This is a genomic window from Micromonospora sp. NPDC047740, from assembly GCF_043204735.1.
GTDB lineage: Bacteria > Actinomycetota > Actinomycetes > Mycobacteriales > Micromonosporaceae > Micromonospora.
The window spans coordinates 1-57,671 of the sequence record NZ_JBIDCT010000011.1 but is presented as its reverse complement, the minus strand read 5'-3'; the positions used below and the strand labels follow the sequence as shown (position 1 = coordinate 57,671).

Annotated in this window: 47 protein-coding genes (1 of these 47 running past the window's edge); 25 read left to right on the top strand and 22 right to left on the bottom strand. The window is 74.6% G+C overall.

Annotated features, from left to right (window positions below):
- Positions 1–1,742: the 3' portion of a 1-deoxy-D-xylulose-5-phosphate synthase gene (gene dxs, locus ACGF4F_RS21205; RefSeq protein ID WP_357433338.1), read on the top strand. Its footprint begins 205 nt before the window's first position; only the last 1,742 of its 1,947 coding nucleotides appear in the window; its start codon lies off the left edge, out of view; it ends in the stop codon at positions 1,740–1,742.
- 160 nt (positions 1,743–1,902) lie between these two features.
- A complete protein-coding gene (gene uppS / locus ACGF4F_RS21200; RefSeq protein ID WP_393079436.1) occupies positions 1,903–2,685 on the top strand; it encodes a polyprenyl diphosphate synthase in 783 nt (260 codons plus the stop codon).
- Between the two features lie 67 nt (positions 2,686–2,752).
- On the opposite strand, the gene ACGF4F_RS21195 is transcribed toward uppS, so the two are convergent.
- Positions 2,753–3,946 (bottom strand): hypothetical protein, encoded by a 1,194-nt coding sequence (locus ACGF4F_RS21195; protein ID WP_393079434.1) that lies wholly within the window; start codon positions 3,944–3,946, stop codon positions 2,753–2,755.
- A 162-nt stretch (positions 3,947–4,108) separates the two neighbouring features.
- Between ACGF4F_RS21195 and ACGF4F_RS21190 the strand changes: the two genes are divergently transcribed.
- Both ACGF4F_RS21190 and ACGF4F_RS21185 read left to right on the top strand, forming a co-directional pair.
- Complete coding sequence (locus ACGF4F_RS21190; protein WP_393079431.1) at positions 4,109–5,980, top strand: hypothetical protein; 1,872 nt, start codon at positions 4,109–4,111, stop codon at positions 5,978–5,980.
- Positions 5,938–7,725, top strand: a complete 1,788-nt coding sequence (locus tag ACGF4F_RS21185) for a hypothetical protein (protein WP_393079428.1) — start codon at positions 5,938–5,940, stop codon at positions 7,723–7,725. Before ACGF4F_RS21190 ends, ACGF4F_RS21185 begins: the two co-directional genes overlap by 43 nt.
- A gap of 22 nt (positions 7,726–7,747) precedes the next feature.
- Here the strand turns inward: ACGF4F_RS21185 and ACGF4F_RS21180 are convergent, their stop codons facing one another.
- Positions 7,748–9,586 (bottom strand): hypothetical protein, encoded by a 1,839-nt coding sequence (locus ACGF4F_RS21180; RefSeq protein WP_393079827.1) that lies wholly within the window; start codon positions 9,584–9,586, stop codon positions 7,748–7,750.
- Positions 9,587–9,705: 119 nt separating this feature from the next.
- On the opposite strand from ACGF4F_RS21180, the gene ACGF4F_RS21175 reads away from it, so the two are divergent.
- A complete protein-coding gene (locus ACGF4F_RS21175; RefSeq protein ID WP_393079425.1) occupies positions 9,706–10,989 on the top strand; it encodes a PQQ-binding-like beta-propeller repeat protein in 1,284 nt (427 codons plus the stop codon).
- Between the two features lie 45 nt (positions 10,990–11,034).
- Here ACGF4F_RS21175 and ACGF4F_RS21170 read toward each other — a convergent pair whose 3' ends face one another.
- Entirely contained in the window at positions 11,035–12,228 is a 1,194-nt protein-coding gene (locus tag ACGF4F_RS21170; protein WP_393079422.1) for a peptidase C39 family protein, read from the bottom strand.
- A gap of 128 nt (positions 12,229–12,356) precedes the next feature.
- On the opposite strand from ACGF4F_RS21170, the gene ACGF4F_RS21165 reads away from it, so the two are divergent.
- The 3 genes from ACGF4F_RS21165 to ACGF4F_RS21155 all read left to right on the top strand — a co-directional run bounded on the left by ACGF4F_RS21165 (position 12,357) and on the right by ACGF4F_RS21155 (position 14,845).
- Positions 12,357–13,025, top strand: a complete 669-nt coding sequence (locus ACGF4F_RS21165) for a response regulator transcription factor (protein ID WP_357433322.1) — start codon at positions 12,357–12,359, stop codon at positions 13,023–13,025.
- A gap of 67 nt (positions 13,026–13,092) precedes the next feature.
- Complete coding sequence (locus ACGF4F_RS21160; protein ID WP_393079824.1) at positions 13,093–14,235, top strand: sensor histidine kinase; 1,143 nt, start codon at positions 13,093–13,095, stop codon at positions 14,233–14,235.
- Positions 14,236–14,458: 223 nt separating this feature from the next.
- Positions 14,459–14,845 carry a VOC family protein gene (locus ACGF4F_RS21155; RefSeq protein WP_393079419.1) on the top strand — a complete coding sequence of 129 codons (387 nt, stop codon included), beginning with the start codon at positions 14,459–14,461 and terminating at the stop codon, positions 14,843–14,845.
- A gap of 60 nt (positions 14,846–14,905) precedes the next feature.
- Here ACGF4F_RS21155 and ACGF4F_RS21150 read toward each other — a convergent pair whose 3' ends face one another.
- The 4 genes from ACGF4F_RS21150 to ACGF4F_RS21135 all read right to left on the bottom strand — a co-directional run bounded on the left by ACGF4F_RS21150 (position 14,906) and on the right by ACGF4F_RS21135 (position 20,890).
- A complete protein-coding gene (locus tag ACGF4F_RS21150) occupies positions 14,906–15,736 on the bottom strand; it encodes a hypothetical protein (RefSeq protein ID WP_357433316.1) in 831 nt (276 codons plus the stop codon).
- 308 nt (positions 15,737–16,044) lie between these two features.
- Positions 16,045–18,114, bottom strand: coding sequence for a 3-hydroxyacyl-CoA dehydrogenase NAD-binding domain-containing protein (locus ACGF4F_RS21145; protein ID WP_393079416.1), 2,070 nt, complete (start codon positions 18,112–18,114; stop codon positions 16,045–16,047).
- Positions 18,111–19,334: a thiolase family protein gene (locus tag ACGF4F_RS21140; RefSeq protein ID WP_393079413.1), complete on the bottom strand. Its 1,224-nt coding sequence runs from the start codon at positions 19,332–19,334 to the stop codon at positions 18,111–18,113. The genes ACGF4F_RS21145 and ACGF4F_RS21140 overlap by 4 nt, the downstream gene beginning before the upstream one ends.
- A gap of 239 nt (positions 19,335–19,573) precedes the next feature.
- Positions 19,574–20,890 carry an HRDC domain-containing protein gene (locus ACGF4F_RS21135; protein ID WP_357433310.1) on the bottom strand — a complete coding sequence of 439 codons (1,317 nt, stop codon included), beginning with the start codon at positions 20,888–20,890 and terminating at the stop codon, positions 19,574–19,576.
- A 711-nt stretch (positions 20,891–21,601) separates the two neighbouring features.
- Here ACGF4F_RS21135 and ACGF4F_RS21130 point away from each other — a divergent pair.
- Both ACGF4F_RS21130 and ACGF4F_RS21125 read left to right on the top strand, forming a co-directional pair.
- The gene (locus ACGF4F_RS21130) at positions 21,602–22,663 is read left to right on the top strand and encodes a trypsin-like peptidase domain-containing protein (RefSeq protein WP_393079821.1); all 1,062 of its coding nucleotides are present in this window, start codon (positions 21,602–21,604) and stop codon (positions 22,661–22,663) included.
- Positions 22,664–22,782: 119 nt separating this feature from the next.
- The gene (locus tag ACGF4F_RS21125; RefSeq protein WP_393079410.1) at positions 22,783–23,616 is read left to right on the top strand and encodes a hypothetical protein; all 834 of its coding nucleotides are present in this window, start codon (positions 22,783–22,785) and stop codon (positions 23,614–23,616) included.
- A gap of 59 nt (positions 23,617–23,675) precedes the next feature.
- Here the strand turns inward: ACGF4F_RS21125 and ACGF4F_RS21120 are convergent, their stop codons facing one another.
- Positions 23,676–24,248 (bottom strand): DUF3000 domain-containing protein, encoded by a 573-nt coding sequence (locus ACGF4F_RS21120; protein WP_393079407.1) that lies wholly within the window; start codon positions 24,246–24,248, stop codon positions 23,676–23,678.
- 192 nt (positions 24,249–24,440) lie between these two features.
- Between ACGF4F_RS21120 and hemE the strand changes: the two genes are divergently transcribed.
- From hemE to hemQ, 3 genes are read left to right on the top strand one after another with little or no spacing between them, the layout of a single operon-like run.
- Entirely contained in the window at positions 24,441–25,532 is a 1,092-nt protein-coding gene (gene hemE, locus ACGF4F_RS21115; protein WP_393079404.1) for a uroporphyrinogen decarboxylase, read from the top strand.
- 9 nt (positions 25,533–25,541) lie between these two features.
- Positions 25,542–26,993, top strand: a complete 1,452-nt coding sequence (hemG, locus tag ACGF4F_RS21110) for a protoporphyrinogen oxidase (RefSeq protein ID WP_393079401.1) — start codon at positions 25,542–25,544, stop codon at positions 26,991–26,993.
- On the top strand, positions 26,990–27,691 hold the full coding sequence (gene hemQ / locus ACGF4F_RS21105; RefSeq protein WP_357433298.1) for a hydrogen peroxide-dependent heme synthase: 702 nt from the start codon (positions 26,990–26,992) through the stop codon (positions 27,689–27,691). The genes hemG and hemQ overlap by 4 nt, the downstream gene beginning before the upstream one ends.
- A gap of 101 nt (positions 27,692–27,792) precedes the next feature.
- Here hemQ and ACGF4F_RS21100 read toward each other — a convergent pair whose 3' ends face one another.
- Positions 27,793–28,242, bottom strand: a complete 450-nt coding sequence (locus ACGF4F_RS21100) for a GNAT family N-acetyltransferase (protein WP_393079398.1) — start codon at positions 28,240–28,242, stop codon at positions 27,793–27,795.
- A 152-nt stretch (positions 28,243–28,394) separates the two neighbouring features.
- Positions 28,395–28,655 carry a Prokaryotic metallothionein gene (locus ACGF4F_RS21095; protein WP_073835399.1) on the bottom strand — a complete coding sequence of 87 codons (261 nt, stop codon included), beginning with the start codon at positions 28,653–28,655 and terminating at the stop codon, positions 28,395–28,397.
- Between the two features lie 157 nt (positions 28,656–28,812).
- Here ACGF4F_RS21095 and ACGF4F_RS21090 point away from each other — a divergent pair, with 157 nt between their 5' ends.
- A complete protein-coding gene (locus ACGF4F_RS21090; protein ID WP_357434280.1) occupies positions 28,813–29,088 on the top strand; it encodes an isoamylase early set domain-containing protein in 276 nt (91 codons plus the stop codon).
- 35 nt (positions 29,089–29,123) lie between these two features.
- Here the strand turns inward: ACGF4F_RS21090 and msrB are convergent, their stop codons facing one another.
- Positions 29,124–29,534 (bottom strand): peptide-methionine (R)-S-oxide reductase MsrB, encoded by a 411-nt coding sequence (msrB, locus tag ACGF4F_RS21085; RefSeq protein ID WP_357433293.1) that lies wholly within the window; start codon positions 29,532–29,534, stop codon positions 29,124–29,126.
- 47 nt (positions 29,535–29,581) lie between these two features.
- On the opposite strand from msrB, the gene ligD reads away from it, so the two are divergent.
- The 6 genes from ligD to ACGF4F_RS21055 all read left to right on the top strand — a co-directional run bounded on the left by ligD (position 29,582) and on the right by ACGF4F_RS21055 (position 39,198).
- Positions 29,582–30,610, top strand: a complete 1,029-nt coding sequence (gene ligD / locus ACGF4F_RS21080) for a non-homologous end-joining DNA ligase (RefSeq protein ID WP_357433291.1) — start codon at positions 29,582–29,584, stop codon at positions 30,608–30,610.
- A 242-nt stretch (positions 30,611–30,852) separates the two neighbouring features.
- Positions 30,853–31,212: a hypothetical protein gene (locus ACGF4F_RS21075; RefSeq protein ID WP_393079393.1), complete on the top strand. Its 360-nt coding sequence runs from the start codon at positions 30,853–30,855 to the stop codon at positions 31,210–31,212.
- A 156-nt stretch (positions 31,213–31,368) separates the two neighbouring features.
- Entirely contained in the window at positions 31,369–34,548 is a 3,180-nt protein-coding gene (locus tag ACGF4F_RS21070) for an FtsX-like permease family protein (protein ID WP_393079390.1), read from the top strand.
- A complete protein-coding gene (locus ACGF4F_RS21065) occupies positions 34,545–37,277 on the top strand; it encodes a hypothetical protein (protein WP_393079387.1) in 2,733 nt (910 codons plus the stop codon). The genes ACGF4F_RS21070 and ACGF4F_RS21065 overlap by 4 nt, the downstream gene beginning before the upstream one ends.
- 1 nt (position 37,278) lies before the next feature.
- Positions 37,279–38,322, top strand: coding sequence for an ABC transporter ATP-binding protein (locus ACGF4F_RS21060; protein ID WP_357433283.1), 1,044 nt, complete (start codon positions 37,279–37,281; stop codon positions 38,320–38,322).
- A gap of 156 nt (positions 38,323–38,478) precedes the next feature.
- Positions 38,479–39,198 (top strand): ABC transporter ATP-binding protein, encoded by a 720-nt coding sequence (locus ACGF4F_RS21055; protein WP_393079384.1) that lies wholly within the window; start codon positions 38,479–38,481, stop codon positions 39,196–39,198.
- Between the two features lie 34 nt (positions 39,199–39,232).
- Here ACGF4F_RS21055 and ACGF4F_RS21050 read toward each other — a convergent pair whose 3' ends face one another.
- From ACGF4F_RS21050 to ACGF4F_RS21035, 4 genes are all read right to left on the bottom strand, one after another.
- A complete protein-coding gene (locus ACGF4F_RS21050) occupies positions 39,233–39,781 on the bottom strand; it encodes a hypothetical protein (RefSeq protein WP_393079381.1) in 549 nt (182 codons plus the stop codon).
- 105 nt (positions 39,782–39,886) lie between these two features.
- Positions 39,887–40,339: a GNAT family N-acetyltransferase gene (locus ACGF4F_RS21045; RefSeq protein ID WP_357433277.1), complete on the bottom strand. Its 453-nt coding sequence runs from the start codon at positions 40,337–40,339 to the stop codon at positions 39,887–39,889.
- A gap of 41 nt (positions 40,340–40,380) precedes the next feature.
- On the bottom strand, positions 40,381–41,991 hold the full coding sequence (locus ACGF4F_RS21040) for an alpha/beta hydrolase (protein WP_393079378.1): 1,611 nt from the start codon (positions 41,989–41,991) through the stop codon (positions 40,381–40,383).
- A 13-nt stretch (positions 41,992–42,004) separates the two neighbouring features.
- A complete protein-coding gene (locus ACGF4F_RS21035; protein WP_357433273.1) occupies positions 42,005–43,117 on the bottom strand; it encodes an ATP-dependent DNA ligase in 1,113 nt (370 codons plus the stop codon).
- A gap of 136 nt (positions 43,118–43,253) precedes the next feature.
- Between ACGF4F_RS21035 and ACGF4F_RS21030 the strand changes: the two genes are divergently transcribed.
- Positions 43,254–43,466: a hypothetical protein gene (locus tag ACGF4F_RS21030; protein ID WP_073835409.1), complete on the top strand. Its 213-nt coding sequence runs from the start codon at positions 43,254–43,256 to the stop codon at positions 43,464–43,466.
- A 61-nt stretch (positions 43,467–43,527) separates the two neighbouring features.
- On the top strand, positions 43,528–44,028 hold the full coding sequence (locus ACGF4F_RS21025) for a DUF1990 family protein (RefSeq protein ID WP_393079374.1): 501 nt from the start codon (positions 43,528–43,530) through the stop codon (positions 44,026–44,028).
- A 24-nt stretch (positions 44,029–44,052) separates the two neighbouring features.
- Here the strand turns inward: ACGF4F_RS21025 and ACGF4F_RS21020 are convergent, their stop codons facing one another.
- The 6 genes from ACGF4F_RS21020 to ACGF4F_RS20995 form a co-directional block, all read right to left on the bottom strand.
- Complete coding sequence (locus tag ACGF4F_RS21020) at positions 44,053–44,964, bottom strand: DNA-3-methyladenine glycosylase family protein (RefSeq protein ID WP_393079371.1); 912 nt, start codon at positions 44,962–44,964, stop codon at positions 44,053–44,055.
- Positions 44,965–45,046: 82 nt separating this feature from the next.
- Entirely contained in the window at positions 45,047–45,904 is an 858-nt protein-coding gene (locus ACGF4F_RS21015) for a spermidine synthase (RefSeq protein WP_393079367.1), read from the bottom strand.
- On the bottom strand, positions 45,904–46,863 hold the full coding sequence (locus ACGF4F_RS21010) for a hypothetical protein (protein WP_357433265.1): 960 nt from the start codon (positions 46,861–46,863) through the stop codon (positions 45,904–45,906). The genes ACGF4F_RS21015 and ACGF4F_RS21010 overlap by 1 nt, the downstream gene beginning before the upstream one ends.
- Positions 46,860–49,334 (bottom strand): AAA family ATPase, encoded by a 2,475-nt coding sequence (locus ACGF4F_RS21005; protein WP_393079364.1) that lies wholly within the window; start codon positions 49,332–49,334, stop codon positions 46,860–46,862. Before ACGF4F_RS21005 ends, ACGF4F_RS21010 begins: the two co-directional genes overlap by 4 nt.
- On the bottom strand, positions 49,334–50,482 hold the full coding sequence (locus ACGF4F_RS21000; protein ID WP_393079361.1) for an exonuclease SbcCD subunit D: 1,149 nt from the start codon (positions 50,480–50,482) through the stop codon (positions 49,334–49,336). Before ACGF4F_RS21000 ends, ACGF4F_RS21005 begins: the two co-directional genes overlap by 1 nt.
- 75 nt (positions 50,483–50,557) lie before the next feature.
- Entirely contained in the window at positions 50,558–52,306 is a 1,749-nt protein-coding gene (locus ACGF4F_RS20995; RefSeq protein WP_357433261.1) for an ATP-binding protein, read from the bottom strand.
- Positions 52,307–52,590: 284 nt separating this feature from the next.
- Between ACGF4F_RS20995 and ACGF4F_RS20990 the strand changes: the two genes are divergently transcribed.
- Positions 52,591–54,168 (top strand): hypothetical protein, encoded by a 1,578-nt coding sequence (locus tag ACGF4F_RS20990; RefSeq protein WP_357434279.1) that lies wholly within the window; start codon positions 52,591–52,593, stop codon positions 54,166–54,168.
- 241 nt (positions 54,169–54,409) lie between these two features.
- Here the strand turns inward: ACGF4F_RS20990 and ACGF4F_RS20985 are convergent, their stop codons facing one another.
- Positions 54,410–55,195 carry a pyrimidine reductase family protein gene (locus tag ACGF4F_RS20985; RefSeq protein WP_393079358.1) on the bottom strand — a complete coding sequence of 262 codons (786 nt, stop codon included), beginning with the start codon at positions 55,193–55,195 and terminating at the stop codon, positions 54,410–54,412.
- 150 nt (positions 55,196–55,345) lie between these two features.
- Between ACGF4F_RS20985 and ACGF4F_RS20980 the strand changes: the two genes are divergently transcribed.
- Complete coding sequence (locus ACGF4F_RS20980) at positions 55,346–55,891, top strand: plasmid pRiA4b ORF-3 family protein (RefSeq protein WP_393079355.1); 546 nt, start codon at positions 55,346–55,348, stop codon at positions 55,889–55,891.
- Between the two features lie 287 nt (positions 55,892–56,178).
- Complete coding sequence (locus ACGF4F_RS20975; RefSeq protein ID WP_393079353.1) at positions 56,179–57,492, top strand: extracellular solute-binding protein; 1,314 nt, start codon at positions 56,179–56,181, stop codon at positions 57,490–57,492.
- Positions 57,493–57,671 lie beyond the last annotated feature (179 nt).

The window sequence follows — 57,671 nt, the reverse complement described above, 5'->3', positions numbered from 1 at the left end:
TCTTCGACTCGCCGCGGGACCGGCTCCTGTTCGACACCGGCCACCAGGCCTACGTGCACAAGATCATCACCGGCCGGCAGGAGGGCTTCGACAAGCTCCGCCAGCGCGGTGGCCTCTCCGGCTACCCCAGCCAGGCGGAGAGCGAGCACGACCTGATTGAGAACTCGCACGCCTCCACCGCCCTGTCGTACGCCGACGGGCTCGCCAAGGCGTACGCGCTGCGCGGCGAGCGGCGCAGCGTGGTCGCCGTGGTCGGCGACGGCGCGCTGACCGGCGGCATGTGCTGGGAGGCGCTGAACAACATCGCCGCCGCCGGCAACCCGCTGGTGATCGTGGTGAACGACAACGGCCGGTCGTACGCGCCGACCATCGGTGGCCTCGCCGACCACCTCTCCTCGCTGCGGCTCAACCCCGGCTACGAGAAGGTGCTCGACACCGTCAAGGAGGCCCTCGGCTCGACCCCGCTGGTCGGCAAGCCGATGTACGAGGTGCTGCACGCGGTCAAGAAGGGCATCAAGGACGCGGTCGCGCCGCAGGCCATGTTCGAGGACCTCGGCATCAAGTACGTCGGCCCGGTCGACGGCCACGACGTCGCCGCGGTCGAGTCCGCGCTGCGCGCGGCGAAGAACTTCGGCGGCCCGGTGATAGTGCACGCGGTCACCCGCAAGGGCTACGGCTACCGCCCGGCCGAGGAGGACGAGGCGGACTGCCTGCACGGCCCCGGCGGCGCCTTCGACGTCGAGACGGGTCAACTGGTCGCCGCGCCCTCGGTGAAGTGGACCCACGTCTTCGCCGACGAGCTGGTCAAGATCGCCGACGAGCGGCCGGACGTGGTCGGCATCACCGCCGCGATGGCCGAGCCGACCGGGATCGCCAAGCTGGCCCGCAAGCACCCGAAGCGGGTGTACGACGTGGGCATCGCCGAGCAGCACGCCGCCACGTCGGCGGCCGGCCTCGCCATGGGTGGCCTGCACCCCGTGGTGGCCGTCTACGCCACGTTCCTCAACCGGGCCTTCGACCAGGTGCTGCTGGACGTGGCGATGCACAAGCTGCCGGTCACCTTCGTGCTGGACCGGGCGGGCATCACCGGCCCGGACGGCCCGAGCCACTACGGCGTCTGGGACATGTCCGTCTTCGGCGTGGTGCCCGGCCTGCGGATCGCCGCCCCCCGCGACGCCGGCAGCCTCCGCGAGGAGCTGCGCGAGGCGGTCGCCGTGGACGACGGCCCGACGATCGTCCGCTTCCCGACCGGCACGGTGGCCGCCGACCTGCCGGCCGTGCGCCGGGTGGGTGCGGTGGACGTGCTGGCCGAGTCGGCGCGTACCGATGTGCTGCTCGTCGCGGTCGGCTCCTTCGGCCAGCTCGGCATGGAGGTCGCCGCCCGGGTGGCCGAGCAGGGTTACGGGGTCACCGTGGTGGACCCGCGCTGGGTCCGCCCGGTCCCGGCCGAGCTGGTCGAGCTGGCCGCCGCGCACCGGCTCGTGGTCACCGTCGAGGACGGTGTCCGGGTCGGCGGCGTCGGCGACGCGCTCGGCCAGGCCATGCGGGACGCCGACGTCCGGGTGCCGCTGAAGGACCTGGGGGTGCCGGCCGACTGGCACCCGCACGGCACGCGGGCGCAGATCCTGGCCGACCTGGGCCTGACCGCGCAGAACGTGGCCCGCGACGTCACCGGCTGGATCTCCGGCCTGGACGCCCAGCCCGTCGAGCCGGCCGCCTCCGAGGCCACCGCCAAGAACTGACTCGGCACGCGAGTGGGTGGTCCGGCACAAGGCCACCCACCGCAGCTAGGGAAGATCTTGGTAGGAAGTGGCCCCTCCAGGGTCATTTCCTACCAAGATCGCAGTGTGACCCGGAGGTGCACGGGCGGCAGCAGGGGCCCTCGCGTGGTTTCATCTGGTCATGATCGAGCCCGTTCGTCGCATGGCCTATCAGCTGTACGCCCGCCGCCTGCGAGCGCAGTTGGCCGACGTCTCACTGCCTCGGCACGTTGCCATGGCGATGGACGGGAACCGGCGGTGGGCCAAGCAGATGGGCTTCGACGACCCACGACTGGGGCACCGGTACGGGGCGGAGCACATGCACGAGGTGCTGGCCTGGTGCGCCGAGTTGAGCATTCAGCACGTCACCCTGTTCGTCGCCTCCGTCGACAACGTACGCAAGCGGGCCTCCGACGAGGTGGAGCACCTGATGCGGATGATCGAGGAGGTGGTGGCGGAGCCACTGCTGCGGCCGGGCAACCCGTGGCAGCTTCATGTGGCCGGCCGCCCGGACGTGCTGCCCGACTCGACGCGCCACGCACTGAAGCTGGCCGAGGAGGCGACCGGTGCGCGCGGCGGCAACTTCCATCTCACAGTGGCCGTCGGCTACGACGGCCGCGAAGAGATCGTCAACGCGGTCCGTTCACTGCTCGAGCAGGAGGCGCAGACCGGCGCTACCGTCGATGACGTCGCGCAGCGCCTGACCGCCGAGGACATCGCGGCGCACCTGTACACCGGCGGCCAGCCCGACCCGGATCTCGTCATCCGCACGAGTGGAGAACGCCGGATGTCGGGCTTCCTGCTCTGGCAGGCCGCCTACTCCGAGTTGTACTTCTGCGACGTGTACTGGCCCGGCTTCCGGAAGGTCGACTTCCTTCGCGCTCTGCGTTCCTATGCGGCACGCAGCCGGCGATTCGGCGGATGATCATCACGAGAGTCGACCACCCAGGAGTACGGGCGGGTGGCCCAGGCGGGCGCTCGGGGCGCGAAGGTCAGCGTCCGCCCACGGATCGGTACCAGGTCTTTTCAGTGCCGGCCAGGCTGAACGTCTGACGAGAGTCCGGCTGCGGCATTACCACCAGGCCCGGCCGGTCGACCAGGCGCGACGCCCCGGGCGGGGCGGCGAACGAGGTGTCCCGGCTGGCCCGCCAGGTCAGCACCGCGAGCGGCTGGCCCGGCATCGGCAGGTGGTACGCCTGCAGGGTGGTGGACCGGTCGGCGGCGGAGACCACCGGGGCGCCGCCGTCGCCCGGGCGGTAGACCAGCGCGGTCATCGTGCCGGTGGCGCTCTCCCAGGTGAGCTGCTGCAGGTCGCCCGGCTCGCCGCCGGCCAGCGCCACCTCGCCGAGCGACCGGACGGCGACCTTCGCCATCGGCCAGGACTCCGGCGCGGAGCGGGGCGCCAGCCGGTCGCCGATGCGGCGCGGCACGCTGCCGAACGGTCCGGTGGTTTCGGCGAGAACGCAGGTGTCCAGCCCGGCCAGGGCGCGCTTGCCGGTGCCGGTCTCGTCGCGTACCAGGGGATAGCGGGGGTCGGCGGTGGCCGTACCCAGGTCGAGGACACGGTCGGCGGCCCGGCCGCGCGGCAGCGACCGGGTGGGGCGCAGCGCCGCGGTCAGTTCCACGGCCCGGCAGGCCGGCACGGCGAGCGGCTCGGTGAGGCCGTCGGTGCTGGCCAGCGCGCGGCCGTCCGGCCCGAGCAGCCGCTCCACCCGGGCCGAGGTGAGGTAGCGCCGGCCCTGCGGGAGCCGCACCGGCAGCACGTCGGAGTAGACCAGGTAGCCGGGGTCGGTGTACTCGGTGGCGTGGGCGACCCGCCAGCGGTCCTCGGCACGGTCGAGCTGCAGCAGCCAGGACGCGCTCTCGCCGGGCACGTCGGCGGCGACCAGGGCGAGCGGTGACCCGGCCACCTCGCCGGAGTAGAGGATGCCGGAGGTGGGCAGGTGTGCCCGGTCGTCGATCGGCGAACGCCAGTCCCGGACGGCCGCGCTGATGGCGGCGGTCGCGGTGGCGTCGCCGGCCAGGCTGCCGCGCGCCGGCCAGACGGTCAGCGGCCCGTCCAGGCTGTCGTAGCCGACCCGCAGGTCCGCCGACTGGCGCCCGGCGACGGGCCCGCACCCGGGTGCGGCCAGCAGCAGGGTCAGCAGCGCGGTGGCCACCGTGCCGCGTCGGCGGACTGAAGCCACCTGTACGCCCCCGATCGCGTCGTTGGTCGTGTTTGCGAGCCACATGGTACGAGACGACCGGTCGTCCGGCCGCGCCCGGCTCACCCCCTCTGGACGCCCACCACAGTGGACGGCGGTGTGCGTTTCGTGGCCATTTTCCGGCTCCGGTAGACTCCGCCGACTGTGACGCCTGCCGAGCCCCGTGGCGACTCGCCAGCGGACGCCGACGCCCCGACGGGCTCCGCCTCCGTCACCACCGTGGCCCCGCCCGACCCCGCTCCCGGCGACGGCCGGCCGGCCGCCCGGCCGCGCCGACGCTGGACGCCCCGCCGGCAGGATCTCGCCATGTACGGCATCTTCCTGCTGGCCGCGCTCTGGGTGACCAGCCGGATCTGGGTCGACCCGGCCGGCCGGGTGGCCGCCCTCTACAGCAGCGACCCGGCGCAGGTGCAGTTCTTCCTCGCCCACTCCGTACGCGTCGTGCTGCACGGCGAGTTCCCGTTCTACACCGACCAGTTCAACTACCCGGACGGCGTCAACCTGATGGCGAACACCGCCATCCTGGCCCTCGGCATCCCGATGGTGCCGATCACCGTCCTGTTCGGACCGGCGGTCTCCTTCGTCACGCTGGTGACGCTCGGCCTCGCCGGCACGGCCGCCGCCTGGTACCGGGTGCTCTCCCGGCACGTGGTGCGTACCCGGCTGGCCGCCGCCGTGGGCGGCTGGTTCTGCGGGTTCTCACCGGCGATGCTGTCGCACGCCAACTGGCACCCCAACATCATCTCCCAGTTCCTGCTGCCGTTCATCGTCTGGCGGGTGCTGGTGCTGACCCGCTCCACCCGCCCGGTCCGCGACGGCGCGCTGCTCGCCCTGCTGGTCACCGCGCAGGCGTTCATCAACGAGGAGATCCTGCTCTTCACCGCGCTGGCCTGCGGTGTGTTCCTGCTGGCGGTGGTCGCGCAGCAGCGGGAGCGGTGGGCCACCGCGTGGCGTCCCCTGGGGACCGGGCTGGCGGTCTGCGCGGTGCTCGCCGGGTCGCTGCTGGCGTACCCGCTCTGGGTCCAGTTCGCCGGGCCGATGGCGTACCACGGGCTCAGCGACACGGTCCGCGACTACGGCAACGACATCGCCTCGTTCTTCGCCCCCGGCTCGCCCACACTGGGCGGCCACGAGCGGGCGAACGTCAACCTCGCCCCGAACTACTCGGAGGAGAACGCCTTCTTCGGCTGGAGCCTGTCCCTGCTGGCCGTCGGCATCGTGGTCTGGCTCCGCCGGGAGGTGATCGTCCGGGCGCTCGCGGTGACCGGGCTGTTCTTCGCGGTGCTCTCCCTCGGTGAGCGGGTGTCCTGGTGGGACCGGGAGCTGGTCACCGGCCCGTGGGAGCTGCTGGTCCGGCTGCCGCTGCTCGACGCGGTGGTGCCGACCCGGTTCGGCCTGATCACCACCGTGGTCATCGGGATCCTGCTGGCCCTCGCCGTGGAGCGGTCCTGGTCGCTGCGGACCGCCGAACGCCGGACCGTACGGACCCTGACGGTCGCCGGTCTGGTGCTGGCGCTGCTGCCCATCGCGCCGATGCCGTTGGAGGTCACCACCCGGCCGGAGGTGCCCCGGTTCATCACCGCCGACCGGTGGCGGCGGTACGTCGGCCCGGACCAGACGCTCGTGTCGGTGCCGGTGCCGAGCATGGGCAACACCAACGCGATGCGCTGGGCGGCCAGCACCGACCTGGCCTTCAAGATCCCCGGCGGGTACTTCCTCGCCCCACGCAACGGGGTCACCGGCGACCCGGGCCGCTTCGGCGGTCGGCCCAGCGGCATCGGCGACCTGCTCGCGGAGGTCGCCGCCACCGGGCGTACGCCGAAACTCGACGACCGGCAGCGCCGGCGCTTCCTGGACGAGCTGCGGCACTGGCGGGCCGCCGTCGTGGTGCTGCCGCTCGACCAGCCGAACGCCGACCCGCTGCGGCAAACCGTCGAGCAGCTGATCGGGCCGGCCCGGCAGGAGCTGGACGTGTGGTTGTGGGACGTCCGGACACTGACCAGCCGGTCGGCCTGACCGCCCCGCCGGACCCGCCGGCGGCCCGGTCGCGGCGTCGGCGCCTCCGCCTGGTCGACGCCCTCGTGGTCGCCGGCTATCTCGGCCTGGCCGTCCTGCTCACCGGCGACCAGTGGCGGCGGCCGGAGCGGCTGTTCCACCAGGCCGGCGACCAGATGCTCTTCGAGTGGATGCTGGCCCGGGCGGCGCGGGCGGTGACCGCGGGGGAGAACCCGCTGCACAGCACGGCGCTGAACGCCCCGGACGGGGTGAACCTGATGGCCAACACCTCGGTGCTCGGGCTGGGCCTGCCGCTCACCCCGATCACCCTGCTGTTCGGCTCCCAGGCGGCCTTCCTCGTCGCCGTGGTCGCCTGCCTCGCCGGCACCGCCACCGCCTGGTACGCGCTGCTGGCCCGCCGGCTGGTCCGGTCCCGGGCCGCCGCGGCACTGGGTGGGCTGTTCTGCGGGTTCGCGCCCGGCATGGTGTCGCAGGCCGGGGCGCACCTGCACATGGCCGCCCAGTTCCTGGTCCCGGTGATCCTCGCGCTGGTGTTCCGCCCGGCCACCGACCGGGTACGCCGGGACGGGGTGCTGCTCGGGCTGGCCGTCGCCTACCAGGTCTTCCTCGGCGAGGAGGTGCTGGTCTTCGTGGCGCTGGCCGCCGGGGTTGTCGCCGGGGCGTACGCGCTGGCCGACCGGGCGGCCGCGCGCCGGCTGGCGCCCGTGGTGCTGCGCCGGCTCGGGGTCGGCGCGCTGGTGGCGGGGGCCCTGCTGGCGTATCCGTTGTGGTTCCAGTTCCGCGGCCCGGGCCACTACGCGGGGATGCCGTTCTTCGCCCAGGGTTACCGGCTGGACGTCGCCTCGTTCACCGCGGGGGCCCGGCAGAGCGTGGCCGGGGACGATCGTCACTCGCGGCTGCTGGCGCCGAACCCCACCGAGCAGACCTCCTTCTTCGGGCCGTTCCTGCCGCTGCTCGCCCTGCTGGTGGTGGTCCGGCTGTGGCGGCGGCCGCTGGTCCGCGCCCTCGCCGTCTGCGGGCTGCTGTTCGCCCTGCTCTCCCTCGGTACCACGATCGTGGTGAACCGGCACGACACCGGGCTGCCCGGGCCGTACCGGCTGGTCGCCGGGGTGCCGCTGCTCGACCTGGTGGTGCCGGCCCGGTTCGCGCTGGTCTGCGTACCGGTGCTCGGGGTGCTGCTGGCCCTCGCGCTGGACCGGCTCCGCCACCGGTCGGCCCGGACCTGGGCGCCCTGGGCCGGGGCGGTCGCCGCCGCCCTGCTGCCGCTGGTCCCCACCCCGATCCGGACCGTGCCGGTGGTGCCGGTGCCGGCCTTCGTCGCCGACGGCGGCTGGCGGGCGTACGTCCCGCCGGGCCGGACGCTGGTGCCGGTGCCGCCGGTGACCGGTGCGGCGAAGAGCCCGGCCACCTTCTGGTCGGCCCGCACCGGGCTGGCGTTCCACGCGCCGGGAGGCTACTTCATCGGCCCCCGGAGCGCGGCCGACCCGACCGCGCGCTGGGGCGCCCCGGACCGCCCCACCTCCTTGCTGATGCGGCGGGCCGCCGAGACCGGTCAGGTGCCGCCGGTCGGCGCCGCCGAGCGCCGCCAGGCGGTCGCGGACCTGCGGCACTGGCGGGCGGCGGTGCTGGTGCAAGCCGGCTCGTTCCCGGGCGACCCGGTCCGGACCACGGTGGACGCCCTGGTCGGCCCGGGCCGCGACGTGGCCGGCGCGTACGTCTGGGACGTGCGCCCCCTGGTCGGCTGACTGGGCGCAGGGCGGGGTCGGTTCAGAGCCGGTCGCGGACGTCCCAGAGCCAGACGTCGTCGATCCGCTGCGGCGGCCCGAGCAGCGCGGTCATCAGGTCGCGCAGCACCGCCTCGCGCGGGTTCGCGCCGAGGACCACCACCGACGCCTTCCAGAAGCGCAGGTCCTCGACCGCCTGACGGCGGTGCTCCGCAGTGATCGCGGGGGCCTTGTTCGCGTCCATGGTGGCGTAGATGAGCGTGCTGGTCGGCCGGTTCGGCGCGCCGAAGACCCCCGCACCGTTCTCGTTGGGGCCGATGAAGTAGCCGGCGGGGATGGGGAACTCCTGCCCGGTCAGCGCGCTCCAGCGCAGGGTGGGCAGGCCGTGCACGTTGCTCGGGATCGGCACCGGGACCAGCGTCCGGCCGTCCGGCACGTACGGCCGCCAGCCGCCCGCGGTGATGAAGTGCGGCGGCGGGTCGATCCGCTCGGCCGGCAGCGGGCGCGGGAAGAGCGGCAGCAGGGCCGCCACGATCGCCGCGTACCCGATGCCGCGCAGCCAGCGGCGACGCGGGCCGGCGGCCGGCGGCGTCCCGGTGGCCGCCCCGGCGCGCGGCCTCGGCACCGGCGGGCGGCCGGCCCCGGCCAGGGCGTTCCAGGCCAGCGCGAGCAGCACGCCGACGGCGCCGGCCACCACCAGGGCCAGCCGGGTCGGCATCATCATCTCGACCAGCGGCAGGTCGTCCGGCAGGTACGCCCAGGGGCCGTCGACAGTGGTCTCGACCCCGTCGAAGCGCACCTTCGGGCCGATCGCGGCGACCGTGAAGACCACCATCAGCACGGCGAGGATCCGGGCCGGCAGCGAGCGGCGTACCAGCAGCACCAGGGCGACCAGGGCGACCAGTACCAGCGGCCAGCCGAACCAGGTGTTCTGCTCGGTCAGCCCGATGGTCTGCTCGACCGCCTCGTCACCGGCCACCGTGTCCCGGGCGAAGGTGACGAAGGCCATCAGGTCCTCGCCCCAGTTGTGGAAGACCCCGCCCTGCAGGCCCCGGTAGGACTGCGGCCCGTTGAACTGGAACCAGATCGGGTAGGCGGTCAGCAGCAGGGCCAGGCCGCCGCCCACGCCGAGCGCGGCGAGGAACGTCGCCGCCCGCTCGCGCGCCGCGCGTGGCCGCTGCACCGCGTACGCCACCACGATGACCAGGCAGGCCAGCGCGGTCAGCAGCAGCATCTCCTCGTTGATGAAGATCTGGTACGCCACCAGCAGCCCCAACGCGACGCCGTTGCGCAGCCGGCGGTCCGGCTCGTCGAGGCGCAGCACCCGGGCCACGATCAGCGGCAGCAGGAAGTTGGAGACGAAGTTCGGCTGCCCGTTGGCGTGGTGCACGATGCCGGGGGCGAAGCCGAGGAACACCCCGCCGACGAAGGCCGCCGCGCGGGAGCGGACCAGGTGCCGGGAGAGCGTCCAGTACGAGGTGGCCGCCGTCGCCGACAGGGCCGCGCCCAGGTAGAGCGCGTACATCACCTGCGGGCCGAGGAGCAGGGTGAGCGGCGCCAGCGGCAGGGTGACCCCGAGCAGCGAGGTGTTCGCCATCATGTTCACCCCGTCCGGGGCGTTCTGCCGGGCGGTGAAGAGCGGGTTCTCCAGGTGACGCACCGAGTAGGCGCCGTGCGCGAAGAGCCACTCGAACCAGCTGTGGTCCGTCGGCAGGTGCGAGGAGACCCGGTGCTGCACGTCCCCCCAGTAGTTGAGGCAGACGAGAACCCCGAGCAACGCATAGGCTCCGATGGCCAGCACGTCGGCGCGGGCCGGCCGGCGCCGCGGCCGGCGTGGCGGGACCGCCGCGACGGGCTCGACCGCGACGGGCGAGGGGTTCAGCGAGGGGTCTACCACCGGCACAGCCACGACGGGCCATCGTACAGGCGACCCGGCGTCACCCCGGCCGGCCGGTACGCCCGACGCTGGTGCGCCGGGCGGCTGCCCGGGAAGGGGTGATCGTGACGGTCATCGATCTGGGCGAACTCCGCCGTGACCCGGCGCCGGAACCGCCGCCTCGCCCGCCGCGCGCCGTCAGCCGGCCGTACCGGGTGCTGACCGTGCTGTTGGCCGTCCTGTGGGTGGTCGCCGGCGGAGTCCCGCGCCCGGAGCGCGCGGTGGCCATCGTGCCGGCCCGGCTCGGCGCGGACGTCTTCCTGGCGGCCGACCGCCTCTACGTCGTGGATCCGCTGGATCCGCAGCAGGGTACGGGGCGGCTGCTGGTGGCGTACCAGATCCCGGCGGAGGGGCCGCCCGCCGTCCTGTGGCGCACCTCGCTCCCGGCCGGCGGCGGCGACGTCTGGCTGCTGCAGCAGGGCGGGACGGTGCTGGTCAGCGGCCGCCAGGTGGGCGGCCCCGAGGGCGTGTTCCGGACGACCGCCCTCGACGCCGGCACCGGCCGGTCAGGCTGGCAGCAACCCGGGGCCAGCTACCCGGCGGGCGACGGCGTCCTCCTCCAGAACCTGGATGTTTCCGGCGAGGGCTCGCTCCGCCGGGTCGACGCGGCGTCCGGCCGGACACTGTGGTCGGTGCCCACCCCGCTGGACGGCCCCAACCTGCGCTTCGGCCCCGACGGCGTGGACCGGATCGTGCTGGCCGCGCCCTCCGGCGAGGTCGAGGTGCGCGACCCCGCCAGCGGTGCCCTGCTGGCCGCCCGCAACATCCGGCCCGGTCAGCTGCCGAGCTGGCAGCGGAACCAGATCGTCGGCGACCTGCTGCTGGTGATCAGTGACAACGGCGGCACGGTGACCGGCTACGGCCTGGATCGGCTGGACCAGCGCTGGACGGCCCGGCTCGCCCAGGTCGGCTACCTGACCGACTGCGGCGACCTGCTCTGCGCCTACCGGCAGACCGGGGGGATGTGGGTGCTCGACCCGGCGACCGGCGCCGTGCGATGGAGCAACCCGCGCTGGCAGGCGGTGCTGTGGGCGGAGCAGGGCCGGTTCCTGGTCGGCTCGGATGACCCTGGCGGGCCCCGGTTCGTGGTGGCCGACGCGGCGACCGGCCAGCCGGTCGCCGACCTCGGCAGTTGGGAACTGGCGAGCTGGCACGAACCGGGCGACCCGCTGATCGGCGTCCGGCCGGGTGGGGACGGGCGACTGCTCGTGGCCGAGCTGGACGTGGCGGCCGCCCGGGCGAGGGTGTTCGACGCGCTGCCCGGCGTGCTCGGCGACTGCCGGAACGGTCGGCGGGTGCTGGTCTGCCGGCGTAGCGCCGGTGGGTTCGGGGTGTGGCGGCTGCCCTGACGCGGCCCGCCGACGCCGCACCGGCCGGCGTCCGGCCGGTGGGGGTCACCAGTTGGCCTGGGCGGGTGCCGGCGGCAGCGGCACCGACGCCGGCCGGACCACATACGTGACGCCGCCGCTGCCCGCCTGCCAGGCCGCCTCGAACGCCGCTCGGGGCACCGTCCGGCGGACCCCCTCGTCGTCCGGGGCGTACGGGTCGTTGAGCACCGGGTCGCCGTCGGCGGTGAAGCCGACCAGCACCATCAGGTGCCCCCGGGTGTCGTAGTCCAGCCCGGGCACCTGCCCCGCCGCGAAGGCGGCCGACAGGATCAGCGGTACGCCGGCGGCGACGAACCGTTCCGCCTCGGCGAGGGAACGCAGCCGGGTGACGAAGGCGTCCACCCCGTGCAGCCCCGCGTACGCCGTGTTGAACGCCCAGTTCCCGGCCCCCGCGTACGCGTGGTCGTAGCAGTGCCGGGCGGCGTGCACCACCACCGGCCGCGGGCCGGGCGGGTCGACCCAGGCGTACCGGTCGGGGGCGGGCCCGGCGCCCCAGAAGTCCAGCACCATCGACGTGCAGGTGGGGCTGCACCAGGAGTCCCCACCACCGCCCCAGCGAATCTCCCCGCCGGCGTGCAGCCGCTGCGAGTAGCGGGGCACGTCCAGCACCCGCCCCCGGGCGCCGGTCGGCGGCGGTGCCGCAGCGTCCACCGACCCGGCCGTGGCCCTGCCGGAGGCGACCGCGCCGACCGTGCGCAGCACCGGGCCGGCCGGGGCGCCGGGGCGGCGGAACAGGCTGACCCGGACCTGCCAGCCGGTGACCACCGCGCCCGTGACCCGCAGGGTGTCCTCCGCCACCCGCGCGTCGTCGCCCGCCTGGCCGGGCACCGAGCTGCGGTGGATCGTCGCCTCGTCGGCCGCCCAGTCACCCAGCACGTACCAGCCGGTCGACGGGCCCGTCTCGGCCCAGCCGCGCAGCTCCACCCGCAGCCAGCAGCTCGGCGGGGTGTCCGCAGTCCATGACGGGACGATCTCGGCCGCCGGAAAACCCAGCCGGACCGGCGGGGACGCCCAGGTCGCCAGGTCGTAAGCGGCGGTGCTGCCGGTGTGCGGATCGGTGTGCTCGACCCGGCCGGCCGCCGGGCCGATCACCAGGCCGCCCGGGCCGGCGATCAGCCCGTCGGACGCCCCGCGGCCCAGTTCGTCCGGGAAGCGGAAGCGGTGGTACGCCACGTCCCGCCCGGTGGGCGTTCCGGTCATCGGCAGCTCCTTGTCGCCAGGTGCCGGGAAGCATGGCGTACGCGAAGGTTCTTTGCAACGGCGGCGCGGGATGCTGGTTTGGTGGCCGGCACTAGGTTGTCGGGAGGTCACGAGCTGGGAGGCCGGGGATGCGGGTACTGGTGGTCGAGGACGAGCGGAACCTCGCCGACGCGATCGCGCGCGGGTTGCGCAAGCGCGGGATGGCCGTCGACGTCGCCTACGACGGTTCCGCTGGGCACGAGGCCGCCTTCGTCACCCGGTACGACGTGGTGATCCTCGACCGGGACCTGCCCGGCGTGCACGGTGATCAGATCTGCGCCGACCTGGCCGCCTCCGGCACCCTGACCCGGGTGCTGATGCTGACCGCCAGCGGCACCGTCGCCGACAAGGTGGAGGGCCTGCAGCTCGGCGCCGACGACTACCTGCCCAAGCCGTTCGCCTTCGACGAACTGGTCGCCCGGGTGCAGGCGCTGGGCCGGCGGGCCACCCCGGCCGCCCCGCCGGTGCTGGCGGTCGCCGACCTGGTGCTCGACCCGGCCCGTCGGGTGGTCACCCGCGGCGGGGTGCCGGTCGACCTGACCAACAAGGAGTTCGGCGTGCTGGCCGAGCTGCTCAAGGCGCGCGGCGCGGTGGTCTCCAGCGAGGAACTGCTGGAACGGGTCTGGGACGCGAACACGGACCCGTTCACCACCATCGTCCGGGTCACCGTGATGACGCTGCGCAAGAAGCTCGGCGACCCGCCCCTGATCGAGACGGTGGTCGGCGCCGGCTACCGCACCGCCGAGGTCGCCGCGTGAGCGCGAGGAGTGAGCCGGTTTTGCGAGCCCCGCAGTCGCGAACTGAGGAGGCACTGTGAGCGGCGGCCTGCGTCCCACGCTGCGGCTGCGGCTCACCCTGCTCAACGGGGTGCTGCTCGTCGGCGCCGGGGCGATCCTGGTGGTGCTGGCCTGGCTGCTGGTCCGCGACGCGCTGCGCCCCACCGACGAGCTGCGGCCCGGCACCACGGTGGTGCTCGCCGACGGCCGCACCCTGGACGCCGGGCAGTGGCAGCATGATCTGGTCGGCGCCGCCTCGACGGAGCTGCTGGTCAAGGGCCTGCTGGCGCTGCTGGTGATCAGCGTGGTCGGGGTCGCCGGGGCGTATCTGGTGGCCGGCCGGGCGCTGCGCCCGCTGCACCAGGTGACCGCCACCGCCCGGCGGCTCGGCGAGGCCACCCTGGACCAGCGGATCGGCTGGTCCGGCGCGGATGACGAGGTCGCCGAGCTGGCCCGGACCTTTGACGCCATGCTGGACCGGATCGCCGCGGCGTTCGAGGCGCAGAAACGGTTCGTCGCCAACGCCTCGCACGAGCTGCGTACCCCGCTGGCGGTGATGCGGACCGAGATCGACGTGACGCTCAGCGACGACGAGGCGGATCGGGCCGAGTACCGGCGGATGGCCACCGTGGTCCGGGACGCCTCGGAGCGAGCCAACGGCCTGGTCGACGCGCTGCTGGTGCTGGCCCGCAGCGAGGCCCAGACGGGCCGCCGGCTGGCCCGGCGAGCCGAGTGCGACCTGGCCGCCGGCACCGCCAACGCGCTGTCCGCGATGTCCGGCGAGGTGGAGCGGATCGGGCTGAAGGTGCACACCGCGCTGCGCCCTGCCCCGGTGGTCGGCGACCCGGGGCTGCTCGACCGGCTCGCCGGCAACCTCGTGGAGAACGCGGTCCGCTACAACCACCTGCACGGGCGACTCTGGGTGCGTACCGGCACCGACGGGCAGCGGTCCTGGCTGGTGGTGGGCAACACCGGCTTCGAGGTCGCCCCGGCGGACGTGCCGGGGCTGTTCGAGCCGTTCCGGCGGGGCGGCCAGGAGCGCACCGGCGCCCGTGGCTCCGGTCTGGGGCTCTCCATCGTCCGGGCGGTGTGCGACGCGCACGGCGGCACGGTGACGGCGGTGGCCCAGCCGGGCGGCGGCCTGGAGGTGACCGTCACGCTGCCGTCCGCCGACGCCCCGGCCGCCACCTGACCGGCCGCCGCCGGGCGTCCGGCCGTCCGGCTCGGCCCCGCAGCTCAAAGGCCGGGCCGGCGGCGGGTTTGTGCGGACGGCCGGGGCGGTGACATGATGCTGCGCGTCAGCTCGAAATGCGGAAGGGGGTGTGGTCGATGTCCACCGTGAAGACTCCCGCGCCCCGCAGCCGCCGCTGACGTCATCGACTCCGCGGGGCGCACTCCGACCTGGAGGTAGCACCGTGAGTGCACAGATCCACTGCGTCACCGTCGAGACCGACGACCCGTACGCCCTGGCGAGCTGGTGGGCGGAGGTGCTCGACCGGAAGCTGCACGACGACGACCACCCGGGCGACACCGAGGCGGTGCTCGTCGCGCCCGACGGGCACGGCCCCGACCTGCTCTTCGTATCGGTCGGGGAGCGGCATGGCAAGGGCGCGTTCCACCTCGACCTGCATCCGGCCGAGGGCACCCGGGACGCCGAGGTCGAGCGGCTGCTCGGCGTCGGGGCCACCCTGGTCGCCGACCGGCGCCGGCCGGACGGCACCGGCTGGGTGGTGCTCGCCGACCCGGAGGGCAACGAGTTCTGCGTCTGCCGCAGCCCCGCCGAGCGGGCCGCGTCCGCCTGACCCGGAAACGGGACCGGGCCCCCGCCACGGCGGGGGCCCGGTCACCGGTCTGGCAGGCGATCAGTTCTTGTGCTCGATCTCGCCCCGCATGGCGACGAACTCGGACTGCAGCGCGGACGCGGGCTTGAAGTACATGACGATCATGCCGACGCTGCCCCGGTCGGCCCAGACGCAGACCCCGACCGGGTCGCCGTCGATCTTGCCGTCACCGCACTTGGCGTCGCCGCCCAGCGGACCGGCGTCCACCGTCTTGAACTCGGTCACCCCGAGTTCGCTGCCGAGGCCCGTGGTGGCGTCCTCCAGCTCCTTCTTCGGGTCGGCCATCACGCCGGAGGCGCCGGCGATCATGACCAGATCCTGCTTCGTGGGATCGCCGTAGAAGGCGCCGACGGTGCTGGTGGCGTCCGGCACGTCCTTCTTGATCTCCGCTTCCATCTCCGTGGCGGCGGCCTGGAGCTGCGGGTTGTCCACCTTCGCCCGGCCGCCGAGCGTCTCCGGAGCCGACACCCGGGTCTTGGTGGCGTCGACCACCTCGCCCACGGTGTCCTTCGCGGCGAAGTAGATGGCGGCACCACCACCCACGCAGAGCACCACCACGACGGCCAGGACGATCAGCACGATCTTGCCGGCCTTCGACTTCTTCTTCGGCGGCACCTCGGGGCCGCCGAAGCTGGGCTGGCCGGTCTCCACGTACCCGCCGTACTGCGGGGCAGGCTGCTGCGGCGCCTCCGGGTGGCCGCCGTACTGGGGGCCGGGCTGCTGCGGAGCCGGCGGGTAGCCGCCACCGTATTGGGGCTGCTGCTGCGGCGGGTAGCCACCGCCGTGCTGCTGGCCGGGCTGCTGCGGCGGAGGGTATGAACCGGGGTACGGACTGGACGGCGGCTGGGACATGTTGGTCAGCTCCTAAGAAATCTGGACGCGTGATGGTAGCGAGCCCGACCGACAGACTGTTGACCGACAGGTGTGGACGTGACGAAACCGGAACCGGGTCGTGACCGGCCCCGCCGCACCGCCGATGCGGCCGCGAGCGCGGGGTGACCGGGCGGTGACGGACCGGGTGCACCCGAGCTGCCGGCATCGTCCGCCCGGTGGCGCAGGCGGCGAGCGGTGCCGGTCCGGGTCCCGGAAACGACGAACGCGGTGGCCGGACCGTCCGCGAGGGACGGTCGGCCACCGCGATCGCGGGGGAGCGGCGGTGGTCAGGCGGGCAGGCTGGCCACCCCGCGCGGCAGGAACCGCTGGCCGGTGACCCGCTCGGAGGTGCCGGTCCGGTCCAGGTACGGCGTGACGCCGCCCAGGTGGAACGGCCAGCCGGCACCGAGGATCATGCACAGGTCGATGTCCTGCGCCTCGGCGACGACACCCTCGTCGAGCATCAGCCGGATCTCCTGCGCCAGCGCGTCGAGCGCGTGCTGCCGGACCTGCTCGGCGGTCAACGGCTGGTCGCCGACCACGAGCAGCTTGACGACCTCCTCGTTGACCTGGTCGTCGACCACGATCGGCTGGCCGGAGTCGGCGATTCGCTTGAGGTTCTCGCTGACCCCGAACCGGTCCGGGAAGGCGGCGTGCAGGATGCCGCCCACGTGGTGCGCCACGGCCGGGCCGACCAGCTGGAGCAGGGCGAGCGGGCGCATCGGCAGGCCCAGCGGGTCCAGCGCGCTGTTCGCCACGTCCAGCGGGGTGCCCTGGTCGACGGCGGCGAACACGGTGCCGAGGAAGCGGGTCAGCAGCCGGTTGACGACGAACGCCGGAGCGTCCTTGACCAGCACGCTCGACTTCTTCAGCTGCTTGCCGACCGCGAACGCGGTGGCCAGGGTGGCGTCGTCGGTCCGCTCGCCCCGGACGATCTCCAGCAGCGGCAGCACGGCGACCGGGTTGAAGAAGTGGAAGCCGACCACCCGCTCCGGGTGCTCCAGGTCCTCGGCCATCGCGGTGACCGACAGCGAACTCGTGTTGGTGGCGAGCACCGCCTCCGGCTTGACGATCTTCTCCAGCTCGGCCCAGACCTGCTTCTTGACGTTCAGGTCCTCGAAGACCGCCTCGATGACCAAGTCGGCCTCGGCGAAGACGGACTTGTCGACCGAGCCGCTGACCAGGCCGTACAGCTTGGCGGCGGTGCCCTTGTCCATCCGGCCCTTGCTGACGGCCTTCTCGATCTGGGTGTGCACGTAGCCGACGCCCTTGTCCACCCGGGCCTGGTCCAGGTCGGTCAGGACGACCGGCACCTGCAGGCGGCGGGCGAACAGCAGGGCGAGCTGGCTGGCCATCAGGCCGGCGCCGACGATGCCCACCTTGGTGACCGGGCGGGCCAGTCCCTTGTCCGGCGCGCCGGCGGGCCGCTTGGCCCGCCGCTGCACCAGGTCGAAGGCGTACAGGCCGCTGCGCAGCTCCTCGGAGAAGATCAGGTCCGCCAGGGCCTCGTCCTCGGCGGCGGTGCCGGCGGCGAAGTCGGCGTCCTTCGCGGTCTCCAGCAGGTCCAGCGCCCGGTACGCGGCCGGGACCGCGCCGTGCAGCCGCTGGTCGAGGGTCTGCCGGGCGAAGTAGAGCACCCCCGCCCACATGTCCTTGTCGACCTCGGGCCGGGTCACGGTGACCTCGCCTTTGACCACGCCGGCGGCCCACTCCAGGGACCGCTCGAGGAAGTCGGCCGGCTCCAGCAGCACGTCCGCGATGCCCATCTCCGCGGCCTGCTTCGGCTTGAGCATCTTGTTCTGCATCAGCGGGTTCTGCAGGATCACCTGGGTGGCGGCCGGGATGCCGATCAGGTTCGGCAGCAGCTGGGTGCCGCCCCAGCCGGGGACCAGTCCGAGCGAGACCTCGGGCAGCGCGAGGGCCGCCGCGCCCGCCGAGAGCGTCCGGTAGTGGCAGTGCAGGGCCAGCTCCAGGCCGCCGCCCATCGCCGCGCCGTTGACGAAGGCGAAGGTCGGGATCTGGCTGTCCTTGAGCCGGGCGAAGACCCGGTGGCCGAGCCGGCCGATCTCCAGGGCCTGCTCGCGGTTCGCCAGCAGCGGCAGACCGGTGATGTCCGCGCCCACGCAGAAGATGTACGGCTTGCCGGTGACCGCGACGAACGCCGGGTTCGCCGCGAGGGCCGTGGTGATCGCCTCGTCCAGGCTGGTCAGTCCGCCCGGCCCGAAGGTGTTCGGCTTGGTGTGGTCGAGGCCGTTGTCCAGGGTGATCAGGGCGGCGGGCCGGTCGAGCCCCGGTACGTTCACCTGGCGGAGCAGCGCCCTGGTGACCACCTCGTTCGGTGCGGCTAGCGTGCTCACTTGTCTCCACCCTCCCGCTGAACCGGCTTGCCGGACTCCGTCCAGTGCGGGTTCTCCCAGATGACGGTGCCGCCCATGCCGATGCCGATGCACATGGCGGTGAGGCCGTAGCGGACCTCGGGGTGCTCGGCGAACTGCCGGGCGAGCTGGGTCATCAGCCGTACGCCGGAGGAGGCGAGCGGGTGACCGACGGCGATCGCGCCGCCCCACGGGTTGACCCGCGGGTCGTCGTCGGCGATGCCGAAGTGGTCGAGGAAGGCGAGCACCTGCACGGCGAACGCCTCGTTCAGCTCGAACAGGCCGATGTCGTCGATGCTGAGGCCGGCGATGCGCAGCGCCTTCTCGGTCGAGGGGATCGGGCCGACCCCCATCACCTCGGGCTCGACGCCGACGAAGCCGTACGACACCAGCCGCATGGCGATCGGCAGGCCCAGCTCGCGGGCGGTCTCCTCGGCGACGACCAGCGCGGCGGTGGCGCCGTCGTTCAGGCCGGCCGCGTTGCCGGCGGTGACCTTGCCGTACGGGCGGAACGGGGTCTTCAGGCCGGCGAGCTTCTCCAGCGAGGTGTCCCGGGGCGCCTCGTCCACGGTCGCCAGGCCCCAGCCGGTCTCCGGGTCGCGCACCGCGACCGGCACCAGGTCGCCCTGGAGCTTGCCGTTGGCGTACGCCTTGGCGGTCTTCTGCTGGGAGGCGAGCGCGAACGCGTCGGTGCGCTCCTTGGTGATGTGCGGGACCCGGTCGTGCAGGTTCTCCGCGGTGGCGCCCATGACCAGGGCGGACGGGTCGACCAGCTTTTCCGCGATGATCCGCGGGTTGGGGTCGACGCCCTCACCCATCGGGTGGCGGCCCATGTGCTCGACGCCGCCGGCGATGGCGACGTCGTATGCGCCCATCGCGATGCCGCTGGCGACGGTGGTGACGGCGGTCATCGCCCCGGCGCACATCCGGTCGATGGCGAAGCCGGGCACCGTTTTCGGCAGACCGGCCAGCAGGGCGGCGGTGCGGCCGATGGTCAGGCCCTGGTCGCCGATCTGGGTGGTCGCGGCGATGGCGACCTCCTCGACCCGCTCCGGCGGCAGCTGCGGGTTGCGCCGCATCAGCTCCCGGATGCAGCGGATCACCAGGTCGTCGGCGCGGGTGTTGGCGTACATGCCACCCGCCTTGCCGAACGGGGTGCGGACGCCGTCGACGAAGACGACGTCGCGAACTTCACGGGGCACTTGGAGCCTCCTTTTCGACCACAATTCGGCCTCCGCGCGCCGACCGGCGGCGCCACGGGCTGAATGAAGGTCGCCGGCGCTGGCGTTTCCCCGGATGCTACTCGCCAGTAACCAACGCCGACACCACCCCCCGTGTGGCCAACCCCACACCCCGCCCGCGACGCCGCGCTTCGTCGATCATGAGGTTGACGGCGATGTGGATCTCCAAAAATGCCGCCAACCTCATGATCAACGCGAGATCAGGGGGTCGTGAGGGCCTGGGAGAGGGCGGGGAGGAGGAGGGTGAGCTGCCATTCCCGGGCGCCGAAGCCGCGGAGAGTCTCCGCCACGGTCTCGTCGGTGATCTCCTCCGGTGGCTGCCAGGCGAGCCGGCGGACGTAGTCCGGTGCGATCAGGTTCTCGGGCGGCAGGTTGTGCTCACCGGCGATGCGTAGCACCACCTCCCGGCAGCGGGCCAGCCGGCCGGCCGCCACCGGATCCCGCTCGGCCCAGCGGTGCGGCGGGGGCGGCCCCTCCACCACCGGGGTCACCGGCAGCGCGTTGTCCGGCAGCTGCCGGGCGTCGTCCAGGGCCGCCAGCCAGGTCCGGGCGAGCCGGCGTACCGAGCGGCCGCCGAAGCCGGGGAGAGTGAGCAGCGTCTTCTCGTCCTTCGGGTCCAGCTCGGCGGCGGCCACGATCGCCGAGTCGGGCAGCACCCGCCCCGGGGCGGCGTCCCGCCGCGCGGCGATCTGGTCGCGGGCGTACCAGAGGGAACGGACCCGGGCCTGCGCGCGGGCGCCGCGTACCCGGTGGATGCCCGAGGTGCGGCGCCACGGCTCGGCCCGGACCCGGGGCGGCCGGGCGCCGTTGCGGACCAGGGCGGCGAACTCCTCCGCCGCCCACTCCGACTTGCCCTGCCGGCGCAGCTCCTCGTCGAGGGCGTCGCGCAGGTCGACCAGCATCTCCACGTCCAGCGCCGCATAGGTGAGCCAGGACTCCGGCAGCGGCCGGCTGGACCAGTCCGCCGCCGAGTGGTGCTTCTCCAGCGTGTAGCCGAGCAGCTGCTCGGTCAGCGCGGCGAGGCCGACCCGCTCGAACCCGGCCAGCCGGGCGGCCAACTCGGTGTCGAACAGCCGGCGCGGGCGCAGCCCCAGTTCGCCGAGGCAGGCGAGGTCCTGGCTGGCGGCGTGCAGCACCCACTCGGCCTCGGCGATCACCGCGTCCAGGGCGGAGAGGTCGGGCAGCGGCAACGGGTCGATCAGCGCCGTGCCCGAGCCGGCCCGGCGCAGCTGCACCAGGTAGGCCCGCTGGCTGTAGCGGTATCCGGAGGCACGCTCGGCGTCCAGGGCCACCGGGCCGATGCCCGCCGCGAAGCGGGCCACGACCTCCTCGAGCTCGCTCGGCATGGCCACCGGCGCGGGGGTGCCCTCGCGCGGGGCGGTCAGCGGCACGGGCCCGCCGGCGGTGGGTTCGGTCCCCGCGTCCGTTGGCTCCGACCCGGCCGACGACGGACGCGGTGCTGCCTCTCCCGTACGGCTTTCGGCGGCCCGACGGCGCAGGGGTGGTTCGTCGGTCACCTGACAACCCTAGTGCGCGCGCCCGACGCGGTGTGCGCAGCCGGTCCGGCGCGTGTCGGCGCGATGACCGCCGGGTGTCGGGGCAGGTCGGCTTGCGCGCCCGTGGCAGGGTCGGACAACAGGGGAGACAAACCCCGTTCGCGCAGGTACGGTCCATCGAGCCGCAGCCGGGGTGTCGAGGGGCCGTCGGGCGGTGTCGGGCGGGGCGTTCACGGGGGAGGACGAGCGATCATGACGGCTGCGTACGGCGGTGCCGGGGTGCCGGGGCCGGGCCCCGACGAGACGGCCGACCAGGCACGCGGCGAGAGCGTCCGGCCGGGGCCCCTGCCGCCGCGGATGATCCCACCGGTCGCGCCCGGTCAGCCGGCGCCGTTGGGCGCGCCCGCCGGTTTCCCGGCCGCGCCCACCGGTGGCGTTCCCGCCCCCGAGCAGCCCGCCGGTGCGCCGGGCCAGCCGGCCGTACCCGCACCCCGAGCCACCTGGCCGGCGGCGCCGAACAGCGGCCAGTGGGGCCCGGGCGGTGCCTCGGCCGCCCCGCGCCCGCAGGACGGATGGCCGCCGGCCCAGCCGGGCAGCGCGCCCGGGCAGCCGGTCGGCGCCGAGCCGACCGTCCCCGGCGGCTTCGCCGCCCAGCCCACCACCGCGCCCGCCCAGCCCACCACCGCGCCCGCTCAACCGGCGTCGGCGTTCGCCCCGCCGACGCCCGTTCCGTTGCAGCCGGTCCCGGGGCCGGCGTTCGCAGGGCAGCCGGCCCCGGCGCCCACCCACCCCGGACAGCCGATCTCCACGCCGGCCCACCCGGCTCAGCCGACCACCGCACCGGTCCACCCGGCTTCCGCACCCGCCCACCCGGGGCAGCCGGTCGCCGGGCCGACCTACCCAGGGCAGCCGATCTCGGGACCGGCCTACCCGGGCCAGCCCACCGCCGGGTCGGCCCTGCCGGGGCAGTCCGCCCCGGGGCCGGTGTACCCGGGGGGAGCCGCGGGCGGGACCGGCCGCGGGCGTCGGCTGCCGGTGGTGGCGCTCGTGCTGGCCGGCATGCTGGCGGTGGTCGCGGGGGTGCAGGCGTACCAGATCCACCGGCTGGACGGCCGGCTCGCCGCCACCGACCGGCGGTTGGCCGACGCCCAGGGCGCGGACGGCAGCCGGCTGGACGGGCTGGAGAAGCGGGCGGAGGCCCTGGAGAAGCAGGCCGGTTCCGCCTTCAACCCGGAGGCCGTGGCGAGTGCCGTGCTGCCCAGCGTGTTCCGGGTCAGCGCCGGCCAGTTCACCGGGACCGCCTTCGCGATCGGCAAGCCGCCGTCCGGCGGCGGCACCATGCTGCTCACCAACTTCCACGTGGTGGAGTCGGTCTACGACGGCGGCGGCCGGAAGGTGTTCCTGGAGCGGACCGGCCAGCGCTTCGAGGCCACCATCGTCAAGGTCGACAAGGACAAGGACCTCGCCCAGCTGCGCAGCACGGCCCGGTTCACCGGCCTGGTCGCGGCCCGTACGCCGGTCAAGTCCGGGCAGCAGATCGTGGTGGTGGGCGCCCCGCTGGGCCTGCAGGACAGCGTGACCACCGGGGTGGTGAGCGCGTTCCGCCCGGACGAGGGCGGCTCCGGCCCGGTGATCCAGTTCGACGCGCCGATCAACCCCGGCAACTCCGGCGGGCCGGTGATCAACGGGTCCAAGGAGGTGGTCGGCATCGCCACCGCCAAGGCCCGGGACGCCGAGGGCATCGGCCTCGCGGTGCCGATCAAGACCGCCTGCGACACGTTCACGCTCTGCTGACCGGCCCGCACCCGGTCGCCGTTGACCGCATCCGTCGACGCCTGGCCCCGAGCACGTCGACGCGCAGACCACGGCCCTTCGGGCCACCCCACGGGGACCAGCACACTTGGAGGTACGTCATGTCCCAGCCACCGACCGGAGCGGCGGGCTGCCCGCCCCAGCCGCCGGGCGGCACCGGGTACGGCAGCCCGTACGGCGGCCAGCCCGCGCCCCAGCAGTACCCGGCCGGCCAGCCCGACCCCACCCTGCCCCAACCCGTCGCCCCGGCGCCCGCCCCGCCGGTCCCCGGGCAGTACGCGCCCGGCGCCGCCCCGGTCCCCGGCCAGTACCCGCCGAGCGCCCCGGTCCCCGGGCAGTACCCGCCGAGCGCCGCCCCGATCCCTGGCCAGTACGCGTCGGGCGCCGCCCCGGTCTCCGCGCCCGGTTACCCGCAGCCGATGTCGGCGCCGCCGATGTCCGCCCCGCCCGTGTCCGGGCCGGGTTTCGGGACGCAGCCTATGTCGGCCCCGCCGGGTGCGGTCCCGCCGTACGGGGCGCCGGCGGCGCCCGCCGGCAAGGGGCGGAGCACGCTGATCCTCGCCCTGGTGGCCGGGCTGCTGTTCGTGCTCGGTGGCGTGATGACCGGCCTCTACGTCACCACCAACGGGAAGCTGCACCGCACGGAGCAGCAGGTCAGCCAGCGGGACGGCACCATCGCGGCGAACCGGCAGGAGATCGACAAGCTCAAGGCCGACCTGCAGACGGTCCGGGACAAGCTCGCCGACACCGAGCAGAACCTGACCGGCACCAAGAACGACCGGGACGAGCAGGCCCGGCAGAAGAAGGTCATCGCCACCTGCCTGGACAAGCTGACCACCGCCATCGCGGCGGCGTCGGCCGGCAACAAGGCCGCCTTCGACAAGGCCAACAAGGGCCTGGACAAGGTCTGCGACGAGGCCGAGAACTACCTCTGACGGGTATCGCGCGGGCCGCTCCGGGCACCCGGGGTGGCCCGTCGCCGGTTTTCCGCCGCTCAGGCGGCGCCGGCGGGGCGGCGGGACGGCAGGGCCGTCACCCCGGGCGGTGGCAGCCCGGCCGTCGAGGCCAGCAGGGCGCACCAGCCGAGCAGGTGCGGGGACAGGTCGACGCCGAGCGGGGTCCAGGAGGCCCGGATCTCGATGTCCCCGGCGGCGGGCGGCCCGGCCAGCTCGCCGAACCGGGTGGAGAGGGTCTGGGTGACCGTGCCGCCGATGGCCCGGTGCCGGGCGTCCTGCGCGTCCAGCGCGTCGGTCAGCCAGGTCCAGCCCACCCCCGGCAGCAGCGGGTCGCTGGCCAGGTCCACCTCCAGCTCCGCGGTCACGTACGTGACCAGCCGCAGGGTGCCCTGCCACGCCTCGTGCCCGGCCGGGTCGTGCAGCAGGATCAGCCGCCCGGTGGCCACCTCGTCGTCGTTGCGCATGACCGCGGCGGAGAGCGCGAACGCGTACGGGGCCAGGCGCTGCGGGGCGCCGACCTCCTCCAGCACGATCTCCGGGCGGGGGGTCACCGATCGCAACCCCGCGACCGCGCGGGCGAAGGTTTCCGGGAGCGCGATCGGGGGGGCCATGCGGGCAGCCTATGCCGCCGCCCGCCGGTAGGGCGGGACGGCGCGCCGAGCGGCGGGCCGCGATCATGCGGGGAGGAATCCTGCCGGCCGGGGCCTTCCGGCGCCGGGGGCGTCAACCAGGGCCTTCCGTTCACGTCACAAAAGGTGACGGTGGCGGCGGGGGCCGCCCGCACGCGTGGCACGATTGCCGCGATGACCACCGACACCACGGGCACCGCCGCCCGAGACGGACAATCCCGCCGTGGCGGGCCGGCCGATTCGCCCTTCGTCCGGGCCTGCCGGCGGGAGCCGGCCCCGCACACCCCGGTCTGGTTCATGCGACAGGCCGGCCGGTCGCTGCCGGAATACCGGGAGATCCGGGCCAACGTGCCGATGCTGGAGTCGTGCCGCCGTCCGGAGCTGGTCACCGAGATCACCCTTCAGCCGGCCCGCCGGCACGGGGTCGACGCGGCGATCCTGTTCAGTGACATCGTGGTCCCGGTGGCCGCCGCCGGGATCGACCTGGACATCGTGGCCGGCACCGGGCCGGTGGTGGCCGAGCCGGTCCGCGCTGCCGGCGACGTCGAGCGGATCCGGCCGATCACCCGCGACGACGTGTCCTACGTGGACGAGGCGGTCCGGCTGCTCGTCGCCGAGCTGGGGGACACCCCGCTGATCGGTTTCGCCGGTGCCCCGTTCACCCTGGCCAGCTACCTGGTCGAGGGCGGGCCGTCGCGGACCCACGCGAAGACCAAGGCGCTGATGTACGGCGACCCGGACCTCTGGCACGCCCTGTGCGCCCGGCTGGCCGAGGTCACGCTGTCGTTCCTGCGGGTCCAGGTCGACGCCGGGGTGTCCGCGGTGCAGCTCTTCGACTCGTGGGCCGGCGCGCTGTCCGAGGCCGACTACCGCCGCTACGTGCTGCCGCACTCGACCCACGTGCTCACCGGCCTGGCCGACGCCGGCGTGCCCCGGATCCACTTCGGGGTCGGCACCGCCGAGCTGCTGGGCGCGATGGGCGAGGCCGGCGTCGACGTGGTCGGCGTGGATTGGCGTACCCCGCTGGACGTGGCGACCCGCCGGATCGGCCCGGACAAGGCCGTGCAGGGCAACCTCGACCCGTGTGTGCTGCTCGCCCCGTGGCCGGTGGTGGAGGCCGAGGTGCGCCGGATCCTGGACGAGGGGCGGGCCGCCCCCGCTCACGTGTTCAACCTCGGGCACGGCGTCCTGCCGGAGACGGACCCGGACGTGCTGACCCGGGTGGTCGCGCTGGTGCACGAGCTCAGCGCGCGGCCGGCCGAGTAGGGAGGGACCATGGCGCGACCGTGGCGGGTGGCGATCGTCGGTGGCGGCGTCACCGGGCTGGCCGCCGCCGTCCGGTTGCGCGACCGCGCCCCCGCCGGCACCGAGGTCACCGTGTACGAGCAGTCCGGCCTCCTCGGGGGCAAGCTGCGCACCGGCGAACTGGCCGGGCAGCCCGTCGAGTTCGGCGCCGAGTCGTTCCTGATGCGTGACCCGGCCGGCGGGGAATCGGCCGCGGTGACCCTGGTCCGCCGGCTCGGCCTGGCCGACTCGATCGTGCACCCGACCGTCGGGCAGGCGGCGCTGGTCGTCGACGGCGGGCTGCGGCCGGTTCCCGGCGGCACCCTGGTCGGCGTACCCGGTGATCTGGAGAAGGTGGCGGCGGTGGCGCGGCCGGCGGCGGACGCCGACCGGGACGCCGGCCGCCCGCTGCTCGGCCCGGACGCCGACATGGCGGTCGGCGCGCTGGTCCGGGAGCGGTTCGGCGACGAGGTGGTGGACCGGCTGGTCGACCCGATGCTCGGCGGCGTCTACGCGGGCCGGGCCGACGGCCTTTCCCTGGTCACCACCATGCCGGCGCTGGCCCGCGCGGCCCGGGTCGAGCACACCCTGGTCGGCGCGGTCCGGGCCGCGCAGGCGGCCGCGCCGCGCACCCCCGGCGCGCCGGTCTTCGGCACCCTGGCCGGCGGGCTGAGCACCCTGGTCGCGGCGGCGGCGCGGTGCAGCGGCGCGACGATCCGCCGGGACGCGGCGGTCCGCGAGCTGCACCGGACATCGACAGGGTGGCAGCTCACCGTCCGCCAGCCTGACGACGGCTCCACGTCGCGGCGCGGCGGCAGACGCGCCGAGCTGGAGTTGTCGGAAGTCGAGGCCGATGCCGTGCTGCTGGCCGTGCCGGCCCGCCCGGCCGCCCGGCTGCTCGCCGGCCCGGCGCCCGAGGTGGCCGCCACCGTCGGCGGGCTCGACTACGCCAGCGTCGCGCTGGTCACCCTGGCCCTGCCCGCGCCGGAGCTGCCGGAGCTCTCCGGCTTCCTGGCGCCGGCCACCGAGGGGCTGCTGATTAAGGCGGCCACGTTCTTCACCACGAAGTGGGGCCACCTGCGCCGGGCCGACGGGCTCGCCCTGCTGCGCGCCTCGGTCGGCCGGTATGGGGAGGAGACGTCGCTCCAGCTCACCGACGACGACCTGGTCGCCACCGTGCACCGGGAGCTGTCCAAGGTGCTGGGCGCCCCGCTGCCCGCCCCGGTCGCCCGGCATGTGCAGCGGTGGGGCGGGGCCCTGCCGCAGTACACCCCCGGCCACGGCGCGCGGGTGGCGGCGGTCCGGGCGCGGCTGCGCGCCGCTCACCCGACGCTGGCCCTGGCCGGGGCCGGCTACGACGGCGTCGGCATTCCGGTCTGCGTCCGCTCCGGCGAGGCGGCGGCCGAAGAGATCATCACAGCACTGGGAGGATCGGCAGCATGACCGAGCAGACCAACGCGGCCCGGCTGCGGGAGCTCAACGAGACCATCCGCTACACCATGTGGTCGGTGTACCGGGCCACCAGCCCGCTCCCGTCGCTGCGCGAGAACGTCGTCGACGAGGTCGAGTCCCTCTTCACCGAGCTGGCCGGCAAGGACGTGACCATCCGGGGCACGTACGACGTGGCCGGCCTGCGCGCTGACGCCGACCTGCTGATCTGGTGGCACTCCTCGTCCAGCGACGCGCTCCAGGACGCGTACCTGCGGTTCCGCCGGACCACGCTGGGCCGGGCGCTCACCCCGGTCTGGTCGCAGATGGCGCTGCACCGGCCGGCCGAGTTCAACAAGAGCCACATCCCGGCGTTCCTGGCCGGCGAGGAGGCCCGGGCCTACCTCTGCGTCTACCCGTTCGTCCGCTCGTACGAGTGGTACCTGCTGCCGGACGCCGAGCGGCGCGAGATGCTGGCCGAGCACGGCCGGATGGCCCGCGGCTACCCGGACGTGCGGGCCAACACGGTGGCCTCGTTCGCCCTCGGCGACTACGAGTGGATGCTCGCCTTCGAGGCCGACGAGCTGCATCGGATCGTCGACCTGATGCGGGACCTGCGGGGCTCCCGGGCCCGGCGGCACGTGCGGGAGGAGATCCCCTTCTACACCGGTCGTCGCCGGTCCATCGCCGACATCGTCACCTGCCTGGTCTGACGCTTGGTCGTCGGCGGACGCGGCAACTTCGGGGAAGGTGCCACGTCTGCCGCGGCTGAGGCAGCACCTTCCCCGAAAGTGCCGCCTCGCGGGATGTCCGCTCAGGCGGGTGGGCGGCCCTCCCGGCGCATGGGGGTGTGCGGGATGCCGTCCTCCACGTACCCGGGGCCGCTGACCGCGAAGCCGTGGCCGGCGTAGAAGTCGACCAGGTGGGTCTGCGCGTCCAGCACGCACGGACCCGCGCCGACCACGGCCAGCGCCTCGGTCATCAGCCGGCCGGCCAGGCCCGCGCCGCGGGCCGCCGGCGCCACCACCACCCGGCCGATCCGTGCCACGCCGTCCGGGTCGGCCAGGATCCGCAGGTACGCCACGACCACGCCGTCCCGGGTCAGCCAGAGGTGCCGGGTGCCGGGTTCGACGTCCCGGCCGTCCAGCTCTGGGTACGGGCAGTTCTGCTCGACCACGAACACGTCGATGCGCAGCCGGAGCAGGTCGTGGAAGGTGCGGGCGCCCAGCTCGGCGAAGCTGGCGACGTGCGACTCGACGGGCATCCCGCGATGGTAGGCGTGGCCAGGCGGCGCCAGCTCGCCGACCTGGCGGTGTCTGGGTGCGCCGGATGCCGCCACATCGCCGGCCCGGGAGCTGCGCGGGGCGGATACCGCCACATCGTCGACCCCGGGGAACCGCGCGGGGCGCCTCTCGGTCAGGACGGGCGGGCGCCCACCGCGTCGCGGACCTCGGCGCCCTGGGCGCCCTCTACCGCCCGTGCGCAGTGCGCGCAGCAGAAGAAGCGGCCGTTGACCTCGACACCGTGGCCGGCGATCTTGATCTGGCAGTGCTCGCAGATCGGCGCCATCCGGTGGATGGCGCACTCGAAGGAGTCGAAGGTGTGCACCGCCCCGCTGGCCGTACGGACCTCGAACGCCCCCCAGTAGTCGTTACCGCATACCTCGCAGGTTGCCATTACAAATCCCCCCGATATGGACACGTCACCCCAGCGTCGAGCAGCCGACACACGCGGGCAACCGGAACCGGGGAATCTGGTCCGGCTCGACGGCGAGTCGCCCCCGGCGTGTCGGACGTTAGGCCTGGTGATCGCCCCGACACCCCCGGAGGACCACGTGATCAAGCGCAACAAGCTGTTCGGCAACCAGACCCGGGTCACCTTCTGCCTGCCGCGCGACACCCCGTCCGGCACGGTGAGCGTGGTCGGCTGCTTCAACGACTGGGAGCCCGGCCGGCACGAGCTGATGCCCCGTCGGGACGGCACCCGGACGATCACCGTCCGGCTCGGCCCCGGCGAGCACCACTTCCGCTACCTCGCCACCGGCGGAGTCTGGCTGGACGACGAGTCTGCCGACGCGGTCGACGAGCGGGGCTGCCGCCTGCTGCTCTGACTGTGAGGCTGGCCTGGTCGGTCCGCCGGGGCAGCTCAGCCCTGCTCCGGCTCCAGCCGGATCGAGACCGAGTTCACGCAGTGCCGGGTGTCCTTCGGCGTGAACCCCTCGCCCTCGAAGACGTGCCCCAGGTGGCTGTCGCACCGGGCGCAGCGGATCTCCGTACGCCGCATGCCGAGGGTGTTGTCGGGGATCTCCTTCACCGCGCCGGGGATCGCGTCGTCGAAGCTCGGCCAGCCACAGTGCGAGTCGAACTTGTCCTCGCTGCGGAACAGTTCCGCCCCGCAGGCTCGGCAGTGGTAGACGCCGGCGGTCTTGGTGTCGACGTACTCGCCGGTCCACGGCCGCTCGGTGCCGTGCTCGCGGAGCACCCGGAACTCCTCGGGGCTCAGCCGGACCCGCCACTCTTCCTCAGTGGTGGGCAGTTCGCTCTCGGAAAGACTCACCGGTCAACGGTACGCCGGGCGTCGGTGGCATCGCATATGGTCGCGCAATGGGTGGCACCAAGGCCGCAGCCGAGGAGATCGAGGTCGCCGGGCACACCGTACGGCTGAGCAGCCCGGACCGAGTGATCTTCCCGCAGCGCGGCTTCACCAAGGCGGACGTCTTCCACTACTACCTGTCGGTCGGCGAGGGGATCATGCGCGCCCTGCGCGACCGGCCGACCACGTTGCAGCGCTTCCCCGAGGGCATCGAGGGGGAGATGTTCTTCCAGAAGCGGGTGCCGACCCGGGGCGTACCCCCGTGGGTCGGGACCGCGGAGATCAGCTTCCCCAGCGGCCGGAAGGCCGCGGAGCTCTGCCCGGCCGACCTGGCCCACGTGGCCTGGGCGGCGCAGATGGGCACGGTGGTCTTCCACGCGTGGCCGGTCCGCGCCGCCGACGTCGACCGCCCCGACGAGCTGCGGATCGACCTGGACCCGCAGCCCGGCACCGACTTCGCCGACGCGGTCACCGCGGCCGGCGAGCTGCGGGCGCTGCTGGACGAGCTGGGCGTGGCCGGCTGGCCGAAGACGTCCGGCGGCCGGGGCGTGCACGTCTACCTGCGGATCCAGCCGCGTTGGACGTTCGTCGAGGTGCGCCGGGCCACCATCGCGCTGGCCCGGGAGCTGGAACGCCGCCGTCCGGAGCTGGTCACCACCGCCTGGTGGAAAGAGGAGCGCGGCAGCCGGGTCTTCGTGGACTTCAACCAGATGGCCCGGGACCGGACCATCGCCTGCGCGTACTCGCTGCGGGCCAACGCGCGGGCCACCGTCTCCACCCCGGTCGACTGGGACGAGCTGACCCAGGTGGACCCGGACGACTTCGACCTGCGCAGCGTGCCGGCCCGGCTGGCCGAGCGGGGTGACCCGCACGCCGGCATCGACGACGCCCCGTGGGACATCAGCCCGCTGCTGGAGTGGGCCGAGCGGGACGCCGCCGCCGGGCAGGGCGACCTGCCGTACCCGCCGGAATATCCGAAGATGCCGGGCGAGCCGAAACGGGTGCAGCCCTCCAAGGACCGTGACCGGCCTCGCGCCTGACCGCCGCCTCGCCCGCACCAAGATCGTGCTCGATCCAGGAAGTAGTGGCATCGGAGCGCGCCCGACGCCACTCGATCCAGGATCGAGCACCATCTTGCAGGGCGCGGCGGAGCCGGGTAGGTCAACCGGCGGCCAGAGCACCGGCCGGCTCGTCGGTGGTTGCAGGATTCATCGTGGTCGTCGCGGCGCCGGCAGCGGCCGGCGCCGCCGAGTCGGAAGCCAGAGCGAGGTTGGTTTGAGGCATGCTCGAAGCCGGTAGCCGCACGCGCACGCAACCACCACCACCCGGCGTCGTCTTCGAGGCGCTCACCCAACCCGACCCCGACCCGGCGCGGCCCTGGCTGCGGTTGCTCGACGATGAACGATCGCCGCAGATCTTGCGCGCCGAGCATCCGCGCCTGGTCATCTGGTCGTCGCTGTGGATCAGGCGACCGGATGCCCAGGTACGTTTCGATCTGGAGTCCGACGGCGGAGGAGGCACGCAGCTGAGCTGGACTCTGCTGGTCGCCGAGCCCGTGCCCGACCCTTCGTTGCTCGGACACCTTCGCAAGCGGCTCAACGAACTGATCAACGCGAACCTGCGCTACACCTTCGGCCAGTAGGCAGACCAGAAAGCTGCCAACGATCAGGGTTGGGCGGGTCACTCTCCACCGGTCGCTGGGCGGCTGGTAACGATCATGTAACGGGCGCGAACCTTTCCCGCCCCCCGACCGGTCTTCCTTTTCATCGGCCCGACGGGGGCCAGGGGAGGGCGTCGGATGAAGTTGGTGTGGAGGCGGGCCGTCGAGGCGCGCGGGCTGCTGCTCGCCGCCGCCGTGGCGGCCCTGGTCGCGGTGGCACTGGTCACCGGGCTCTCCGACTACAACCGGCGGGCCGTCGACGCCGGAGCGCGGGCGGTGCTCGACGCCGCCCCGGCCGAGGAGCGCAGCCTGCTGGTCAGCGGCTCCGGCGGCCCGGACGCGGCCGCGTACGCCGAACGGGACCGGGCGGTCCGCGCCCAGTTCGCCGCCGGCCTGGGCGAGGCGCCGGTCACCGTCGCCGCCGCCCGCTACGGCACCGGGCGCGAGCTGACCGGGGACCTCGGCGCCGCCCGGGCCGGCGACGACGCGGTCTTCGCCAACCTCGGCACCCTCGACAACCTGGCCGCGCACGCCCAACTCACCGCCGGGTCGTGGCCGGCGCCCGGGGCAAACCCGCTGCAGGTGACGCTGCCCGAGAAGGTCGCCGGCCAGCTCGGGCTGCGCACCGGCGATCGGGTGCCGCTCTACGACCGCAGCACCGAGCGGGCCGGCGCGGTCGTGGTCGCCGGGATCTGGCGGCCCCGTGACCCAACCGAGGCGTACTGGCGGCTGGCTCCCGGAGTGGGCGAGGGTGACCCGGGTGCGGTCACCTCGTACGGGCCGTTCGCGCTGGACCCGGCCGACTTCGCCCGTACCTTCCCCGGCTCGGTGTCCGCGTCCTGGCTCGTGCAGCCGGACCTCGCGGTGGTCGAGCCGAGCCGGCTGGTCTCGGTCAAGACTGCCGTCGCCGCCATCTCGGCGAAGATCCCCGACGCCACCGGCCTCGGCTCGTCCGCGCAGGCCGTCAGCAAGCTGGACCAGCTGATCGACCGGCTCGGCCGAGCCGACCTGGTGGGCCGGTCCGCCCTGCTCACCCCGCTGTTGCTGATCGTGGTGCTCGGCGGGTACGCGCTGGTGCTGGTCGCCGCGCTGCTCAACGAGGACCGGCGGGCGCAGACCGCACTGCTGCGCGCCCGGGGCGCCGCCCGCGGCCAGCTCGCCGGCCTCGCCGTCCGGGAGGCGACCCTGGTGGTGGCGCCGGCCATGCTGCTCGCCCCGCCGCTGACCGGGCAGGCCGTGCACCGGCTCGGCGCCGACCTGCGGCTGGCCGACGGCGGCCTCGCCCAGGTCTGGCTGGTCGCGGTCGCCGCCGCGATCGGCTGCCTGCTCGCCATGGTGATGCCCGCGTTGCGGCGGGCCGGCACCTACGTCGCCGACATGGCGGCCCGGTCCCGCCCGACCCGCGGCGCGGCGGTGCAGCGCGCCAGCGCCGACCTGGCCCTCGTCGTGCTCGCCGTGCTCGCCTGGACCCAGCTCCGGCAGTACTCCTCGCCGCTGGCCGGGGCCGGCGGGCGGCTCGGCATCGACCCGCTGCTCGCCGCCGCGCCCACCATCGGGGTGCTGGCCGGCGCGGTCGTCGCGTTGCGGCTGCTCCCGCCGGCGACCCGGGTCGCCGAGCGGTTCGTCGACCGGCGGCCGTGGACGGCCACCATGTTCGGCATGTGGCAGGCCGGCCGCCGGCCGCACGCCGGGCCGGTGCTGCTGCTCGCCCTCGCCGTCGGCGGCAGCACGCTCGCCTGGTCGCTGGTGGCCTCCTGGGAACGGTCGCAGCGGGACCAGGCCCAGCACGCCGTCGGCACCGACCTGCGGCTGGTCGAACGGAGCGGGAGCGCCCCGGCCGACCGGGCGGGCCGGCTGGCCGCGGTGCCCGGGCTGGACCGGGTGCTGCCGGCCTGGCGCGACGACGTGCGGCTCGGTCGCGACAACCGGGAGGCGACCGTGGTGAGCCTGGACGCCGCCGGCGCGGCCGGCATGCTCCGGCTCGACGACGCCGCCGGTGGCGCGTCCAGTGACGCGTTGCTCGACCGGCTGGTCCGCAAGCGGGCCATGGCCGCCGGGATCGCCCTCCCGGCCGGCGCGCGGGCGCTCGCCGGGACCGTTCGCACCCCCGTCGAGACGCGGTTCGAGCAGCCGCGGGTGTCCGTGTCCGCGCTGCTCGTCACCGACTCCGGTACGGCCTGGCGGCTGCCGCTGGCGGTCGGCCAGGGCGACGGCCGGCCGGTGTCCTTCTCCGTGCCCCTGCCCGAGACCGGCGGCGTCCCGGTGCGGCTGGCCGGGTTCGAGGCCGACGGTGGCGAGGCGGTCGGCGAGAGCTACCGACTGCGGATCAACGGGCTCCGGGTCACCGACGCGGCTGGCGGCATTCGGCCACTGGCCCTCGACGGCGGGTGGCGGATCAGCGGCGAGGAGGGGGCTCGGGCGGCCGCCCAGGTCGACGGGGGCTCGGTCGACGTCACCCGCCACTTCCTGGTGCCCGAGGGCCTCCGGGAGTTCATCAGCGGGCCGGCGGCCCGGATCGCCGTGGTGCCCGTCGGGGACGACCCGCCGGTGCCGGCGCTGGTCACGTCCGGCGCAGCCGCGGCGCTGAACGTCCGCACCGGCGACACCATCAACCTGTCGCTGTCCGGGGTCTCCCTGCCGGTGACGGTGGTCGGGCAGGTCAAGGCCGTCCCCGGCACCGCCGGCGACGGGGTGCTGCTGGACCTGCCCGCCGCCACCGACCTGCTGCTACGCCAGCAGGGCACGGTCCGGTCGACGGCCGAGTGGTGGCTGCGCACCGACGACAGCGGTCACGCCGCCGCCGCGGAGGCCCTCGCCGCGCTGCCCGGGACCACCCTGCTCGACCGCCGCCAGGTGGCGGCGGAGGCGGCCCGGGACCCGTACTGGCGGGGTGCCCGGGTCGGGCTGCTGGCCGCCGCGCTCGGGTCGGCGCTGCTCGCCCTGGTCGGTCTCGCCGTGGACGTGTGGGCCACCACCCGGCACCGGCTGACCGAGTTCGCCGTGCTGCATACGCTGGGCGCCAACGCCCGGCTGCTGGCCCGGGCCCTCCTCGCCGAGCAGGCCTTCCTGGCCGGCATCGGGGTCGGCGTCGGGCTGCTGGTCGGGGCCGGGGTCGCGGCCACCATGGTGCCGCTGGTGATCCTCACGCCGGCCGCCGGCCGGCCGGTGCCGGAGGCGGTCTTCACGGTGCCATGGACCCCGATCGGACTGACCGCGGCCGGGCTGCTGCTCGCCGCGCTGGCGTTCGCCGCCGTCATCACCACCGGCATCCGCCAGCGGGTGGCCGCCGTGCAGCTGCGGATCGGGGGAGAACGATGAGCCTGTTCAGGGTGGCCCGGCGGGTCCGGGCGTACGGGGGGCATTTCCTCCTCCTCGCGGTGCTGACGCTGGTCACCGCCCTGCTGATCACGGCGGTGCCGCGAATCGCCGATCGGCTCACCGGGCAGGGGCTGCGGGAGTACGTGGCGGCCCAGCCGGTGGCCCGCCGAGACCTGACCTACGCCATGAAGGACGTGCTGATCCGGTCCGGAAGCCAGGAGGTCCTCGCCGGCCGCGCGGCCGAGCTGGACAGCTTCGAGGAGCGGATGCCGCCCGTCGTGCGGCAGGCGATCGGCGAGCGGTGGTTCACGGCGGAGACCTCCTTCGCCCGGCTGAAGGGACCGGAGCTGACCGCTGACAAGGGGCTGATCGACCTCAGCCTGCGGACGGTGAGTGGCATCGAGGACGCGGCGACCCTGGTCGAGGGCCGGTGGCCCGACGCGGGCGTGGCTGCCGACGGCTCCGTCGAGCTGGCCCTCGCCGACACGGTCGCCGGCCGGCTCGGGCTGCGTGCCGGTAGCCGGCTCACGCTGTCCGTCCTGGACGTCGCCGGCAACCCGATGACGAGGAAGGAGATCAGCCTGGTCGGCGTCTTCCGGCAGCTCGACCAGGGCGACGGGATCTGGGACGCGCTTCCGTCGTTGCTGCGGCTCGGCGAACCCGAGGGGGACGGCGAACCGTTCCTGCTGGTCGGGGTGACCTCCGACCAGGGCCTGGCCGCGCTGACCGGGGCCGGCTGGCCGGTCAGCTTCGGCTGGCGCTACCGGATCTCGCCGGACCGGATCACCCCGGCCCAGCTCGACGCGCTGATCGAGGGGTTGAGCAGCCTCGACCGGATCCCCAAACCGTCCGGGCTCGGCTTCACTCAGGGCGTCGACATCCCGTTGCGGCAGTTCGCCGACTCGCTCGCCGCCGCCCGTACGCTGCTCGCGATCATCGCGGCCGGGCTGCTCGCCACCCTGGCCGGCCTGACCCTGCTCGCCGCCCGCCTGGCGGCGCGCCGACGCCGGTCCGAGTACGTGCTGCTGCGCGCCCGGGGCGGCTCGACCGGCGCGGTGCTCCGCCGCGGGCTCGCCGAGTCGGTGCTCGTGCTGCCGGCCGCGGCCGGCTTCGGTTGGCTGCTCGGCGGCCTACTGCCCGGCGAGGGCACCGAGTTGCGCTGGGTGCTGCTCGTCGCGGTGCTGGTCACCCTGGTCCCGCCGGCCGCCGCGCTCACCGCCGCACGCGGTGGCGCCGGCCGGGCCGACCTGGTCAGCACCCGGTCCACCACCGTCCGGCTCACCGTCGAGGTGACCGTGCTCGGCATCGCCGTGCTCGGGGCGTTCCTGCTGCGCCGCCGGGGCCTGGCCCTCGACGGGTCGGTGGACCCGCTGCTGGTCTCCGTGCCGGTGCTGCTGGCGGTGGCCGCGGCACTGGTCGCGCTGCGGGCGTACCCGTGGCCGCTGCGGCTGCTCAGCCGGCTCGCCGCCCGAGCCCGGGGCAGCGTGGCGTTCCTCGGCACCGCCCGCGCCGGCCGGGCCGCCACCACCGGCCCGCTCGTCGTGGTCGTCCTCGCCGTCGCCACCGCCGCGTTCTGCGGGGTGGTGGCGGCCGGGATCGAGGCCGGCCGGGACCGGGCCGCCGTCCGGGCCGTCCCCGGGGACGTCCTGGTCAACGGGGAACGGTTCGCCCCGGACACCACCGAGGCGCTGGCCGCGCTGCCCGGCGCCCAAGCGGTGGCCCCGCTGCTGGTCGAGCCCAACGTGCGTCCGTACGCCGACCAGGCCGGCCGGTTCGGCGGGGTCGGCGACACCCGGGTGCTGCTGGTCGACGGCGCCCGTTTCGCCGAGGTGGCCCGCCGCGCGGGCGTGCCCGTGACCGTCCCCGACGCGCTGCGCGCCACCGGCGACGGCACCACGCCGCTGCCGGCGCTGGTCTCCCCGGCGCTGGCCGACGAGTTCACCGAGGCCGGGCTCGCCGACCCGCAGGGCCGCCGACCAGCCTGGCTGGACGTGCAGGGCAACCGGCTGCCGGTGCGCACCGCCGCCACCGTCACCGAGTTCCCGCTGATCGACCGGAACGTGGAGCGGTTCGTGGTGCTGCCCTGGCCGACGCTGCCCGCGAACGCCCCGCATCCGCTCGTACCCACAGGTTTCGTGCTGGCCGGGGAGCGGGTGGACCACGCCGCGGTGGCCCGGGTGGTCAACGAGGGGCAGCAGCGCTACCAGCGCACCGGGGCGGTCACCGCCGGGGAGCGGCCCCGCCAGCCGGAGCTGCGGGTCCGGTCGGCGGTCCGCGCCGAACTGGGCGGCAGCGGGGTGAACGGCCTGCTGGTCTTCGGCTTCACCATGGGTGCGGCCGGCGGCGGCGCGCTGGGCCTGCTCGCGCTCGCGTTCGCGGTCCTCGCCGGAGCGCGGGGGCGGGGGCAGGTGCTGTCCCGGCTGCGCACCATGGGCCTGTCCCGCCGGCAGTGGCGCGGGCTGCTGCTGGTCGAGCTGACCCCGCTGGTGCTGGTGTCGGTGCTCACCGGCGCGGTCGTCGGGGCGCTGCTGCCGATGCTGCTCACCCCGGTGCTGGGCCTGCCCGCGTTCACCGGCGGCGTCGCCGTGCGGGCGAGTTTCGAACCCGGCCTGGTGGCCGGTGTGCTGGGCCTCGCCGCGCTGGCCCTCGGCTTCGCGATCGCCGTCGAGGCCCTGAACAACCGCCGGATGCGCCTCGGCGAGGTGCTCCGGCTCGGAGAGGAGAGCTGAGATGACAGCGACCGCCCATGGCCATCCGGGCTCGGCGCGTCTGACGCCGCGCAGCGACCCCGGACAGCCAGCCTCCGCCGTGCCGGACCTGGCCGCCCTCCAGCAGCGCGCCGCGCAGCGCGCCGCCGAACGGGCCGGCGGGCGGGACCGGTTGCGCGGGCACATCGTCTGCGACGGCCTGGTCCGCATCTTCAAGACCGAGGGGGTGGAGGTGGTCGCCCTCCAGGGTCTCGACCTGGTCATCGACCGTGGCGAGCTGGTGGCGATCGTGGGGGCCTCCGGCTCCGGCAAGTCGACGCTGCTGAACATCCTCTCCGGGCTGGACACGCCCACCGCCGGCATCGCCCGGGTCGCCGAGTACGACCTGCTCGCCCTGTCGAACCGGCGCCGGCTCGCCTACCGCCGGCAGATGGTCGGCTTCGTCTGGCAGCAGACCGGGCGGAACCTGCTGCCGTACCTGACCGCGCTGGAGAACGTGGAGCTGCCGATGCGGCTGGCCGGCGGGCGCAGCCGGCGGGCCCGGCGGGACCGGGCCCGCGAGCTGCTCGACCTGGTCGGCGTCGGCTACTGCGCGGACCGGAAGCCCGGCCAGATGAGCGGCGGCGAGCAGCAGCGCTGCGCGGTCGCCGTGTCGGTGGCCAACGACCCGGAGGTGCTCTTCGCCGACGAGCCGACCGGTGAGCTGGACGAGGCGACGGGGGCCGAGGTCTTCGCCGCGCTGCGGACCATCAACGCCGAGCTGGGCGTCACCATCGTCGTGGTCACCCATGACCACGCCGTGGCCAGCCAGGTCCGCCGGACCGTCGCGATCCGCGACGGCCGCACCTCCTCGGAGGTACGCCGCACCGCCCGCGTCGCGGCCGACGGCAGCACCGAGCTGGTCAGCGAGGAGTACGCGGTGCTCGACCGGACCGGCCGGATGCAGCTCCCGGCGTCCTTCGTGGACGCGCTGTCGCTGCGCGACCGGGTCCGGCTCAATCTGGAACCCGACCACGTCGAGGTGCGGCCCGGCGACCGGGCGCACGCCGAGAAGGAGCAGGCATGAGCGAGCGTCAGCGAGCGAATCATCAGTGCAGGGTTGTGGTGCCTCATGCCGGCGCCGAGCGGAGCGAGGTGGCGGCATGAGCGAGCGTCAGCGAGCGAATCATCAGTGCAGGGTTGTGGTGCCTCATGCCGGCGCCGAGCGGAGCGAGGTGGCGGCATGAGCGAGCGGTCGACTTTGGCGCCGGCCCGCGTGGTCACCACCGACGAGGTGGTCCGGGTCGAGGCGGTGAGCCGCACCTTCGGGCGGGGCGAGCATGCGGTGCACGCCGTGCGGGAGGTGTCCTTCTCCGCCGGGCGGGGCGAGCTGGTCGCGGTCCGGGGTCGCTCCGGTGCCGGCAAGACCACGCTGCTCAACCTGGTCGGCGGCCTGGACCGGCCGGACAGCGGGCGGGTCCGGGTGGCCGGGCACGACGTGACCGGCGCGAGCGAGCGCGAGCTGCTCGCGCTGCGCCGGGGCAACGTCGGCTTCGTCTTCCAGACCTTCGGGCTGGTGCCGATCCTGTCGGCGGCCGAGAACGTCGGGGTGCCGCTGCGGCTGGCCAAGGTGCCGGCTGCGGAGCGGGAGCAGCGGGTGGCGGTGCTGCTGGAGCTGGTCGGGCTGGGCGGGCACGCCGCGCAGCGCCCGTACGAGCTGTCCGGCGGGCAGCAGCAGCGGGTGGCGGTGGCTCGCGCCTTGGCGAACGAGCCGGACCTGCTCATCGCCGACGAGCCGACCGGCCAGCTCGACTCGGAGACCGGGCGGTCCATCATGGACCTGATCCGGGCCGTGGTGCACGCCCGGGGCATGACCGCCCTGGTCGCCACCCACGATCCGGCGCTGATCGAGATGGCCGACCGCACCCTCACCCTCCGCGACGGCCGCCTGGCCACCGACTGACCGTCGGCGCCGGCGCCGCGGGAGTGACAACCGGTCAGTCGCGACAGCGGCGGCGGTGGTAGGACAGGGTGACCGCGAGCAGGAGGGGGCCCCAGAGGAGCAGCGGGACGTAGCAGGCCACCAGCAGCGCGAAACCGGCCGGCGAGAAGCCCAGGCCATCGCCCTCGACGACGAGGTCCCGAACGATGATGCCCCAGGCCGCGTACGCCCAGACGAGGGTGACCCCGATGGCGCCGGCGGTGGCGGCGGTGACCGCGAACGACGGCGGCACCCGACGCCCGCCCAGCAGCGGCAGCCACCGGGGGAACACCTCGCCCCACGGGCGGACCAGGCCGAGCGCGAGCAGCGCCAGCGCCTCGGAGAACACGGTCAGCGAGACGACGTAGACGCTCTCCCAGCCGTGCGTGCGGACCGGCGCGCCGTGTTCGTACGCGCCGATCGGGACCCCGGCGACCAGGGCGAGCCGCCAGAGCCCGGACGGCAGGACGACCAGCGGGATCAGGTGGGCGGCGCGGACCGCCCAGGCGGGTGCGGGCCGGCCGTCGCGCGGGTGGGCGGCGGCCGGTGCGGTGGCGGTGGACATGTGACTCCCGTTCGTCGGCTGCCCGCCCAGCCTGCCCGTGCCGGCCGACGGCGATCATCCCGCACGGCGGGGAGTCGGCTCCCTCCGGTGGGGGAGCCGCCGGGATCAGAGCGCCAGCTTCATCCCCTCGTGGCTGGCCACGAAGCCGAGGTTGCGGTAGAAGCGGTGCGCGTCGGCGCGGGTCTTGTCGGTGGTGAGCTGCACCAGCGCGCAGCCCCGCGCCCGGGCCTGGTCGATGGCCCAGGTCATCATCTGCCGCCCCAACCCCCGGCCGCGCAGGTCGGAGCGGACCCGCACCGACTCGATCAGCGACCGCTCGGCGCCGTGCCGGCCCAGCCCCGGGATGTACGTGATCTGCATGCAGCCGACCAGCTCGCCGCCGGCGTCCGCGACCACCAGGTGGTTGCGCGGGTCGGCGGCGATGTCGGCGAACGCCTTCTCGTACGCGTCGTCGACCTCGGTGAAGTCGCGGGCCTTGCCCAGCACGTCGTCGGCGAGGAGGGCGATGATGGCCGGCAGGTCCGCGCGGACCGCCTCCCGGAAGATCGCGTCGGTCATGCCGGCAGCGTGACACAGCGACAGCCGGCGATGGGCGGTGGTCAGCGCGCCGGGCAGCGCAGCCCCGCCCGGGGCACGGTCAGCGAGATCAGGTACGCGTCGACGGCGGCCGTGATGCAGGCGGTCTGCGGGTACGCCGTGTGCCCCTCGCCCTCCCAGGTGAGCACCTGCCCGACGCCCAGCATCGAGGCCAGCGCGGCGGTCTGCTCGTACGGGGTGGCCGGGTCGCCGGTGGTGCCGACCACCACGATCGGCGGGGCGCCGGCCGCCTTCCCGGTCGGGTACGGATCCCGCCCCCCGGGCCACTCCACGCAGCCGAACATGCCCACCGCCAGAGCCGGACCGAACAGCGGATACTTCGCCCGCCACTGGGACTGGAGCTGGCGGATCTGCTGCGGGCTCGGCTTCTCGGCCTCGTCCGCGCAGTTGACCGCCATGTTGGCGTCGAACAGGTTCGAGTAGTGCCCGTCGTCGCCGCGGCCGGCGTACGCGTCGGCCAGCTTGAACACCCCGGTCGGGTCGCCGCCCTGCAACGCGTCGATCGCCCGGGCCAGCTCCTGCCAGCCCGCCTCGGTGTAGAGGGACGAGATGACCGCGTAGAACACCCAGCCCGCGGTGGCCTCCCGGCCGTCCCGGCTGCGGACCGGGGAGACCTTGGCCTTGTCGATGGCGCTGGTGACGGCGGCCCGGGCGTCCGGTGCGATCGGGCAGCGGCCGGCGTTGTCCGCGCACCAGCGGGCGAAGTTGTCGAAGGCCCGCTCGAAGCCCTTCGCCTGGCTCTCCGACCCGGCGATGAGTTTCTGCTGCGGGTCCACCGCGCCGTCGAGCACCAGCGCCCGCACCCGCTTGGGGTAGAGCTGGGCGTACACGGCGCCTAGCAGGGTGCCGTACGAGTAGCCGAGGTAGGTGAGCTTCTCGTCGCCGACCGCCGCGCGCACCGCGTCCATGTCCCGGGCGGCCTGCTCGGTGCCGTAGAGCGGGAGCTGGTCGCCGTACTTCGTGCCGCAGCCGGTGCCGATCCGTCGGTTGAGCGCGGCCAACCCGTCGAACGACGCCTGGCTCTGCGGGTCGGGGTCGTAGCCGAAGCTGGCGTCCAGGTCGGCGTCGGAGATGCACTTGACCGGGCTGGACCGGGACACCCCGCGCGGGTCGAACCCGACGATGTCGAAGCGGTCGGTCACCGCGGCCGGCAGCCCGCCGAACGCCGGGCCGAAGGAGAGATAGACGGCGGTGTCCACGCCGGAGGCGCCGGGACCGCCGGGGTTGACCACCAGCGAGCCGATCCGGTCGTGCTGCTTGTTCGACCTGATCCGGATCAGCGAGATCTCGAAGGTCTCGCCGGCCCCGGGCCCGGCCGTCGCGCCGGTGGCGGCGCCGTTGCCCCAGTTCCGGGGCACGGCGATCCGGGCACACTCGTAGCGCATGCCCGGTGCGCCCCGGCCGACCAGCTCGTCGGGGACCTCCGGGCAGGCGCGCCAGGTCGGGGCGGTGCCCGGGGCAACCGCCGGGCCCTGGCTCTCGGTGCGCGGGGCGAGGGCCGGCAGGGTGCAGCCGGCGGTGAGCACCACCGCGGCGGCGAACCCGGCCAGGCCGGGTCGGACCCGGCGGATCCGGTCGGAGAAGCGGGTCACGTGGCAGCCTTCCGTGATCATGTCAACGGCCAGGCTACGCCCGACCGGACGCGCTGCCGATGGTCGCCGCCGGATCCCCGCGCAGCACCTGGTCGACGTCGTAGCGGATCGGGCGCTCCAGCTGGTCGTAGCGGCAGGAGCGGGGATCACGGTCGGGGCGCCAGCGGACGAACTGGGCGGTGTGCCGCAGCCGGTCACCCTCCATCGCGTCGTAGCCGACCTCGGCCACCAGCTCTGGGCGCAGCGGCTCCCACTCCAGGTTCTTGGTGCCGGTCCACCGGCTCACCCCGCCGGGAATGCGCTGGCCCCGCTCGTGGTCGCCGTGCACCCACGGGTGGTCGCCGTCGACGTCGCGGTAGGGCTCCAGCTCGTCCAGCAGCTCCTTGCGCCGGGCCGCGGTGAACGACGAGCTGACCCCGATGTGGTGCAGCACGCCGGCGTCGTCGTAGAGGCCGAGCAGCAGCGAGCCGACCACCGGGCCGGACTTGTGCCAGCGGAAGCCGGCCACCACCACGTCGGCGGTACGGGCGTGCTTGACCTTGAACATCAGCCGTTTGCCCGGCTCGTACGGCAGGTCGGCCGGCTTGACGATGAGCCCGTCCAGCCCGGCCCCCTCGAACACGTCGAACCAGCGCCGGGCCGTCTCCGGGTCGGTGGTGATCTGGGTGACGTGCACCGGCGGACGGACCTTGGCCAGTGCCTGCTCCAGCCGGGCCCGCCGCTCCGGGTAGGGCCGGTCCGTCAACAGCTCGTCGTCGAGGGCGAGCAGGTCGAACGCGACGAAGTCGGCCGGGATGGTCTCGGCGAGCAGCTTCACCCGGGAGGCGGCCGGGTGGATCCGCTGGGCGAGCAGCTCGAAGTCGAGCCGGGGCTGGCCGCCCGGGCCGTCGCGGCGGATCACGATCAGCTCGCCGTCGACCGCGCACCGGGGCGGGAGTTGGCGCCGTGCCTGCTCGACCACCTCCGGGAAGTAGCGGGTCATCGTCTTGCCGCCCCGGCTGGCCAGCTCGACCTCGTCGCCGTCGCGGAAGATGATGCAGCGGAAGCCGTCCCATTTCGGCTCGTACGTCATGCCGGGGGCGGTGGGCAGCTGGGGCACGCTCTTGGCCAGCATCGGCTCGACCGGCGGATTGATCGGCAGGTCCACGGCGACCAGTCAATCAGACGCCACCGACAGCGGTGAGGCAGATCACCGGTGGCGTCGGGCGGCGTGTCCCCGGACAGGTCGGTTCGTCACCCCCGACCGGATGGTGAAACCGCAGGTCAGGGCTACCGTTCGCCGCGTGCCGGAGTGGATCTGCGGATGCTGTGGACGCTGGCGGGTCAGTTTGGAACTGATCCGCGGACGGTACCGCTACCGGCTGGTGCACCGCTACCGCCCGGACCAGGGCGGCGGCGCCAACGTCATCGGCGAGGTCGCCTCGGTGGCGGAGCTGGAGGAGCTGCTCCGCCGGTACGCCCCGGTGAGCCTGGCCGACCTCCACGAGGCCGCGTAGCCGCCCGCCCGCCCGGGTGCGGGCCGTAGGCTGGCGCTGTCCCCGCGAGGAGGTGGCCGCCGTGCCGGAACTGACGTACCCCGAGGTGGGGGCGACCCGCGAGGGCGCGCTGCCGGCCGGCTACGACCACCTGCGCCACCGGGTCCGGCTGCCGGACGGCGGCTTTCCCACCGCCGCCAAGGCGGTGCTCGACTGGCGGCTGCACCGGGCCGCCGGGGTGGTGATGCGCACCGACGCGCCACGCGCCGCCGCGGGCGTGCGGGTCACCCCGGGGCTCGGCGTCGGCCCGCTGCGGATCTGGGGCCCGACGGAGGTGGTCTGGACGGTGGACGAGCCGGACCGGGCTGGTTTCGGCTACGGCACCCTGCCCGGGCATCCCGAGATCGGCGAGGAGGCGTTCGTGGTCACCCGGGCGGGCGACGGGGTCTGGTTCGAGGTGACCACGTTCAGCCGCCCGGCCCGCTGGTACCTCCGCGCCGCCGGTCCGCTCGCCCGGGCCGTCCAGCACGGCTACGCCTGGTGGCTCGGTCGCACCCTGCGCCGGCTCTGCGCCCGGGGCTGATCCGCGCCCCGGCCGGCGGAGCGGTCAGTAGCCGGCGAAGGAACGGATGGGGGCGCGGGGGCCGTACCTCGGCGCCTGGATGCCGGCCGCCTCCAGCAGCACGCAGACCCGCCCCCGGTGGCCGCGGAACGGCTCCAGCAGCGCCAGCATCCGGGCGTCGTTCCCGCGCGGCTCCCCGGCGAGGGCCCAGGCCACGGTGTTCGGGATGTGGTAGTCGCCGACGCTGACCGCGTCCGGGTCGCCGTACGCGATCCGGACCACCTCGGCGGCGGTCCACGGGCCGATCCCGGGGATCGCGGTGAGCCGGCGGGTGGCCTCGACGGTGTCGGCGCACTGCTCCAGCCGTTCGGCGGCGCCGGCCGCGCGGCGCAGCGTGTCGGCCCGCCGCTGCTCCACCCCGAACGGGTGGAAGACCCAGTACGGGGTGGCCGCCACCGCTGCCGCCTGCGGCGGCAGCAGCAGCGACATCGGTCCCGGCGCCGGCTCCCGGAAGTGCCGGACCGTCGCCGCGTACGCCCGGTACGCCTCCTTGCCGGTGACCTTCTGCTCCAGCACCGCCCGCAGCAGGCGGGGGAAGACCTGGCCGGTGGCCGGCATCCGCAGCCCGTGGTGCTCGCGGGCCAGCCGGGCCACCACCGGGTGCCCGGCGGCGAGGTCGGCGAACCCGGTCAGGTCGTCGCGGAGCCCGGCGATCGCGTCGGCCCGCTCGACGACCCAGTCCGCTCCCGGCCCGTACCCCTCGGCGACCAACTCGTCCCCGCCGGGGCGCAGCGCGAGCGTGGCCGGCCCGGCCGGCGTGCGGGTGGCCCACCAGAAGGCGCCGGCGGCGACCCGCGCGCACGGGTCGTACGGGCTGAAGGTGAGCGACCGGACCGACCTGGCCAGCCGGTAGCCGGCCGGGGGGCGCAGCGTCCGGTGGGCGGCGGGGGAGGTCACCCGGTCACTCTGCCACGCGGACCATCAGCCGGCCCCCACGGGCATGGCCGCCGGGGTGATACGGAGCGGTCCGCCGGACGGATCAACGGCGCACGGAAAAAATTCCGGGCGGCGGCGGAGTGGAATCCCGGGCATCGGCGTCCGGCACCACCGCAGCGCCTCCGGCGAACCGGTCCAGCTCGTCGCCCGCCAGCACCCGGCCCGGGAACCAGTCGCCGGCGGCGCGCCGGGACAGCTCCGCCACCGGCGGGTCGACCCGCGACGCGACCAGCACCAGGTTGCCGTAGCGGCGCCCCCGCAGCACCGCCGCGTCGCTGACCACACAGGCCCGGGGCAGCACCGCACGGACCGTGGCGACCTGGGCGCGGGCGTGCCGCAGCGGCGGGCCGTCGGCGATGTTCGCCAGATAGAACCCGCCCGGACGGAGCACCCGGGCCACCTCGGCGGCGTACTCCACCGAGGTCAGGTGGGCCGGGGTGCGGGCACCGGCGAAAACGTCCGCCACCACCAGGTCGTAGCTGGCCTCCCGGCTGGCGGTGAGGGTGGCCCGGGCGTCCGCCACCCGTACCCGCAGCCGGGCGTCGGCGGGCCACGGCAGCGCCCGGCGGACCAGCTCCACCAGCGCGCCGTCCACCTCGGACACCCGCTGCGTCGAACCCGGACGGGTGGCCGAGACGTACCGGGGCAGGGTCAGCGCGCCGCCGCCCAGGTGCAGCACCCGCAGCGGGGTGCCGGCCGGGGCGACCAGGTCGATCGCGGCGGCCAGCCGCCGGACGTACTCGAACTCCAGGTGGGTCGGATCCGTCAGGTCCACATGGGACTGCGGTGCGCCGTCGAGCAGCAGCGTCCAGGAACCCGGTCGATCCGGGTCGGGCACCAGCTCGGCCTGCCCGGTGTCGACCTGCTCGGCCACCCGGTCCGCGCCGCGTCGCCGGCCCATCAGCGGCGGATTCCCCGGGCGGCCGCGGTCAGCACCCGGTGCAGCAGGCGGGCGTCGCCGAGCAGCCCGCGCAGCCGGCGCTCCAGGCCGGCGATCGGGATCAGGTTCTGCGGGGCCCGCGGATCCTTGTACGGGGTGGAGGCGAACCGGGGCAGGGTGACGAGGGCGAGGTCGGCCAGCTCGATCGCCTCGGCCGGGGTCAGCTCGGCGGAGCACTCCATCCGGACGATGCCCGCCCAGGGTGCGCCTCCGGCCACCGGCAGCCGCAGATACCAGGAGTAGCCGCCCCACGCGGTCTCCAGCCGGAACACCGGGCAGCGCTGCCCCGGGGCCAACCCGGTGACCACCGCGGTCAGCCGCGCGTCCAGGTACTGGCTGTGCTGCGTCTTGATGTAGCCCAGGGTGCGCGGCAGGTGCCGGCGGCTGCGCAGCGGGCCGTCCACCACCAGCAGGTCACCATCGGTACGCGCGGCGTCGGAGACCGCCACCTCCAGCGCCGTCAGCGGGGCCTGCACCGCGGCCGGCAGCTTGCTCAGCTCACCGGTGCCGCCGACCCGGTGCACCGGGTAACGGATCTGCCCGGCCACCACGTCCTGGGCGGAGGGGCTGGCGGTGAACAGGCCCCGGCCCACCTGGGCCCCGGCCAGCTCCGCCGCGCCGCGCTCCAGGTCGCAGCGCACCACCCCGGCGGCGTACGAGGCGGCGATGCCCGGGAACGAGCCGCCGTCGTCCTCGGCCGTCCAGACGCTCGCGTCGATTCGGCGTACCCCGTCGACCAGCAGCACCACGTCCGGGGCGAGCACGTCCCGCCGGGCGTCGATCGCCCGCCAGTCCGTCGCCGGCAGCTCGACGCCGACGTCGACCTGGGCGCTGCTCGGCGCCGCCGGTCCGCCCCCGCCGGCCGCCTCGAACGACGCCCCGTACGCCGGATCCCACGCGTCGACGTAGAACCGCGTCACAGGCCCGTCCGTTCCACCCGGGCCGTGCGGGCGTCCTTGCGGACCTCGAAGCGGACCGGGATCCGCTCGGCGAGGGCCGGCACGTGGGTGACCACGCCGACCATCCGGTCGCCCCGGGCGGCCAGATTTTCCAGGGTGGCGGCGACCGTGTCCAGGGTGGCCGCGTCCAGCGTGCCGAAGCCCTCGTCCAGGACGATCGACTCCAGGCTGGCCGCGCTGGTGGACATCCCGGCGAGCTGCTCCGACAGCGCCAGTGCCAGGGCCAGTGACGCCTGGAACGTCTCCCCGCCGGAGAGGGTCCGCACCCCGCGCCGCAGCCCGGCGTCGTGGTGGTCGACCACGAAGAACTCGCCCTTGTCGTGCACCAGGTCGTACTGGCCGTTGGAGAGTTCCCGCAGGATCCGCGACGCGCCGTCGACCAGGAGGTCCAGCGCCTCGGCCAGCAGCCATCGCTCGAAGTTGTTGGCTCGCAGGTGCCCGGCGAGGGCCCGCGCCACTCGGGCCTCCCGTTCGTGACCGGCCCGCTGCTCGTGCAGCTCGGCGGCCTGCTCGCGCCGCTCGGTCAGCCGGCGCAACTCCGCCTCGGCCCGCTCGACCGCCACCGCGGCGTCCCGCCGCGGATCGTCGGCCACGGCCAGTCCGGCCGCGGTGAAGAGCTCGCCGATCCGCTCCTCGACCTCGGCCGCGGCGGCCTCGGCCGCGCCGACCGAAGTGGCCAGCCCGTCCCGGTCGGCGCGCCGCCGCTCGGCCTGCTCACCGGCCCAGCCGGCGAGCGCCGTCCACGCCGCGGCCACGTCGTCGCGGTCGGCGGCCGGCGGGCCGAACCGGGCCAGCCCGTCCCGCGTCGTGTCGAAGTCCCGCCAGGCACGGCGCAGCCGCTCCTCCGCGCCGTCGAGCGCGCCCCGGGCCCGGCGGGCGGCGTCCCGTCCGGCGCGGACCGCGCCGGCGGCCTCCTCCAGGGCGCGGCGCAGCCGAGCGTGCTCGTCCAGCGCCTCCCGCAGCGCGGCCGGCGCGGCGGCGTCGGCGAGCTGGTCGTCCAGCTCGGTCAGCCGGGTCCGCAGCTGGTCGTGCTCGGCGCGGGCGCGCAGCAGCACCCGGTCCAGCTCACGGGCGGCGGCGTCGCGCTCCTGCACCGACCGCTTGGCGGCCTCGCTCGCCGCCCGGGCCGCCTTGCCGGCCGCGATCGCCCGGGCCACCGCCGACCCGGCCGGCACCGCCGGCACCCGGGGGACGGCCTGCTCGCAGACCGGGCACGGGCCGCCCTCGACCAGGTGCGCGCGCAGCGCCACGGCCTGGTCGGCGGCCTTCGCCTCCTCATGCGCCCGGAACGCCGCCTCCAGCTCCGCCTCGGCCCGCTCGGCGGCGGCCCGGGCCTCCGCCAGGGCACCGACCGCCGCGTCGTGCTCGGTCTGCGCCGCGGCCACCGCCGCGCGGACCGCCGCCACCTGGCCGGTCAGCTTCTCCCGGTCGGCGTGCGCCTTGACCAGCAGCCGCAGCGCGCTCTCGTCGCCGGCCGCGGCCAGCTCGCCGCGCAGCTTCTCCTCCCGCTCCTCGGCGAGCCCGACGGCCGTGGCGGCCTCGTCGGCCGCGATCCGCGCCGCCGCCACCGCCCGGGCCAGCTCGGCGATCCCGTCCGGCGGCCGCACGCCGGCCAGCACGGCCAGCTCCGCGTCCCGCTCGGCCAGCGCTGCCGCCTGCTCGCGCGCCGTCGCCCGGGCCCGGTCCAGCTCGGGTACGGCCACCGCGACCGCCTCGGCCAGCTCGCCCATCCGGTCGACCCGATGCCGCGCGCCGGCCAGCGTCTCGTCGTCGACGTCGGCGAGGCCGCCGAGCAGCTTGTCGACCGTCTCCAGCTTCGCCTCGGCCTGCCCGGCGCGCTCGGTGGCCTTCTTCTGCACCTCCTCGTAGATGCCGAGGCCGAGCAGGTTGACCAGGATCTGCTGCCGGGTGGCCGGCTTGGCGTGCAGGAAGTCGGCGAACTGCCCCTGCGGCAGCACCACGCAGCTGGTGAACTGCTCGTACGGCAACCCGACCGCGTCCAGCACCGCCTGCTCCATCTCGGCGGGGGTGCCGGCCACCACCTCGCCCAGGTCCTCCGGGCTGAGCCCGGTGTCGAGCTTGGTGACGTCGAACCCGGCCGGCATCAGCTGCAGCCCGGCGTTGGCGGTCTTCACGGTGCCCCGGCCGTCCCGGCGCACCACCCGGGTGGCCACGTAGCGGTCACCGGCGGACTCGAAGACCAGCCGGACCCGGGCCTCGTTCGCCGACGGGGCGAGCGCGTTGGCCAGGCCCCGGGTGCCGCCCCAGCGGGGCACGGTGCCGTACAGGGCGAAGCAGATCGCGTCGAGCACCGTCGACTTTCCGGAACCGGTCGGCCCGACCAGCGCGAAGAAGTCCGCGTCGGTGAAGTCGACGGTGGTCTCCTCGCGGAAGACGGTGAACCCGGCCATGTCCAGTCGCATCGGCCGCATCAGTGATCGATCCCCTCGAGCAGCTCGTCGAAGAGTTCCTGGACGCCGTCGTCGCCGTGGCCCCGGCTGCTCAGATAGTCGGCGAAGAGCTCCCGAGGCGAGCGGCCGGCCCGCTGGGCGGTGCGGGTGGCGCTGCCGGGGGCCGGCATCAGCTCCGGGTCGATCCGGATCTCCAACGCCCGGGGCAGCAGCTCCTGCACCTCCTCCCGCAGGCCGGCGCGGGGCTGCTCGCGGACGTAGACCCGCAGCCAACCCTCGGGCGGGTCGAGCTCGGCGAGCTGGGCCAGGGTGCCCCGGACGGTCCGCAGCGGCACCGCCCCCGGCACGGGCACCTCGCGGATCTGGGCGGCGGTCGTCGCGGTCACCTCGACCAGCGTCACCGAACCCACGTTCTCCTGCTCCCCGAAGTCGACGGCGAGCGGGCTGCCGCTGTAGCGGATCGGGCAGGGCCCGATGACCCGCTGTGAGCGGTGCAGGTGACCCAGCGCCACGTAGTGCGCGTTGCCGGGGAAGACCGTGGCCGGCACCGCGTAGCCGAGGACAGTGTGCGCGTCCCGCTCGCCGCCGCCGGTGCTCGCCCCCACCACGGTCAGGTGGGCGGTCACCAGGTGCACCCGGTCCGGCTCGGTGAAGCCGTCGGCCAGCCGGGCGAGCACCCGCCCGAGGTGGTCGGCGTACGTCTGGTTGGCCTCGGCGGCGGTCAGCTCGTACATCTCCACGGCGCGGACCGCGTAGCGCTGGGACAGGAAGGGCAACGCGGCCAGTTGCCAGCGCTCGCCGCCGGCGGTGACCCCGTCGATGACGTGCTCGGCCGGATTGTCCCGGACGCTGCCCCGCAGGGTGATGCCGGCGGCCTCGGCCCAGGGCCGCAGCGCGTCGAGCGCCTGGCCGTTGTCGTGGTTGCCGCCGATCGCCACCACGTCCGCCCCGGTGCGCCGCAGCGCGGTCAGCGCCCGGGTCACCAGCCGGGTCGCCTCGGGGGTGGGCGCGGCGGTGTCGTACAGATCGCCGGCCACGATGACCAGGTCGGGCCGCTCGACCCGGGCGATCTCGATCACCTGGGCGAGCACCTGCTTGTGCTCGTCGGCGCGGGACTGCCCCTTGAGGACCTTGCCGACGTGCCAGTCGGAGGTGTGCAGGATCTTCACCGTGCCAACCTTTCGTTCGCGACTGCGGGGCTCCGCCGCGCTGCGCTCCTCGCGCTCACCGGTCGCTCACGCCTCCTAGAACGGGATGTCGTCGTCGGAGGTGCCGGAGCCCACCACCGCGAACGGGTCGGCCGCCTGGGTGATCGAGCGCAGTGTCTCCGACGGCGCGCGGCCGGCCTCGGAGACCCGGGTGGCCCAGGCCGGGAAGGGGAACTCCAGGCAGAGCGGGACCGGGATGTCGGGCTGGTTGACGAACATGGTGCCCGGCTTGGCCAGCAGGGCCCGCTGCCGCTGGGCGGGCGGGAGGAAGCCGTATTCCGGGCGGGACGCCTCGGCCGGGTCGAGCCGGCCGACCACCCGGATCGCCGAGTTGGTCACGATCCGCCGCTCCACCTCGCTGGCGGTCTGCTGCGCGCCGACCAGGATCACCCCGAGTGAGCGGCCCCGCTCGGCGATGTCGAGCAGCACCTCCTTGATCGGGGAGGAGCCCTCGCGCGGGGCGTACTTGTTGAGCTCGTCGAGGACGACGAAGAGCAGCGGCTTGGCGGTGCCGGCCTTCTCCTTGCGCTCGAACTCGCTCTTGAGCGTCACGCCCACCACGAAGCGCTGTGCCCGGTCCGGCAGGTTGTGCAGGTCGACCACGGTGACCTGGGCGCTCTCCGCGGTGTTGATCGAGTGCGGGCGGCGGGTGGCCAGGTCGCCCCGGATCAGCCGGCCGAGGTCCTTCTTGCTGCCGATCAGCCGGCGGGCGAACGCGTTGACCGTGCCCAGGCCGACCGCGCTGCCCGCCCAGTCGCCCCGGGTCTCGTCGTCGTTGAGCTGCTCGACGATGTGGTCGACCAGGTCGGCGTACGACCCGAGGCGGACCCCGTCGATGCTCACCCCGCCGTCGGCGGGCTGGGCGTACCGGGCCAGGTGGGCGGCGACCGAGTGGACCACCATCGTGTACTGCTGGCGCTCGTCGTCGGCGTCGGCGAAGACGTAGGGCAGCAGCCGGTCGGCGCAGAACTCGCTCAGCGTCCAGTAGAAGCTGTCCACGCCGGTGAGCCGACTGCTCACGTCCGGCGTGCCGGAGGAGTCACCGACCCGGGGCGGCGCGTACACCCGCACGTCGGGGAAGGCACCGGCGGCCAGCCCGAGCTTCGCGTACCCGGCCCGGGTGTCGTCGTCGAGCCGGGCGTTCGGGTGGTCGAGGAAGAGCAGATCCTCGCCCTTGACGTTGAAGATCAGCGCCTTGGCGTTGACCGCGTCGCCGCCGAGCACGCCCGAGCGGAAGACCGAGTAGAGCAGGAAGGTGGCGAAGCTGGTCTTGGTGGCCACCCCGGAGATGCCGGAGATGGAGACGTGCGCGCCCCGCGTGCCGTCGAGGAAGTCGGCGTTGAGGTAGACCGGCACGCCGTCGCGGCCCATGCCCATCGGGATGCGCCGCTCCATCCGGTCGAAGTGCAGCGCCCGGGCCCGGGCGTCGCCCTCGGCCCGGTGCACCACCGCACCCGGGGTGGGCGGCACGTAGAACTCGGGGTCGACCCGGGTGGTGGTGACCTCGGCCGCCTCCTGCACCTGCGCGGGGAGCGTGCCGTCGGCGATGGCGAAGACGTCGGAGTCGAACTGCGCGCCCTCGTGTCGGGCTCGCACCTGGGTGACCACGCCGGCGATGGTCACCGGCTCCCGGTCGGGCAGCTCGCGGCGGGTGACCACCACGTCGTCGAGCTGCAGGTAGCTGCCGGGGGCGACGGCGGTCCAGAAGGTGAGCGGGGTGGCGTCGGCGGTGCCGAGCACCCGGCCGACCCCGTCGCCGGGGCCGTCGAGCAGGTCGTCGGTCATCGGCAATCTCCGGTCGGCTGGTCGTCCCGTTCGCGGCGCACGAGGTGCATCCTGCCCGAGGGATGCGACAGGTTGCCACGCGACGCGGCGGACGCCACGGCCCGCGTCCGCCGAGCTTGCCCAGCGGGGTCGGATGGCCACGGACGGTACGCCTCTCCGTGCGATTCCCATCCCACCGGTGACTGATCCGCGAGATCCTCAGGAGGCCGGGGGAGCGGGGAGTGGACGTGACATCGACACGGCGCCGGGTGGTCGCGCTGCTCGTGCTCGCCGCGCTGCCGCCGATGCTCGAGGGCGGGCTGCTGATGGCGTTCGGCATCCGCGCCGCCCGGGGACTCACCCCGCAGGCCACCGCCGTCTGGCCCTACGACTCGTACCACGACCTGCGCTGGCTGCTGGTGTACCACGACTCGTGGGGCACCTTCCTGCTCGGGCTGGTGACGGTCACGGTGGCCCGCGGGCTGCTCTCCGCCGGGCTGACCGCGCTGGCGTGGCCGGCCGGCGCGGCGCGTCCCGCCTGGAATTGGCTGGTCCGGCGCAACCTGTCGGTGGCGGTGCTGGCCGCGCTGGTCATCTCGCCGTGGGCCGCGCTCTCGGTCGCCTTCTCCGCGGTGTCGCTCTCCTGGTACCTGTTCGCCTCGCTGGTCCCGATGCTGGTGCTCGCCCCCTTCCTGGCCCGGGCCGGCGTGGCCGCCGGCTGGTGGCGCGGGCTGCCCACGATCGAGCTGTTCGGCTGGTCGTCGCTGAACTTCCTGGTGCTGACCCTGGCCGGCGCGCTGATCTCCAGCGTTCCGGGCTGGTGGGCGGTCGGGGTGGCCGCGCTGACAGGGGTGGTCAACGGGCTGCTGTGGCGGCGGGCGGTGGCCGCCGCCGTGCTGCCGGCCCGGGTCCGGCTGCCCCGGCTCCCGGTCGCCCCGATCGCGATCGGGCTGGCCGTGGTGGGGGCGGTCTGGGCCGAGGCGCTGGTCGGGGTCGCCGGAGGTGGCCGGCACGGCCCGTGGATGCCCCCGATCCTCAGCGACCGGCTGTCCGACCGGGTGCCGTACGCGATCATCGTCCTCAGCGGGCACGATTCGCGCTGGGACGGCGAGCCGTCCGCCGATCCCCGGGTCGAGCGCTTCTCCTACCGGGGGCTGGATGCGCACGGCCGGCCGCTGCCGTACCCGCCGGAGGCGACCCACCGGTCGCTCGACTCCAGCAGCGCCCTGCTCGCCGCGCAGGTGGACGCGCTGCACCACCGCACCGGCCGACCGATCGCCCTGTTCGGCAACAGCGAGGGTTCCATGGTGGCGCGCACCTACCTGGAGCGGCTGCCCCGTGGCCCGGTCAGCGCCGTGGTGATGTTCAGCCCGTTGGTCCAGGCGGGGCGGACCTACTACCCGCCGCCGGGGCACGAGGGCTGGGGGGTCGCGGCGGGCTGGGAGCTGCGGGTGCTGTTCTGGCTCGCGAATCTCCCCCGGCCGGTCAAGGACCATCCCGACGAGCCGTTCGTCCGCTCGGTGCTGGTCGACGCGCCGTTCTATCGCAACCGGATCCTCTGCCCGGTGCCGGGGGTCCGGATGATCGCTTTCCTGCCCACGGTCAGCGCCGCCGAGGCGCCACCCGGTGAGTACAGCCGCATCCCGGTCTATCAGGAGCCGGCGTTCCACGGCGGCCTGATCGGGCGGCGGGCGGTGGAGGACCGGGTGGAGGCCTTCCTGGCCGGCGAGCCGGTGGCGCAGCCCCGCCGGGAGTACGCGCTGCTCCAGCAGTTGGGCGCCGCCTGGCAGGCGCCCCCGCTGGTTCTCGCGCTCAACCCCCTGTGGTCGGCGACCCGGGAAGGGGATCCGGCACTGACCGGCCGGGTCTGCGAGCCGCGCTGACCGCACCAGCCGCCGCCTGGTCGGCCGGCTCCGTCAACTGACCCGCTGAACCGCGGCCGGCGGTCTCCTCCGCCGCTGGCCCCGGTCCCGCCGCGTCGCCAGGGGCGCGGGCTCGCCCTCCCGGGTGTGCCCGCGCCCTTCGCCGTACCGGGCGGCGCCTACCCGCCTCGCCGATCCGGTGGCATTCGGCCGCCATGGACCCCACCACATCGCCGACCCGGGGTCGATCAGGTCGGTCGGGTCAGGCGGCGGGGGCGGATCCGGCGGGCGGCGGCTCGCCCGGGTCGCGGGCGTAGCGCAGCATCAGCACCCCGTCCTCGGCGGCCAGCACGTGGCGCAGCGGCAGGTGGCGCGTGGTGCTGCCGGCCCCGGCGGTGATTCGGCCCGGGCCGGCCCCGGCGAGCAGCGGCGCGACGGTGAGGCAGAGTTCGTCGACCAGGTCGGCCGCGGTGAGCGCGCCGAACAGGTACGGGCCGCCCTCGCAGAGCAGTTGGCCGAGCCCCCGGCGGCGCAGCTCGGCCAGGCCGGCGGCGAGATCGACCTGCTCCTGGCCGCACCGCACTAGCTCCGCCACGTCGGTGAGCCCGGGTGGCGGCTCGGCGGCGGCCCGGGTGAGCACCAGCGGCCGGACCGGCGCGTCGGCGAAGGCCGCCTGGGCCGGGTCCAGGTCGAGCGAGCCGGAGACCACCACCAGGGTCGGATATTCGGCCAGGCCGTGCTCCCGGCGCCAGGCCCGGCGTGCCTGGTCGAGCCGGACCGCCCGGTAGCCCTCGTGGCGCAGCGTGCCAGCGGCCACCACCAGCCCGTCGCAGAGCATCCGCAGCAGCCCGAAGACCCGCTTGTCCGGCTCTCCGGAGAGCCCGGCCGAGAACCCGTCGAGCGAAACCGCCCCGTCGGCGCTGGCCACGAAGTTCACCCGCAGGCGGGGCCGGGCGGCACGGCCGTAGAGGGCGGCCAGTTCCGGGTCGGTCAGCGGCCCGGTCGCGGGTGCCGGCCAGACCCGCGAAATCGGCATCCCGTCGGTCATTCGCCGGCCGGACCGGTGACCGGAGGGGTGGGTTCGGGGGTACGGTGCTGGCAGTCGCACCACTTCCGGCCAGGACAGTCGTCGTGCCGCCGCTCCCGGCACGCTCGGCAGATCATGCTGGCAGCCTATGTCGGGGAAGGATGGGACAGCATGCCGCGTCAGATCTTCCAGCTGAAGGTCTCCCTCGCCGGGGTCCGGCCGACGGTGTGGCGGCGGGTGCGGGTTCCCGGTGGTTACACCCTGGACCGGCTGCACCGGGTGGTGCAGCACGCGATGGGCTGGCGCGACTGCCACCTGCACTCGTTCGAGATCGACGGCTGCCAGTACGGCGAACCCGACCCGGACGGCGATCTGGCGTTCCGCGACGAGTTGGACGTCCGGTTGGACGAGGTGTTGGGCAAGGGCGGCCGGTTGCGCTACACCTACGACTTCGGCGACTGGTGGGAGCACGACCTGGTGGTGGAGGACTCCTGCACCGCCGACCCGGACGAGCGCTACCCGTCCTGCCTGGAGGGGGAGCGGGCCTGCCCGCCGGAGAACGTGGGCGGCCCGTCCGGGTACGCCATCCTGCTGGCCGCACTGGCCGACCCGGCCCACCCCGAGCACAAGGCGATGCGGGACTGGGTCGCCGACGGGTTCGACCCGGACTCGTTCGACGCCGCCCGGGCCACCACCCTGCTGCGCCGCTTCTGCTGACCCGCTGGCCGCGCGGCGGCCAGGGGCCGGTCTCGGTTTGCCGCACCCTCGACCGGCTCGGTGGAACCGTCGCCCGGTAACAATCTGGGAACGCTCCCACAGCGCTGTTGACACCCCTCGAAGCGCATCGGCAAGCTCATGGGAGCGCTCCCGACGTGTTCCAAGCCACATCGCCCGTCGCGGCGGCGTCCCGGAAACCGGAACAACCCCACCACCTGACCCGCCGTGCCGACGGGCGGCGCGGGTCAACAACCACCACACGAGTTACCACCTGAGAGGGGTCAGGGATGAGCGTCATCAGGCGCCGGCTCCGAACTGTCGCGGTTGCCGCGCTCGCCGCGGGCGTGGCTCTCGGCAGCACGGCGTGCAGCAAGAAGAGCGAGGACGAGGGGTCGGCCGGCGGGGGCGGCCAGGTCAAGCTGGTCCTGCAGACTTTCCAGAACTTCGGCTATGACCAGGCCATCAAGGACTTTGAGGCGGCCAACCCGAACATCAAGGTCGAGCACCAGAAGATGGGCGAGCTGCGCGACTTCCAGCCGAAGCTGGTGCAGTGGCTCGCCGCGGGCAGTGGCGCCGGCGACGTGGTCGGTCTCGAGGAGGGCGTCCTGCTCGGGTACGTCCAGAACCACGACAAGTTCGCCAACCTGCTCGACCTGGGCGCTGGTGAGCTGAAGGCCAACTTCCCCGAGTGGAAGTGGAACAACGCCCTGACGCCGGACGGGAAGAAGCTGATCGGCCTCGGCACCGACGTCGGCGGCCTGGCCATGTGCTATCGCAAGGACCTGTTCCAGCAGGCCGGCCTGCCCACGGACCGGGACGAGGTCGCCAAGCGGATCAGCACCTGGCCGGACTACATCGCGCTGGGCAAGGAGTTCAAGGCCAGCGGCAAGGTCAAGGCGGCCTGGCTGGACAGCGCGACCAGCCTGATGCAGCCGTACGTCATGCAGAACTCGGAGACCTTCTTCTTCGACAGGGACAACAAGTTCATCGGCGACACCAACCCGGTGATCAAGCAGACCTGGGACCTGGGCCTGCAGATGGCCGCCGACGGGCTGACCGCCAAGGCGCAGCGGTGGAGCGCCGACTGGGACGCCGCTTTCAAGAATTCCGCGTTCGCCACCCTCCCTTGCCCGGCCTGGATGACCGAGGGCGTCATCGCCCAGCGCTCGGGCCCGGCGAACGCCGGCAAGTGGGACATCGCCACGATCCCCGGCGGTGGCGGTAACTGGGGTGGTTCCTACCTCGCCATCCCGGCCCAGACCAAGCACCCGAAGGAGGCGTACCTGCTGGCCAAGTACCTGACCAGCAAGGAGGGGCACCTCGCGGCGTTCAAGGAGGCGGGCGCCATGCCGTCCGACATCGCCGGCCTCGAGGACCCGGCGTTCAAGGACAAGACGAGCGACTACTTCAGCGGCGCGCCCACCGGCCAGATCTTCGGTGCGAGCGTCAAGAACATGAAGCCGATCTTCCTCGGCGCCAAGCACCAGCAGATCTGGGAGACCATCGTCGAGCCGCAGATGCAGGCGGCTGAGCGCGGCCAGCTCAGTTCGGAAGCCGCCTGGAAGAAGGCGATGGACGAGGCCAGGAAGGCGGCCAGCTGAGTCGCCGGTGACCCGCCGAGCCCGCGGGCGTCCAGGGCCCGCGGACCGGTGGCGGGGGCCCCCCCCCCCCCCCCGGGGGGGGCCCCCCCCCCCCCCCCCCCCCCCCCCAACCCCCCCCCCCCCCCCCCCCCCGGGGACCCAACGGGCGGGGGGCCCCCCCCCCGGCCCCCCCCCCCCCC

Coding starts and splice junctions, on each gene's coding strand:
- uppS (WP_393079436.1), top strand. CDS start 1,903: ATGATCGAGCCCGTTCGTCGCATGGCCTATCAGCTGTACGCCCGCCGC.
- ACGF4F_RS21170 (WP_393079422.1), bottom strand. CDS start 12,228: ATGACCGGAACGCCCACCGGGCGGGACGTGGCGTACCACCGCTTCCGC.
- ACGF4F_RS21165 (WP_357433322.1), top strand. CDS start 12,357: ATGCGGGTACTGGTGGTCGAGGACGAGCGGAACCTCGCCGACGCGATC.
- ACGF4F_RS21150 (WP_357433316.1), bottom strand. CDS start 15,736: ATGTCCCAGCCGCCGTCCAGTCCGTACCCCGGTTCATACCCTCCGCCG.
- ACGF4F_RS21125 (WP_393079410.1), top strand. CDS start 22,783: ATGTCCCAGCCACCGACCGGAGCGGCGGGCTGCCCGCCCCAGCCGCCG.
- ACGF4F_RS21120 (WP_393079407.1), bottom strand. CDS start 24,248: ATGGCCCCCCCGATCGCGCTCCCGGAAACCTTCGCCCGCGCGGTCGCG.
- hemE (WP_393079404.1), top strand. CDS start 24,441: ATGACCACCGACACCACGGGCACCGCCGCCCGAGACGGACAATCCCGC.
- hemG (WP_393079401.1), top strand. CDS start 25,542: ATGGCGCGACCGTGGCGGGTGGCGATCGTCGGTGGCGGCGTCACCGGG.
- hemQ (WP_357433298.1), top strand. CDS start 26,990: ATGACCGAGCAGACCAACGCGGCCCGGCTGCGGGAGCTCAACGAGACC.
- ACGF4F_RS21100 (WP_393079398.1), bottom strand. CDS start 28,242: ATGCCCGTCGAGTCGCACGTCGCCAGCTTCGCCGAGCTGGGCGCCCGC.
- ACGF4F_RS21095 (WP_073835399.1), bottom strand. CDS start 28,655: ATGGCAACCTGCGAGGTATGCGGTAACGACTACTGGGGGGCGTTCGAG.
- ligD (WP_357433291.1), top strand. CDS start 29,582: ATGGGTGGCACCAAGGCCGCAGCCGAGGAGATCGAGGTCGCCGGGCAC.
- ACGF4F_RS21075 (WP_393079393.1), top strand. CDS start 30,853: ATGCTCGAAGCCGGTAGCCGCACGCGCACGCAACCACCACCACCCGGC.
- ACGF4F_RS21070 (WP_393079390.1), top strand. CDS start 31,369: ATGAAGTTGGTGTGGAGGCGGGCCGTCGAGGCGCGCGGGCTGCTGCTC.
- ACGF4F_RS21065 (WP_393079387.1), top strand. CDS start 34,545: ATGAGCCTGTTCAGGGTGGCCCGGCGGGTCCGGGCGTACGGGGGGCAT.
- ACGF4F_RS21060 (WP_357433283.1), top strand. CDS start 37,279: ATGACAGCGACCGCCCATGGCCATCCGGGCTCGGCGCGTCTGACGCCG.
- ACGF4F_RS21055 (WP_393079384.1), top strand. CDS start 38,479: ATGAGCGAGCGGTCGACTTTGGCGCCGGCCCGCGTGGTCACCACCGAC.
- ACGF4F_RS21050 (WP_393079381.1), bottom strand. CDS start 39,781: ATGTCCACCGCCACCGCACCGGCCGCCGCCCACCCGCGCGACGGCCGG.
- ACGF4F_RS21045 (WP_357433277.1), bottom strand. CDS start 40,339: ATGACCGACGCGATCTTCCGGGAGGCGGTCCGCGCGGACCTGCCGGCC.
- ACGF4F_RS21040 (WP_393079378.1), bottom strand. CDS start 41,991: ATGATCACGGAAGGCTGCCACGTGACCCGCTTCTCCGACCGGATCCGC.
- ACGF4F_RS21015 (WP_393079367.1), bottom strand. CDS start 45,904: ATGGGCCGGCGACGCGGCGCGGACCGGGTGGCCGAGCAGGTCGACACC.
- ACGF4F_RS21005 (WP_393079364.1), bottom strand. CDS start 49,334: ATGCGGCCGATGCGACTGGACATGGCCGGGTTCACCGTCTTCCGCGAG.
- ACGF4F_RS20995 (WP_357433261.1), bottom strand. CDS start 52,306: ATGACCGACGACCTGCTCGACGGCCCCGGCGACGGGGTCGGCCGGGTG.
- ACGF4F_RS20990 (WP_357434279.1), top strand. CDS start 52,591: ATGCTCGAGGGCGGGCTGCTGATGGCGTTCGGCATCCGCGCCGCCCGG.
- ACGF4F_RS20985 (WP_393079358.1), bottom strand. CDS start 55,195: ATGACCGACGGGATGCCGATTTCGCGGGTCTGGCCGGCACCCGCGACC.
- ACGF4F_RS20980 (WP_393079355.1), top strand. CDS start 55,346: ATGCCGCGTCAGATCTTCCAGCTGAAGGTCTCCCTCGCCGGGGTCCGG.
- ACGF4F_RS20975 (WP_393079353.1), top strand. CDS start 56,179: ATGAGCGTCATCAGGCGCCGGCTCCGAACTGTCGCGGTTGCCGCGCTC.